The 56,915-nt window shown below is 59.9% G+C and carries 54 protein-coding genes, 4 tRNA genes and 4 rRNA genes (1 of these 62 running past the window's edge); 57 read left to right on the forward strand and 5 right to left on the reverse strand.

What is annotated here, in order from left to right:
• The first annotated feature begins 180 nt into the window (after positions 1-180).
• The 51 genes from ACJJV2_RS00020 to rplQ all read left to right on the forward strand — a co-directional run bounded on the left by ACJJV2_RS00020 (position 181) and on the right by rplQ (position 41,313).
• Positions 181-1,721, forward strand: a 16S ribosomal RNA gene (locus tag ACJJV2_RS00020).
• A gap of 244 nt (positions 1,722-1,965) precedes the next feature.
• Positions 1,966-4,851: ribosomal RNA gene (locus ACJJV2_RS00025) — 23S ribosomal RNA — on the forward strand.
• Positions 4,852-4,987: 136 nt separating this feature from the next.
• Positions 4,988-5,103, forward strand: a 5S ribosomal RNA gene (gene rrf, locus ACJJV2_RS00030).
• A gap of 11 nt (positions 5,104-5,114) precedes the next feature.
• Positions 5,115-5,230 (forward strand): 5S ribosomal RNA (gene rrf, locus ACJJV2_RS00035).
• The 16S, 23S and 5S rRNA genes sit together here, the layout of an rRNA operon.
• A 207-nt stretch (positions 5,231-5,437) precedes the next feature.
• Entirely contained in the window at positions 5,438-8,368 is a 2,931-nt protein-coding gene (locus tag ACJJV2_RS00040) for a DUF2339 domain-containing protein (RefSeq protein ID WP_405277471.1), read from the forward strand.
• 91 nt (positions 8,369-8,459) lie between these two features.
• Positions 8,460-9,440 (forward strand): biotin--[acetyl-CoA-carboxylase] ligase, encoded by a 981-nt coding sequence (locus tag ACJJV2_RS00045; RefSeq protein WP_405277474.1) that lies wholly within the window; start codon positions 8,460-8,462, stop codon positions 9,438-9,440.
• Entirely contained in the window at positions 9,437-10,276 is an 840-nt protein-coding gene (locus ACJJV2_RS00050) for a type III pantothenate kinase (RefSeq protein WP_054556896.1), read from the forward strand. Before ACJJV2_RS00045 ends, ACJJV2_RS00050 begins: the two co-directional genes overlap by 4 nt.
• 109 nt (positions 10,277-10,385) lie before the next feature.
• A tRNA-Tyr gene (locus ACJJV2_RS00055) sits at positions 10,386-10,469 on the forward strand.
• A 46-nt stretch (positions 10,470-10,515) separates the two neighbouring features.
• Positions 10,516-10,589: transfer RNA gene (locus ACJJV2_RS00060), tRNA-Gly, on the forward strand.
• Positions 10,590-10,624: 35 nt separating this feature from the next.
• Positions 10,625-10,699 (forward strand) — tRNA-Thr (locus ACJJV2_RS00065).
• A 163-nt stretch (positions 10,700-10,862) separates the two neighbouring features.
• Positions 10,863-10,938 (forward strand) — tRNA-Trp (locus ACJJV2_RS00070).
• A gap of 77 nt (positions 10,939-11,015) precedes the next feature.
• Positions 11,016-11,384 (forward strand): preprotein translocase subunit SecE, encoded by a 369-nt coding sequence (secE, locus tag ACJJV2_RS00075; protein ID WP_043334897.1) that lies wholly within the window; start codon positions 11,016-11,018, stop codon positions 11,382-11,384.
• A gap of 10 nt (positions 11,385-11,394) precedes the next feature.
• On the forward strand, positions 11,395-11,928 hold the full coding sequence (gene nusG, locus ACJJV2_RS00080) for a transcription termination/antitermination protein NusG (protein ID WP_043334895.1): 534 nt from the start codon (positions 11,395-11,397) through the stop codon (positions 11,926-11,928).
• Between the two features lie 120 nt (positions 11,929-12,048).
• Positions 12,049-12,480, forward strand: a complete 432-nt coding sequence (gene rplK / locus ACJJV2_RS00085) for a 50S ribosomal protein L11 (protein WP_043334893.1) — start codon at positions 12,049-12,051, stop codon at positions 12,478-12,480.
• 2 nt (positions 12,481-12,482) lie between these two features.
• Positions 12,483-13,175, forward strand: coding sequence for a 50S ribosomal protein L1 (gene rplA / locus ACJJV2_RS00090; RefSeq protein WP_054556897.1), 693 nt, complete (start codon positions 12,483-12,485; stop codon positions 13,173-13,175).
• A gap of 261 nt (positions 13,176-13,436) precedes the next feature.
• Positions 13,437-13,943: a 50S ribosomal protein L10 gene (rplJ, locus tag ACJJV2_RS00095; RefSeq protein WP_054556898.1), complete on the forward strand. Its 507-nt coding sequence runs from the start codon at positions 13,437-13,439 to the stop codon at positions 13,941-13,943.
• 92 nt (positions 13,944-14,035) lie between these two features.
• Positions 14,036-14,401: a 50S ribosomal protein L7/L12 gene (gene rplL, locus ACJJV2_RS00100; protein ID WP_405277483.1), complete on the forward strand. Its 366-nt coding sequence runs from the start codon at positions 14,036-14,038 to the stop codon at positions 14,399-14,401.
• A gap of 206 nt (positions 14,402-14,607) precedes the next feature.
• The gene (gene rpoB / locus ACJJV2_RS00105) at positions 14,608-18,684 is read left to right on the forward strand and encodes a DNA-directed RNA polymerase subunit beta (protein WP_043334884.1); all 4,077 of its coding nucleotides are present in this window, start codon (positions 14,608-14,610) and stop codon (positions 18,682-18,684) included.
• Between the two features lie 88 nt (positions 18,685-18,772).
• On the forward strand, positions 18,773-23,014 hold the full coding sequence (gene rpoC / locus ACJJV2_RS00110) for a DNA-directed RNA polymerase subunit beta' (RefSeq protein ID WP_405277487.1): 4,242 nt from the start codon (positions 18,773-18,775) through the stop codon (positions 23,012-23,014).
• A 137-nt stretch (positions 23,015-23,151) separates the two neighbouring features.
• On the forward strand, positions 23,152-23,535 hold the full coding sequence (gene rpsL, locus ACJJV2_RS00115) for a 30S ribosomal protein S12 (RefSeq protein WP_405277490.1): 384 nt from the start codon (positions 23,152-23,154) through the stop codon (positions 23,533-23,535).
• A 101-nt stretch (positions 23,536-23,636) separates the two neighbouring features.
• Entirely contained in the window at positions 23,637-24,107 is a 471-nt protein-coding gene (gene rpsG, locus ACJJV2_RS00120; RefSeq protein WP_043334878.1) for a 30S ribosomal protein S7, read from the forward strand.
• Positions 24,108-24,125: 18 nt separating this feature from the next.
• Positions 24,126-26,243 carry an elongation factor G gene (gene fusA / locus ACJJV2_RS00125; protein WP_107335825.1) on the forward strand — a complete coding sequence of 706 codons (2,118 nt, stop codon included), beginning with the start codon at positions 24,126-24,128 and terminating at the stop codon, positions 26,241-26,243.
• Between the two features lie 29 nt (positions 26,244-26,272).
• On the forward strand, positions 26,273-27,466 hold the full coding sequence (gene tuf / locus ACJJV2_RS00130; protein WP_065392570.1) for an elongation factor Tu: 1,194 nt from the start codon (positions 26,273-26,275) through the stop codon (positions 27,464-27,466).
• Between the two features lie 147 nt (positions 27,467-27,613).
• Positions 27,614-27,925: a 30S ribosomal protein S10 gene (gene rpsJ, locus ACJJV2_RS00135; protein ID WP_024950650.1), complete on the forward strand. Its 312-nt coding sequence runs from the start codon at positions 27,614-27,616 to the stop codon at positions 27,923-27,925.
• A 146-nt stretch (positions 27,926-28,071) separates the two neighbouring features.
• Entirely contained in the window at positions 28,072-28,710 is a 639-nt protein-coding gene (gene rplC / locus ACJJV2_RS00140; RefSeq protein ID WP_024950651.1) for a 50S ribosomal protein L3, read from the forward strand.
• A gap of 13 nt (positions 28,711-28,723) precedes the next feature.
• Positions 28,724-29,329 carry a 50S ribosomal protein L4 gene (gene rplD, locus ACJJV2_RS00145; RefSeq protein WP_054556901.1) on the forward strand — a complete coding sequence of 202 codons (606 nt, stop codon included), beginning with the start codon at positions 28,724-28,726 and terminating at the stop codon, positions 29,327-29,329.
• Positions 29,326-29,622: a 50S ribosomal protein L23 gene (gene rplW / locus ACJJV2_RS00150; RefSeq protein ID WP_043334865.1), complete on the forward strand. Its 297-nt coding sequence runs from the start codon at positions 29,326-29,328 to the stop codon at positions 29,620-29,622. Before rplD ends, rplW begins: the two co-directional genes overlap by 4 nt.
• A 16-nt stretch (positions 29,623-29,638) precedes the next feature.
• Positions 29,639-30,466, forward strand: a complete 828-nt coding sequence (gene rplB, locus ACJJV2_RS00155; protein ID WP_043334862.1) for a 50S ribosomal protein L2 — start codon at positions 29,639-29,641, stop codon at positions 30,464-30,466.
• Between the two features lie 22 nt (positions 30,467-30,488).
• Positions 30,489-30,764 carry a 30S ribosomal protein S19 gene (gene rpsS, locus ACJJV2_RS00160; protein ID WP_024950655.1) on the forward strand — a complete coding sequence of 92 codons (276 nt, stop codon included), beginning with the start codon at positions 30,489-30,491 and terminating at the stop codon, positions 30,762-30,764.
• Between the two features lie 19 nt (positions 30,765-30,783).
• Complete coding sequence (rplV, locus tag ACJJV2_RS00165; protein ID WP_043334859.1) at positions 30,784-31,116, forward strand: 50S ribosomal protein L22; 333 nt, start codon at positions 30,784-30,786, stop codon at positions 31,114-31,116.
• A 10-nt stretch (positions 31,117-31,126) separates the two neighbouring features.
• Positions 31,127-31,819 carry a 30S ribosomal protein S3 gene (gene rpsC, locus ACJJV2_RS00170; protein ID WP_043334856.1) on the forward strand — a complete coding sequence of 231 codons (693 nt, stop codon included), beginning with the start codon at positions 31,127-31,129 and terminating at the stop codon, positions 31,817-31,819.
• Positions 31,820-31,830: 11 nt separating this feature from the next.
• Positions 31,831-32,244: a 50S ribosomal protein L16 gene (gene rplP, locus ACJJV2_RS00175; RefSeq protein WP_043334854.1), complete on the forward strand. Its 414-nt coding sequence runs from the start codon at positions 31,831-31,833 to the stop codon at positions 32,242-32,244.
• Complete coding sequence (gene rpmC / locus ACJJV2_RS00180; RefSeq protein ID WP_024950659.1) at positions 32,244-32,435, forward strand: 50S ribosomal protein L29; 192 nt, start codon at positions 32,244-32,246, stop codon at positions 32,433-32,435. Before rplP ends, rpmC begins: the two co-directional genes overlap by 1 nt.
• A 1-nt stretch (position 32,436) precedes the next feature.
• On the forward strand, positions 32,437-32,697 hold the full coding sequence (gene rpsQ / locus ACJJV2_RS00185; RefSeq protein WP_043334852.1) for a 30S ribosomal protein S17: 261 nt from the start codon (positions 32,437-32,439) through the stop codon (positions 32,695-32,697).
• Positions 32,698-32,747: 50 nt separating this feature from the next.
• Positions 32,748-33,119 (forward strand): 50S ribosomal protein L14, encoded by a 372-nt coding sequence (rplN, locus tag ACJJV2_RS00190; protein WP_043334850.1) that lies wholly within the window; start codon positions 32,748-32,750, stop codon positions 33,117-33,119.
• Between the two features lie 15 nt (positions 33,120-33,134).
• Positions 33,135-33,452 (forward strand): 50S ribosomal protein L24, encoded by a 318-nt coding sequence (gene rplX / locus ACJJV2_RS00195; RefSeq protein WP_043334846.1) that lies wholly within the window; start codon positions 33,135-33,137, stop codon positions 33,450-33,452.
• 17 nt (positions 33,453-33,469) lie between these two features.
• Positions 33,470-34,009 carry a 50S ribosomal protein L5 gene (gene rplE / locus ACJJV2_RS00200; protein WP_043334844.1) on the forward strand — a complete coding sequence of 180 codons (540 nt, stop codon included), beginning with the start codon at positions 33,470-33,472 and terminating at the stop codon, positions 34,007-34,009.
• 9 nt (positions 34,010-34,018) lie between these two features.
• Positions 34,019-34,324, forward strand: coding sequence for a 30S ribosomal protein S14 (rpsN, locus tag ACJJV2_RS00205; protein ID WP_043334842.1), 306 nt, complete (start codon positions 34,019-34,021; stop codon positions 34,322-34,324).
• A gap of 32 nt (positions 34,325-34,356) precedes the next feature.
• On the forward strand, positions 34,357-34,749 hold the full coding sequence (rpsH, locus tag ACJJV2_RS00210) for a 30S ribosomal protein S8 (protein WP_043334840.1): 393 nt from the start codon (positions 34,357-34,359) through the stop codon (positions 34,747-34,749).
• Positions 34,750-34,758: 9 nt separating this feature from the next.
• Positions 34,759-35,289 carry a 50S ribosomal protein L6 gene (gene rplF, locus ACJJV2_RS00215; RefSeq protein WP_216060035.1) on the forward strand — a complete coding sequence of 177 codons (531 nt, stop codon included), beginning with the start codon at positions 34,759-34,761 and terminating at the stop codon, positions 35,287-35,289.
• Between the two features lie 9 nt (positions 35,290-35,298).
• Positions 35,299-35,649: a 50S ribosomal protein L18 gene (gene rplR, locus ACJJV2_RS00220; RefSeq protein ID WP_024950667.1), complete on the forward strand. Its 351-nt coding sequence runs from the start codon at positions 35,299-35,301 to the stop codon at positions 35,647-35,649.
• Positions 35,650-35,660: 11 nt separating this feature from the next.
• The gene (gene rpsE / locus ACJJV2_RS00225) at positions 35,661-36,161 is read left to right on the forward strand and encodes a 30S ribosomal protein S5 (protein WP_054556902.1); all 501 of its coding nucleotides are present in this window, start codon (positions 35,661-35,663) and stop codon (positions 36,159-36,161) included.
• Positions 36,162-36,167: 6 nt separating this feature from the next.
• Positions 36,168-36,350 carry a 50S ribosomal protein L30 gene (rpmD, locus tag ACJJV2_RS00230; RefSeq protein WP_024950669.1) on the forward strand — a complete coding sequence of 61 codons (183 nt, stop codon included), beginning with the start codon at positions 36,168-36,170 and terminating at the stop codon, positions 36,348-36,350.
• A 3-nt stretch (positions 36,351-36,353) separates the two neighbouring features.
• The gene (gene rplO / locus ACJJV2_RS00235) at positions 36,354-36,788 is read left to right on the forward strand and encodes a 50S ribosomal protein L15 (RefSeq protein ID WP_043334834.1); all 435 of its coding nucleotides are present in this window, start codon (positions 36,354-36,356) and stop codon (positions 36,786-36,788) included.
• Positions 36,789-38,123, forward strand: a complete 1,335-nt coding sequence (gene secY, locus ACJJV2_RS00240) for a preprotein translocase subunit SecY (RefSeq protein ID WP_043334831.1) — start codon at positions 36,789-36,791, stop codon at positions 38,121-38,123. It abuts the gene before it with no gap.
• Positions 38,124-38,157: 34 nt separating this feature from the next.
• Positions 38,158-38,271 carry a 50S ribosomal protein L36 gene (gene rpmJ / locus ACJJV2_RS00245; RefSeq protein WP_077373351.1) on the forward strand — a complete coding sequence of 38 codons (114 nt, stop codon included), beginning with the start codon at positions 38,158-38,160 and terminating at the stop codon, positions 38,269-38,271.
• 132 nt (positions 38,272-38,403) lie between these two features.
• The gene (rpsM, locus tag ACJJV2_RS00250; protein ID WP_024950672.1) at positions 38,404-38,760 is read left to right on the forward strand and encodes a 30S ribosomal protein S13; all 357 of its coding nucleotides are present in this window, start codon (positions 38,404-38,406) and stop codon (positions 38,758-38,760) included.
• Positions 38,761-38,790: 30 nt separating this feature from the next.
• Positions 38,791-39,174: a 30S ribosomal protein S11 gene (rpsK, locus tag ACJJV2_RS00255; RefSeq protein WP_043334827.1), complete on the forward strand. Its 384-nt coding sequence runs from the start codon at positions 38,791-38,793 to the stop codon at positions 39,172-39,174.
• A gap of 12 nt (positions 39,175-39,186) precedes the next feature.
• Positions 39,187-39,807, forward strand: a complete 621-nt coding sequence (gene rpsD / locus ACJJV2_RS00260; RefSeq protein ID WP_043334824.1) for a 30S ribosomal protein S4 — start codon at positions 39,187-39,189, stop codon at positions 39,805-39,807.
• Between the two features lie 74 nt (positions 39,808-39,881).
• The gene (locus tag ACJJV2_RS00265; protein ID WP_043334822.1) at positions 39,882-40,880 is read left to right on the forward strand and encodes a DNA-directed RNA polymerase subunit alpha; all 999 of its coding nucleotides are present in this window, start codon (positions 39,882-39,884) and stop codon (positions 40,878-40,880) included.
• Between the two features lie 46 nt (positions 40,881-40,926).
• Positions 40,927-41,313, forward strand: a complete 387-nt coding sequence (gene rplQ / locus ACJJV2_RS00270; RefSeq protein ID WP_043334820.1) for a 50S ribosomal protein L17 — start codon at positions 40,927-40,929, stop codon at positions 41,311-41,313.
• 183 nt (positions 41,314-41,496) lie between these two features.
• On the opposite strand, the gene uvrA is transcribed toward rplQ, so the two are convergent.
• The gene (uvrA, locus tag ACJJV2_RS00275; RefSeq protein WP_405277519.1) at positions 41,497-44,376 is read right to left on the reverse strand and encodes an excinuclease ABC subunit UvrA; all 2,880 of its coding nucleotides are present in this window, start codon (positions 44,374-44,376) and stop codon (positions 41,497-41,499) included.
• Between the two features lie 207 nt (positions 44,377-44,583).
• Between uvrA and ACJJV2_RS00280 the strand changes: the two genes are divergently transcribed.
• The 5 genes from ACJJV2_RS00280 to ACJJV2_RS00300 all read left to right on the forward strand — a co-directional run bounded on the left by ACJJV2_RS00280 (position 44,584) and on the right by ACJJV2_RS00300 (position 51,421).
• A complete protein-coding gene (locus tag ACJJV2_RS00280) occupies positions 44,584-45,999 on the forward strand; it encodes an MFS transporter (RefSeq protein ID WP_052384727.1) in 1,416 nt (471 codons plus the stop codon).
• Positions 46,000-46,086: 87 nt separating this feature from the next.
• Positions 46,087-46,743 (forward strand): single-stranded DNA-binding protein, encoded by a 657-nt coding sequence (gene ssb / locus ACJJV2_RS00285; RefSeq protein ID WP_131432841.1) that lies wholly within the window; start codon positions 46,087-46,089, stop codon positions 46,741-46,743.
• A gap of 443 nt (positions 46,744-47,186) precedes the next feature.
• Positions 47,187-49,694: an EAL domain-containing protein gene (locus ACJJV2_RS00290; protein ID WP_405277524.1), complete on the forward strand. Its 2,508-nt coding sequence runs from the start codon at positions 47,187-47,189 to the stop codon at positions 49,692-49,694.
• Between the two features lie 62 nt (positions 49,695-49,756).
• A complete protein-coding gene (locus ACJJV2_RS00295; protein WP_405277527.1) occupies positions 49,757-50,641 on the forward strand; it encodes a sugar nucleotide-binding protein in 885 nt (294 codons plus the stop codon).
• 18 nt (positions 50,642-50,659) lie between these two features.
• Positions 50,660-51,421 (forward strand): lysophospholipid acyltransferase family protein, encoded by a 762-nt coding sequence (locus ACJJV2_RS00300; RefSeq protein WP_405277530.1) that lies wholly within the window; start codon positions 50,660-50,662, stop codon positions 51,419-51,421.
• 154 nt (positions 51,422-51,575) lie between these two features.
• Here the strand turns inward: ACJJV2_RS00300 and fabB are convergent, their stop codons facing one another.
• Positions 51,576-52,793 carry a beta-ketoacyl-ACP synthase I gene (fabB, locus tag ACJJV2_RS00305; RefSeq protein ID WP_043334810.1) on the reverse strand — a complete coding sequence of 406 codons (1,218 nt, stop codon included), beginning with the start codon at positions 52,791-52,793 and terminating at the stop codon, positions 51,576-51,578.
• Between the two features lie 13 nt (positions 52,794-52,806).
• Positions 52,807-53,322 carry a 3-hydroxyacyl-[acyl-carrier-protein] dehydratase FabA gene (gene fabA, locus ACJJV2_RS00310; RefSeq protein WP_043334808.1) on the reverse strand — a complete coding sequence of 172 codons (516 nt, stop codon included), beginning with the start codon at positions 53,320-53,322 and terminating at the stop codon, positions 52,807-52,809.
• 297 nt (positions 53,323-53,619) lie between these two features.
• Between fabA and ACJJV2_RS00315 the strand changes: the two genes are divergently transcribed.
• Entirely contained in the window at positions 53,620-55,458 is a 1,839-nt protein-coding gene (locus tag ACJJV2_RS00315; protein ID WP_405277535.1) for a putative bifunctional diguanylate cyclase/phosphodiesterase, read from the forward strand.
• A gap of 5 nt (positions 55,459-55,463) precedes the next feature.
• Here the strand turns inward: ACJJV2_RS00315 and ACJJV2_RS00320 are convergent, their stop codons facing one another.
• Both ACJJV2_RS00320 and ACJJV2_RS00325 read right to left on the reverse strand, forming a co-directional pair.
• Complete coding sequence (locus ACJJV2_RS00320) at positions 55,464-55,988, reverse strand: DUF2878 domain-containing protein (RefSeq protein WP_215824659.1); 525 nt, start codon at positions 55,986-55,988, stop codon at positions 55,464-55,466.
• 2 nt (positions 55,989-55,990) lie between these two features.
• Positions 55,991-56,915, reverse strand: partial view of a class I SAM-dependent methyltransferase gene (locus tag ACJJV2_RS00325; RefSeq protein WP_405277539.1) — the 3' portion only. Its footprint extends 359 nt past the window's final position; only the last 925 of its 1,284 coding nucleotides appear in the window; its start codon lies off the right edge, out of view; it ends in the stop codon at positions 55,991-55,993.

The following is a 56,915-nucleotide window of genomic DNA, read 5'->3' on the forward strand; positions in this document are numbered from 1 at the left end:
GCGTTCCGGGTAGAATATGCCTCCTCGCTTAACAGCGACGCTCTTTAAAAATTTGATCAGGTAATTCGTGTGAGCGCTTGCCGATGAGTGGTGACAAGGTCACCAAATATCGGAGCAAGCCTCTCACGAGAAGTTTGACTCTGAACCAAGTTTGGTCTGCTTAACAGACTATCAAGCTTTCAACTGAAGAGTTTGATCATGGCTCAGATTGAACGCTGGCGGCAGGCTTAACACATGCAAGTCGAGCGGAAACGATCCTAGCTTGCTAGGAGGCGTCGAGCGGCGGACGGGTGAGTAATGCATGGGAATCTGCCCGGTAGTGGGGGACAACCTGGGGAAACTCAGGCTAATACCGCATACGTCCTACGGGAGAAAGCAGGGGATCTTCGGACCTTGCGCTATCGGATGAGCCCATGTCGGATTAGCTTGTTGGTGAGGTAATGGCTCACCAAGGCGACGATCCGTAGCTGGTCTGAGAGGATGATCAGCCACACTGGGACTGAGACACGGCCCAGACTCCTACGGGAGGCAGCAGTGGGGAATATTGGACAATGGGCGAAAGCCTGATCCAGCCATGCCGCGTGTGTGAAGAAGGCCTTCGGGTTGTAAAGCACTTTCAGCGAGGAAGAACGCCTTGGGACTAATACTCCCGAGGAAAGACATCACTCGCAGAAGAAGCACCGGCTAACTCCGTGCCAGCAGCCGCGGTAATACGGAGGGTGCAAGCGTTAATCGGAATTACTGGGCGTAAAGCGCGCGTAGGTGGCTAAGTCAGCCAGGTGTGAAAGCCCCGGGCTCAACCTGGGAACGGCATCTGGAACTGCTTGGCTAGAGTGCAGGAGAGGAAGGTAGAATTCCCGGTGTAGCGGTGAAATGCGTAGAGATCGGGAGGAATACCAGTGGCGAAGGCGGCCTTCTGGACTGACACTGACACTGAGGTGCGAAAGCGTGGGTAGCAAACAGGATTAGATACCCTGGTAGTCCACGCCGTAAACGATGTCAACTAGCCGTTGGGTCCCTTGAGGACTTAGTGGCGCAGCTAACGCAATAAGTTGACCGCCTGGGGAGTACGGCCGCAAGGTTAAAACTCAAATGAATTGACGGGGGCCCGCACAAGCGGTGGAGCATGTGGTTTAATTCGATGCAACGCGAAGAACCTTACCTACCCTTGACATCCAGAGGACTTTCCAGAGATGGATTGGTGCCTTCGGGAACTCTGAGACAGGTGCTGCATGGCTGTCGTCAGCTCGTGTTGTGAAATGTTGGGTTAAGTCCCGTAACGAGCGCAACCCCTATCCTTATTTGCCAGCGAGTAATGTCGGGAACTCTAAGGAGACTGCCGGTGACAAACCGGAGGAAGGTGGGGACGACGTCAAGTCATCATGGCCCTTACGGGTAGGGCTACACACGTGCTACAATGGCAAGTACAAAGGGTTGCAATACTGCGAAGTGGAGCCAATCCCATAAAGCTTGCCTCAGTCCGGATTGGAGTCTGCAACTCGACTCCATGAAGTCGGAATCGCTAGTAATCGTGGATCAGAATGCCACGGTGAATACGTTCCCGGGCCTTGTACACACCGCCCGTCACACCATGGGAGTGGACTGCACCAGAAGTGGTTAGCCTAACCTTCGGGAGGGCGATCACCACGGTGTGGTTCATGACTGGGGTGAAGTCGTAACAAGGTAGCCCTAGGGGAACCTGGGGCTGGATCACCTCCTTATCGACACTGTCTACTGCTCGCGGCAAGTGCTCACAACGAATTACCTGATCTTATTGCTGGCTTAGCCGGCAGTGGCAAGCGTGCTCATCATAGAGCGCGCTTCTCACTGTTCTCTGAACAGCCGCTCTTTAACAATGTGAATCATGCTGACGATAGATATGTGCGCCAAGCGCATGTCTATCAAACGATATGTCGGAGAGGTCCGACAGATTCGTAATCCTTGACAGACCCCTTGGGGTTATATGGTCAAGCGATTAAGCGCATACGGTGGATGCCTTGGCAGCCAGAGGCGATGAAGGACGTGATAGCCTGCGATAAGCGTTGGCGAGGTGGCAAATACCCTGCGACCCAACGATTTCCGAATGGGGAAACCCACTCACCATCAGGTGAGTATCTATAGGCCAATACATAACCTATAGAGGCAAACCCGGGGAACTGAAACATCTAAGTACCCGGAGGAAAAGAAATCAACCGAGATTCCCCAAGTAGCGGCGAGCGAACGGGGACCAGCCCTTAAGCGTGACAACTGACAGACGAACAAGCTGGGAAGCTTGACGATACAGGGTGATAGTCCCGTAGTCGAAGTCTGAGTCACGTGAAATCGAGTAGGTCGGGGCACGAGAAACCTTGACTGAACATGGGGGGACCATCCTCCAAGGCTAAATACTCCTGGCTGACCGATAGTGAACCAGTACCGTGAGGGAAAGGCGAAAAGAACCCCGGCGAGGGGAGTGAAATAGATCCTGAAACCGTATGCGTACAAGCAGTGGGAGCACCTTCGTGGTGTGACCGCGTACCTTTTGTATAATGGGTCAGCGACTTATATTCTGTGGCGAGCTTAACCGTATAGGGGAGGCGTAGGGAAACCGAGTCTTAACTGGGCGACCAGTCGCAGGGTATAGACCCGAAACCGGGCGATCTATCCATGGCCAGGGTGAAGATTGAGTAACATCAATTGGAGGCCCGAACCCAAGTATGTTGAAAAATGCTGGGATGAGCTGTGGATCGGAGTGAAAGGCTAATCAAGCCCGGAGATAGCTGGTTCTCCTCGAAAGCTATTTAGGTAGCGCCTCACGTATCACCGCTGGGGGTAGAGCACTGTTTCGGCTAGGGGGTCATCCCGACTTACCAACCCGAGGCAAACTCCGAATACCAGTGAGTGCAGCGTGGGAGACACACAGCGGGTGCTAACGTCCGTTGTGAAAAGGGAAACAACCCAGACCGTCAGCTAAGGTCCCAAAATCCTGATTAAGTGGGAAACGATGTGGGAAGGCTCAGACAGCTAGGAGGTTGGCTTAGAAGCAGCCATCCTTTAAAGAAAGCGTAATAGCTCACTAGTCGAGTCGGCCTGCGCGGAAGATATAACGGGGCTAAATCAGGTACCGAAGCTACGGGTTCATCCTCTGGATGAGCGGTAGAGGAGCGTCGTGTAAGCCAATGAAGGTGGATTGAGAAGTCTGCTGGAGGTATCACGAGTGCGAATGCTGACATGAGTAACGATAAGGGGAGTGAAAAACTCCCCCGCCGGAAGACCAAGGTTTTCTGTTCTACGTTAATCGGAGCAGAGTGAGTCGGCCCCTAAGGCGAGGCGGAAACGCGTAGTCGATGGGAAACGGGTTAATATTCCCGTACCGGATGTGGTTGCGATGGGGGGACGAAGAAGGCTAGGTGAGCCAGGCGTTGGTTGTCCTGGTGAAAGCATGTAGGCCGAGGAATCAGGCAAATCCGGTTCCTCTGAGGTCGAGATGCGAGACGAACTGACCACGGTCAGGAAGTCATCGATGCCACGCTTCCAGGAAAAGCCTCTAAGCTTCAGATCACATGCGACCGTACCCCAAACCGACACAGGTGGTCAGGTAGAGAATACCAAGGCGCTTGAGAGAACTCGGGTGAAGGAACTAGGCAAAATGGCACCGTAACTTCGGGAGAAGGTGCACCGGTTCGAGTGAAGGACTTGCTCCGTAAGCTCTTACCGGTCGAAGATACCAGGTGGCTGCAACTGTTTATTAAAAACACAGCACTCTGCAAACGCGCAAGCGGACGTATAGGGTGTGACGCCTGCCCGGTGCCGGAAGGTTAATTGATGGGGTTAGCTCACGCGAAGCTCTTGATCGAAGCCCCGGTAAACGGCGGCCGTAACTATAACGGTCCTAAGGTAGCGAAATTCCTTGTCGGGTAAGTTCCGACCTGCACGAATGGCGTAATGATGGCCACGCTGTCTCCACCCGAGACTCAGTGAAATTGAAATCGCAGTGAAGATGCTGTGTACCCGCGGCTAGACGGAAAGACCCCGTGAACCTTTACTATAGCTTTACACTGGATGCTGATGTTGTCTGTGTAGGATAGCTGGGAGGCTTTGAAACCGCGTCGCCAGATGCGGTGGAGCCAACCTTGAAATACCAGCCTGACATCATTGGCGTTCTAACTCAGGTCCGTTATCCGGATCGAGGACAGTGTATGGTGGGTAGTTTGACTGGGGCGGTCTCCTCCTAAAGAGTAACGGAGGAGCACGAAGGTACCCTCAGCACGGTTGGAAATCGTGCATTGAGTGCAAGAGCATAAGGGTGCTTGACTGCGAGACAGACACGTCGAGCAGGTACGAAAGTAGGTTCTAGTGATCCGGTGGTTCTGTATGGAAGGGCCATCGCTCAACGGATAAAAGGTACTCCGGGGATAACAGGCTGATACCGCCCAAGAGTTCACATCGACGGCGGTGTTTGGCACCTCGATGTCGGCTCATCACATCCTGGGGCTGAAGTCGGTCCCAAGGGTATGGCTGTTCGCCATTTAAAGTGGTACGCGAGCTGGGTTTAGAACGTCGTGAGACAGTTCGGTCCCTATCTGCCGTGGGCGTCGGAAGTTTGAGAAGAGCTGCTCCTAGTACGAGAGGACCGGAGTGGACGAACCTCTGGTGTTCGGGTTGTCATGCCAATGGCATTGCCCGGTAGCTACGTTCGGACGGGATAACCGCTGAAAGCATCTAAGCGGGAAGCCCCCTTCAAGATGAGACTTCCCTGAGGCCTTGCGCCTCCTGAAGGGCCCTTGAAGACTACAAGGTTGATAGGCTGGGTGTGGAAGCACAGCAATGTGTTGAGCTAACCAGTACTAATTGCCCGTGAGGCTTGACCATATAACACCCAAGGGGTTTGCGTAGGCAAACGCCGGGATTGCGACAGGATCGAGACATATCGGTCAGCATGATTCATATTGCGAGTCGCGAGGCCACAAGCCTCGAGACTCAGGCATCGCAAGATGCCACCGTTTCGCCTGACGACCATAGCGAGCGTGAACCACCCGATCCCATGCCGAACTCGGAAGTGAAACCGCTTAGCGCCGATGGTAGTGTGGAGTTTCTCCATGTGAGAGTAGGTCATCGTCAGGCACTTATACTCGCCTGACGACCATAGCGAGCGTGAACCACCCGATCCCATGCCGAACTCGGAAGTGAAACCGCTTAGCGCCGATGGTAGTGTGGAGTTTCTCCATGTGAGAGTAGGTCATCGTCAGGCACTTATACCGAACCGCCCCTGTAGCCTTGCTGCAGGGGCGGTTCTCTTTGTGCGCAGGAAAAGAAAGCCCGGCTCCCCCAGGAGTCGGGCTTTTTGCGTTCAATGTGCAAATACGGTGCTGAGAGACTGACAGCATGAGGTGCCGGGCAAAATGCCGTAGTCTCTGAGCACAACTCTTCGATGACGGGCTGGGCGATGGATGAGCTGATGTTGGTGGGCGTCATGATGGCGTTGCTGGTACTGGGTGGTTCCTTGATGGGGTGGCTCAGCATGCTACGCCTCAAGGCGCTGGAGCAGCGACTGCGCGATATGGAGGCCAGGCTTGCTCGCGAGCTTCCTGCTCATGGCGCTCCGGTTATGCACACCCCCTTGCAAGAAGGGGGTGTGGACAAATCGCCTGCCGAAGTGCCGCCCCAGGAAGGGCTGGCAGCATCCGGTGCAACGCCATCGATCAGCGACTCGCGGACCACTGCATCATCTAGTGGCGGCCACTCTCTGTCCTACCGGCTACTTCAGCGCTTGTTGCATGGAGCTGCCTCCAGTCGTTCAGGCGAGAACGGGCAGGGCGCAGACCCTGCAAGCAAGGCATCAGAGGTGCTGCCGGGGGGCATGTCACGTCTGCTGACGGTCCTTCAGGAACACTGGATGATTCTTGTGGGTGCCTTGTCTCTAGTGATGGCAGGCATCCTGCTCGTCGGGTACTCCCTTGAGCAGGGCTTGCTGGGGCCGGGGGTACGGCTGGCGCTGGGTCTCGGGTTCGGCCTGAGCATGACGGTATTGGCCGAGTGGCTGAGACTGCGTACGTCCCAGTCATCGAGTTTGACCGGCGCCGTCAGCGGTGCCGGCAGTCTGGTGCTCGCGGCGAGCCTGTTGGCTGGTCACTTTCTGCTTTCGCTGGTGTCCATGCCGGTCACCTTCGTACTGCTGGCAGCCTTGAGCCTGTGGATGCTGGAGCGTGCGCGGCACCATGGGCCGTGGCTGGCAGCATTGGGCATGTTGGGCGGATATGCTCTGCCCTTGGCGCTGCCCATTCACCAGCAGTGGCAGGAAGCCTCGACCTTGCTGTTGCTGGGGTATGCGGGTGTGATCGCGGCAGCGTGTCGTGTGCTGTACCGGCAGGTCGCGGTGAGCTGGCTGTATTGGGGCGGCCTGGTGGGAGCGCTCACCTGGTGGTTGCTGTTGATGCCCTTCGGTATCTCCTCTGGCACGACACTGTTGGTGGGGCTGTTGCCCTGGGTGGGTGGTGTCTGGCTGGCCGTGCTGGCGTTGGGGTATCTGCGGGAGGGGGTGTGGGAGTCATCAACGGGCGCCGCAGAGAAGGATGAGCGACAGGCGCAGGCCTCACTTGCGACCTGGTTGCCCTGGCGCGCATCTCTTGAGCTGCGTCGGCACTGGCTCGCCGGAGGCCTTGTCTCAGTGAGCGTCGTGCTGGGACTCTGGCTGCCCTGGCTGGGCAGTCTCGTGCATGGCGTCTCCTTTGACTCCTTGGTGGCGCCTTCCGATATGGCCGGCTCCGGTGTGTCCCTGTGGCATCGGGGGTGGCTGGCTAGCCTCATGCCGATGCTGGTGATTGCCTGGTCTAGTCGCCGCCATGCGGTGCTGTGGTCGATGGTGGTTGCTGGCAACGGACTCTGGTTGCTGGTGTGGGGGCTTGCCCTGACGGCACCGCTGTCGAGCAGCGCGATGATCAGCCCGCTGATACTGAGTGTCGGCCTGTTGTCGCTGGCGCGTTGGCGACCGCGTCATGATGCGGGTGAAAGAGCAGAGAGGCCGCTTGCAGCCTGTTGGTGGGCATTGGCGACCATGGTGCCGCTGCTGGCATGGGCTCTGGCTCTCTGGCAGGACGTCATGCCATGGACGACCGAGGCGAGCGATGCAGGGAGGCTGATCAACACAGGACTGGTCAACACAGGGCTACCGCCATTGATCTGGGGGCTGGTGTGCTGGGCAGGTGCCATGCGCTTCCAGGCGCGTGAAGGCGCTCAGCTTGCCGCAGGACTGTGGTTGCCGGCGCAGGCCGGGATATTCCTTGCCCTGGTGGCAGTGCTGGAGGGGCCATCGTTGACCCTGGCGCTGGCGTTGCAGCTGTTGGGTTTGACCGCTTGTGAATGGCGCTGGTATCGCGAGGGGCATACCGCGGCGCGCTCCGTGTTTGCTGAGCTGTCACGCTTGCTGGCGTGGGGTGTCGTGGCTCGCTTGATGTATGGCATGGCGCATGACGACTATGCCGATATCGCGCACTGGCCACTGCAGATACTGCTGCCGGTATTGGCCTGTGTCGCCATGACCAGTCTCGGCATGCGCCACCGCCCGCGGACACAGCGCTGGCTGGAAGGTGCTGTTGTCCAGCTTGCCGTCGCGACGGTGGTGATGGAAATCCGCTATGTGTTGACCGGTGGAAAGCCCTTCGAGGGCAGCCTCACCCTGGCGGAGCTTTCCCTGCAGGTATTGGCGCTGGCCGGGGTGGCGGCAAGCTATGCCTGGCGTGCCCGTGGCGACGGTGCTGAGGCGCGGGCAGGGACGCAGCTGTATCGCGTGCTGGCACTGGTGGTCGGTGGAGCGGCCGTGCTTCTCTGGAGTGTCGGCGTGCTGGGCATCTTCAATCCGCTCTGGCACCCGGGGGATGTCGGGAGCTGGCCGCTGGTCAATTGGCTTCTGCCGGCCTACGGCCTGCCTGCACTCGGCGCCGCTATGCTCTGGCGCATGACATCCAGACGCGCATCGGATGCGGGAAGCGCCGCGTCACGCTCACGAATACGCGGGCTGAGCGAAGTGCTCGGCCTGCTGTCGGCAGGGTTGTGGTTGGCGCTCAACTTGCGTCACTGCTGGCATGGCGCTGAGCTGGGCGTATGGCAGGGCATCGAGCAGGCGGAGCTATATGCCTACAGTGTGTTGATGCTGGTCGTCGCGGCGGCCCTGATCGTGAGTGGTGCCAAGGCGGGGCAGCAGCATTGGCAGCGCATCGGACAGGGCATCCTGATCCTCGCCGTGATCAAGGTGGGGGTATGGGATACCGCCACCCTTGAGGGGTTGTGGCGAGTAGGTTCATGGCTGGGACTGGGCAGTGTCCTGATGCTGCTTTCTGCCTTGTTCAATCGCCTGGCGGGGGCGGGAATGCGTGCCGGGGAGCGGAATTGACGAAAAGAGCGTTATCTTTGGTCGTTGTTCTTGGCTCGCAAGCCCATGAATCCGATAGAATGTGCGCTTTTGCACAGGGACAGGCCTCCGCATGACCATCCGTGATCTCATTCGTCTGCTTGGAGATGGTGGCTACCACTCCGGAGAGGCCCTGGGCGAAGAGCTCGGGGTGTCGCGTACGGCGGTCTGGAAGCAGCTCAAGAAACTTGAGGCGCTCGACATTCCGCTGGAAGCCATCAAGGGGCTTGGCTATCGACTGGCCAACCCCATCGAGTTGATCGATGGTCAACAGATCATCGAGGCGCTGCCGCGCGAGACTCGCAAACACCTGACGCGCCTGTTCGTCGAGGAGTCGGTGGACTCGACCAATACCTTCATCCGCGAGCGCTTTCGTCAGGGAGCCGGCCATGCCGAGGTCTGTCTGGCGGAGGTGCAATCGGCTGGGCGTGGCCGTCGTGGGCGTGAGTGGGAGACTCCCTGGGGGCGCAGCCTGGTCTTCTCGCTTGGCTGGCGCTTCGAATCAGGGGCCGCATCGCTTGAAGGCCTGAGTCTGGCGATCGGCGTGGCGGTGGCGGAGGTGCTCGAGGCCGATGGCCTGCCCGCGCGCCTCAAGTGGCCCAACGATGTCCTGCTGCAGATACAGAAGGATCAACCCAAGATCGCCGGCATCCTGGTCGAGGTGACGGGGGATGTGTCCGGTCCCTGTGATGTCGTCATCGGTATCGGCATGAACATCGAGTTGCCGGCCTCCCGACGCGAGGCGATCACTCAACCGGTGGCTGCGGTACGTGACATCATTCCCGGTGCTTCACGCAATCGCTATGCCGCGCGTCTGATGGAGTCATTGCTGGCACTGTTGCCCGAGTTCGAGTCGCAGGGCTTTGCCGGATGGCAGGCGCGCTGGAATGAGCGCAATGCCTTCAAGGGGCGTGATGTGGTGATTTTGCGCGGAGACAGACGAGAAGAGGCCGTGGCAGAAGGTGTCGATATCAATGGAAATCTCGAGGTGCGCATGAATGGCGAAACCATCACTCTCGCCGGTGGCGAGATCAGTCTGCGCGCCGTCTCATGATTCTGGATCTTGATATCGGCAACACCTTGTCAAAATGGCGTCTCAAGGACACCGTTTCCAGCGAGATCCGCTCGCGCGGCGCCGTCTGGACGCGAGAGGAGTGGCGGCCGGGCGCGGACATTCCTGACCTGGATGTCGTCACGGCCGTGCGTATCTCCAGCGTGGCGCGCAAGCAGGTGCTGGATGAGACGGTGGAGTTGCTGCGCAAGCAGGTCGGCGTCGTGCATGTCGCACACTCGACGCGGGAGGCGCTGGGCGTCACCTGCGGCTATGAAGAGCCGCAACGCCTGGGCGTCGATCGCTGGTTGGGCGCACTCGCCGGCCATCATCTCACCGGGGGCTGTTGCAGCGTCGATTGCGGTAGCGCGATCACGGTGGATTTCGTGCTGCCGGGTGGCAAGCATCTGGGGGGCTATATTCTCCCGGGGCTGCGTCTGATGAAGGAAAGCCTCAAGCTGGGCACGCGCAATGTGGCCATCGACCCGGATACCGAGGTGGATACGTTGCTCGCGCCGGGTCGCAATACGGTAGAGGCCGTCAATCACGGCATCTACATGGCGGCCGTCAGTGCGGTCAATCGTCTCTATGCCGAGGTCTGCGATCGTGAAGGGGTAGCCTTGCCGCTACTGCTGACCGGCGGTGACGCGCGGGTGGTGGCGCGCGGTCTGCGGGTGCCGCATGCGCTGTGGCCAGACATGGTGTACGCCGGCCTGGAGGCGCTGTATCCATTGACCGCTGCCGAGCGGGCAGGGCGCCTGTCAGGTGCGCCCGACCAGCCGCGAGTGCCTGATCTAGAAAAACTTCGCTCAGGGCTTGCGCTCACCCAGATGCTTTGACATACTACGTCCCGTTCTGAGGCGATACATTCCCTCAAGCGCTTGAAGTAGAATGAAATCAAGCACTTGACAGCGTATCCCAAGCGGCGTAAGATTCGTCGTCACAGATGGTGGGGTTCCCGAGTGGCCAAAGGGAGCAGACTGTAAATCTGCCGCGAAAGCTTCGAAGGTTCGAATCCTTCCCCCACCACCAGATTCGCTTATGATGCCGTGTGCATCAGGGCAGCAAGAGTTGGAAAGCGGGCATAGTTTAATGGTAGAACCTCAGCCTTCCAAGCTGATGACGCGGGTTCGATTCCCGCTGCCCGCTCCAGTTCATCTCGTCAGTCGAGATTGCGCAAAGGTTTTGCTCGTGTAGCTCAGGGGTAGAGCACACCCTTGGTAAGGGTGAGGTCGGCGGTTCAAATCCGCCCACGAGCTCCATACAACGGAAAGGCGAGTCGCAGTTTGGCTCGTCTTTTTCGTTTCCGACGACCTCCCAGGTCGCGGTCAAAGATAAGGCTTGTCAGTTTGGGTTGTCTCAGCTATGATGGCGCCCGCTGTTCATTCAGCCTTGTTTTTAGTCTCTGGAACACGCAAGTGTTACAGGCCAGTAGCTCAATTGGCAGAGCAGCGGTCTCCAAAACCGCAGGTTGGGGGTTCGATTCCCTCCTGGCCTGCCATCCTTCCCCAGGATGGTATTCGACTTCTTACCGATTCTCGATTCTAGCGATCGCTGCACCCTTGAGGAGTCTCTTTGATGAAACAGAACGCCGAGGTGCAGGAAGCGCGCCACGACGGGTTCAAGTGGTCGGTCGTTGTCATTCTTCTTGTGCTGGCTGTTGCTGGCAACGCCTATTTTGCTGACCAAGCGCTGCTTTATCGCGTGCTTGGCGTCGTCGTGCTTGGTGTTGCAGCGGCTGCTCTGGCGATCACGACCAACAAAGGCCGTGATGTTGTCGAGCTGGCAAGTAGTGCGCGCCGCGAGATCCAGCGCGTCGTTTGGCCGACCCGACAGGAAACTGTCCAGACAACTGCCATCGTGCTGGGTGCCGTGCTTATCGTGGGCCTGTTGCTATGGCTCATCGATACCACCCTCGGCTGGCTGATGTCCGGCATCGTCAGTTAACGGAGTTTCCATGTCCAAGCGTTGGTATGTCATACACGCCTATTCCGGTTTCGAAAAGCAGGTCATGCGTTCGCTCAACGAGCGTGTGAAGCTTTACGCCATGGAAGATCACTTCGGTGAGATTCTCGTGCCGGTCGAAGAAATCGTCGAAATGCGTGACGGCAAGCGCCGCAAGAGCGAGCGCAAGTTCTACCCGGGCTACGTGCTGGTCGAGATGGACATGAATGATCAGTCCTGGCACCTGGTGAATGAAACCCCGCGCGTCATGGGGTTCATTGGCGGAACCCCGGAGAAGCCGGCAGCGATTACCCAGAAAGAAGCCGACGCCATGCTGCGTCGCGTTCAGGATGGCACCGACAAGCCGCGTCCGAAGACTCTCTTCGAGCCGGGTGAAACGGTGCGTGTCACTGATGGTCCGTTCGCGGACTTCAATGGCGTAGTCGAAGAAGTGAATTACGAAAAGAGCCGTCTGCAGGTCAGCGTACTGATCTTCGGGCGTGCTACGCCGGTGGAGCTCGAGTTCTCCCAGGTCGAGAAGGACTGATCTCAGGGTCATCATCTCACCTGTTTGAATACGAGCATCACGGCAACACGACGGGTCGCCTGAGGCGGCCCGGTTTTACGGGGAGCCGCAAGGCGCTACCACCCATACTGGAGTCCTATCATGGCCAAGAAAGTACAGGCTTACATCAAGCTGCAGGTTGCAGCCGGTAAAGCTAACCCGAGCCCGCCCGTGGGTCCTGCCCTCGGTCAGCACGGTGTCAACATCATGGAGTTCTGTAAAGCGTTCAACGCCGCTACCCAGAACGTCGAGCCGGGTCTCCCGACTCCCGTGGTCATCACTGTCTACTCCGACCGTAGCTTCACTTTCGTCACCAAGACGCCGCCTGCGGCCGTCCTGCTGCTGAAAGCGGCTGGTCTGAAGTCCGGTTCTGGCGAGCCGAACAAGAAGAAGGTCGGTACCGTGACTCGCGCTCAGCTCGAAGAGATCGCGACCACCAAGGAACCGGACCTGACAGCTTCCAATCTGGACGCTGCTGTTCGCACCATCGCCGGTACTGCCCGTAGCATGGGCCTGAACGTGGAGGGTCTTTGATCATGGCCAAGATTTCAAAGCGCGCCCAGGCGATCAACGCGAAAGTTGAATCCGGCAAGGTCTACAGCGTCGAAGAAGCTGTTGCTCTGCTGTCCGAGCTGTCCACCGTCAAGTTCAAGGAGACCATCGAAGTCTCTCTGAACCTGGGTGTTGATCCGCGTAAATCCGATCAGGTCGTTCGCGGCGCTACCGTGATGCCGAATGGCACCGGTAACGAAGTGCGCGTCGCTGTCTTCACCCAGGGCGCCAACGCTGAAGCAGCGAAGGAAGCCGGTGCAGACGTGATCGGCATGGACGACCTGGCAGAACAGGTCAAGAAAGGCGTGATGGACTTCGACGTCGTCATCGCTTCTCCGGATGCCATGCGCGTTGTCGGTCAGCTGGGCCAGATCCTCGGTCCGCGCGGCCTGATGCCGAACCCGAAAGTCGGTACCGTGACGCCTGACGTCGCGACTGCCGTGAAGAATGCCAAGGCTGGTCAGGTGCGTTTCCGTACTGACAAGAACGGCATCATTCACGCCGGTATCGGCAAGATCGACTTCAGTGCTGACTCCATTCAGGGTAACATTGACGCCCTAGTGGCCGAAGTCAAGAAGCTGAAGCCGAGCACTTCCAAGGGTATCTACCTGAAGAAGATCACCCTGTCCAGCACCATGGGTCCGGGTCTGACTGTCGATCACGCCAAGTACGCGTAAGGCAGTCTCAGAATGTTTCACTTTGCGGTCCCCGTGCTCAGCCGCGGGGCGCCGTCAAAGACCGCAGGCGCTGGCCTTGTCACCTCGGTGACAGGGCCAGCTTAATCGCGCCGCGATGCTTGCATTGCGCGTAGCCTGCGCAGATGGTGTCCCAGCCCTGCTGGTGGCAGCCATCCTCCAAGACTCTCCCGCGCAGTTCTGGTGAGAGAGATGGTAAACCACTGGGGAATTCGTTCCCCGGCACGAAATGGAGTCAACACCGTGGCTTTAGGTCTCGAAGACAAGAAGGCAATTGTTGCTGAGGTCAGCGAAACCGCCAAGGGTGCTCTCTCCGTAGTCGCTGCCGACTCTCGTGGTGTAACTGTTGGTGCAATGACCGAATTGCGCAAACAGTGCCGCGAAGCGGGCGTCCAGCTGCGTGTTGTTCGCAACACTCTGGCTCGTCGTGCGCTGTCCGGTACCTCTTACGAGGTGCTGAACGAGTCCTTCGTCGGCCCGACTCTGCTTGCATTCTCCATGGAACACCCGGGCGCTGGCGCTCGTCTGTTCAAGGAATTTGCCAAGCAGGTCGAGGCGTTCGAAGTCAAGGCATTGGCCTACGAAGGCGAGTTCATCCCGGCGGCGAATATCGACCGTCTGGCATCTCTGCCGACCCGCGATGAAGCACTGTCCAAGCTGCTGTCTGTCATGAAGGAAGCTTCTGCAGGCAAGCTGGTCCGTACTATCGCAGCACTGCGCGATCAGAAGGAAGCCGAAGCCGCCGCGTAAGCAGCGCTTTGACCTCCTGGCTGTCTCGTGCAGCCTGAATCGATTTCCGTTTGACTGAGCATCTTTGCTCCGCAAAGTTTAGGATTGCTAAAATGGCACTGACCAAAGAAGACATCATCAACGCCGTCGCTGACATGACCGTCATGGAAGTGGCTGAGCTGATCGAAGCAATGGAAGAGAAGTTCGGCGTTTCTGCCGCTGCCGCCGTCGCTGCTGGCCCGGCTGCCGCTGAAGTTGTTGAAGAGCAGACCGAGTTCGACATCGTTCTGACTGCTGCTGGTGACAAGAAAGTCAACGTCATCAAGGCTGTTCGTGAACTGACTGGCCTGGGCCTGAAAGAAGCCAAGGCAGCTGTTGACGGCGCTCCGGCCACCCTGAAAGAAGGCGTGAGCAAGGAAGACGCAGAAGCAGCTAAGAAGAAGCTGGAAGAAGCTGGCGCGTCCGTGGAACTCAAGTAACTCGTGTTCCAGGCTGCGCACGCTGCGTAAGCTTCCTGGCTGGTGGCGGACTCCGCCACCAGCCTTTTTCTGTTGCAAGACGAATTATGACGGCGAGCCAGCCCGCAAGGGAGGCTTGCCGTCCGCGCCTGATGGACATCGCCGCGCCATCAGGTATGAGCCGACCACGCATCGGTCACCCAAGGTGAACAAGCTGGGGAATACAGATGGCTTACTCATACACTGAGAAAAAACGCATCCGCAAGGATTTTGGCAAACTGCCCCAAGTGATGGATGTGCCTTACCTGCTGGCCATCCAGCTTGATTCCTACCACGACTTTCTCCAGCAGGACAGGGCGCCAGAACAGCGCCTGGAAGTCGGCCTTCACGCTGCCTTCAAGTCCGTGTTCCCGATTGCCAGCTTCTCTGGCAACGCAGCGCTCGAGTATGTCAGCTACCGCTTCGGTACGCCGGCGTTCGACGTCAAGGAATGTCAGCTGCGCGGAGTCACTTACTCTGCACCGCTGCGCGTGAAAGTGCGCCTGATGATCTATGACAAGGAATCGTCGAACAAGGCGATCAAGGACATCAAGGAGCAGGAAGTCTACATGGGGGAAATCCCCCTGATGACAGAGAACGGTACCTTCGTCATCAATGGTACCGAACGTGTCATCGTGTCACAGCTGCACCGCTCGCCGGGTGTGTTCTTCGACCACGACAAGGGCAAGAGCCACTCGTCCGGCAAGCTGCTGTACTCCGCACGTGTGATTCCTTACCGCGGTTCCTGGTTGGACTTCGAGTTTGATCCGAAGGACAACGTCTACGTCCGTATCGACCGTCGTCGCAAGCTGCCGGCTTCCGTTCTGCTGCGTGCCATGGGCATGACCAGCGAAGAGATTCTCGGTACGTTCTTCGACACCACGATGTACCACATCGAGCGCAGCGGCTTCTCCGTTGAGCTGGTGCCGGCACGTCTGCGTGGCGAGACCGCCGCCTTCGACATCAAGGATGCCGACGGTAGCGTGATCGTGGAGGAAGGTCGTCGTATTACACAGAAGCACGTCCGTCAGATGGAAGCCTCCGGCCTCGAGCGTCTCGAAGTGCCGATGGACTACCTGTACGGCAAGGTGCTGGCCAAGGATCAGATCGATCCGGCCACTGGTGAGCTGGTCTGCGAAAGCAACAGCGAGATCACTCCGGAACTGCTGGAGAAGATGGCTCAGGCCAAGATCACCCAGTTCGAAGTCATCTACACCAACGACCTGGATTGCGGTCCGTTCGTGTCCGATACCCTGAAACTGGATACCACGCGTAACCAGCTCGAGGCATTGGTCGAGATCTACCGCATGATGCGTCCGGGCGAGCCGCCCACCAAGGATGCAGCAGAGTCACTGTTCCAGAACCTGTTCTTCAGCGAAGACCGCTACGACCTGTCGGGCGTGGGCCGCATGAAGTTCAACCGTCGCCTGCGTCGCGAAAGCGATACCGGCAGCGGCGTGCTCGATCAGGACGATATCCTGACCGTCATGAAGGAGCTGATCAGCATCCGTAACGGCAATGGCGATGTCGATGACATCGACCACCTGGGTAACCGTCGTATTCGCTCTGTGGGCGAAATGGCGGAAAACCAGTTCCGTGTCGGCCTGGTCCGCGTCGAGCGTGCGGTCAAGGAGCGTCTGTCCATGGCCGAGAGCGAAGGCCTGATGCCGCAGGACCTCATCAACGCCAAGCCGGTTGCGGCGGCGGTGAAGGAATTCTTCGGTTCCAGCCAGCTCTCCCAGTTCATGGATCAGAACAACCCGCTGTCCGAAGTGACGCACAAGCGCCGTGTCTCCGCGCTTGGCCCGGGTGGTCTGACCCGTGAGCGCGCCGGCTTCGAAGTTCGTGACGTTCACGCCACGCACTACGGCCGTCTGTGCCCGATCGAGACGCCGGAAGGCCCGAACATCGGTCTGATCAACTCGCTGGCGACCTACTCCAAGACCAACAGCTATGGCTTCCTCGAGACGCCGTACCGTAAGGTCGTGGATTGTCAGGTCACCGACGATGTCGTCGATCTGTCCGCGATCGAGGAAGGCGATTTCATCATCGCCCAGGCCTCCGCGACCGTCGATGAGAACGGCCGTCTGGTCGACGACCTGGTTCAGGTTCGTCACCGTGGCGAGACCACCTTCATGGCGCCGGAAAAGGTCACCATGATGGACGTGTCTCCGCGTCAGGTCGTCTCTGTCGCTGCCGCACTGATCCCGTTCCTCGAGCACGATGATGCCAACCGCGCCTTGATGGGTGCGAACATGCAGCGTCAGGCTGTTCCGACTCTGAAGGCTGACAAGCCGCTGGTCGGTACCGGCATGGAGCGCTTCGTGGCGCGTGACTCCGGCGTCTGCGCCGTGGCACGTCGTGGCGGTGTTATCGATTCCGTCGATGCCAAGCGCATCGTCGTACGTGTGCGGGAAGAAGAGATCATCGGCGGTGAAGCCGGCGTTGATATCTACAACCTGACCAAGTACGTACGCTCGAACCAGAATACCTGTCAGAACCAGCGCCCGATCGTGCGTCCTGGCGACGAAGTCGCCATCGGCGACATCCTGGCCGACGGCCCGTCCGTCGACATGGGTGATCTGGCCCTGGGTCAGAACATGCGTCTGGCGTTCATGCCCTGGAACGGCTTCAACTTCGAGGATTCCATCCTGTTCTCGGAGCGTGTGGTGCAGGAAGATCGCTTCACCACCATCCACATCCAGGAACTGACCTGTGTCGCGCGTGACACCAAGCTCGGGCCGGAAGAAATCACTTCCGATATCCCGAATGTCGGCGAATCCGCACTCTCCAAGCTGGATGAGTCCGGTGTCGTCTACATCGGTGCCGAGCTGAACCCGGGCGACATCCTGGTCGGCAAGGTCACGCCGAAGGGCGAGACCCAGCTGACGCCGGAAGAGAAGCTGCTGCGTGCCATCTTCGGCGAGAAGGCGTCCGACGTTAAGGACACCTCTCTGCGTGCCCCGACCGGCATGAAGGCCACCGTCATCGACGTTCAGGTCTTCACCCGTGACGGCGTCGAGAAGGATCAGCGTGCGCTCTCCATCGAGCAGATGCAGCTGGCCGAGGTCCGCAAGGACCTGCAGGAAACCTACCGCATCGCGGAAGAGGCGACCTTCGAGCGCATGCAGCGCAACCTGGTCGGTCAGGCCGTCAACGGTGGTCCGAAGCTCAAGAAGGGCGACGTGCTGACCGATGACTACCTGGAAGCACTGCCGCGCCAGGAGTGGTTCAAGCTGCGTCTGCAGGACGAGTCTCTCAACGAACTGCTGGCTCAGGCCGATGAGCAGCTCGAGATCCGTCGTCGCGAGATGGACGAGCGCTTCGAAGACAAGAAGCGCAAGCTCACCCAGGGTGATGATCTGGCACCGGGCGTGCTCAAGATCGTCAAGGTGTACGTCGCCGTGAAGCGTCGTATCCAGCCGGGTGACAAGATGGCCGGTCGTCACGGTAACAAGGGTGTCATCTCCGCGATCATGCCGGTCGAAGACATGCCGTTCGATGGCAATGGCGAGTCGGTTGACGTCGTGCTGAACCCGCTGGGTGTACCGTCGCGCATGAACGTCGGTCAGATCCTCGAGACCCACCTCGGCATGGCCGCGCGTGGTCTGGGCGTGAAGATCGAGCACATGCTGCGCGAAGAGCGTGCCGAGCAGGTCAAGCAGATCCGCGAATTCCTCGACAAGGTGTACAACACCGTCGGCGGTCGCCAGGAAGACCTCTCCGTGCTCAGCGATGATGAAATCATCACCATGGCGCACAACCTGAAGAAGGGCGTGCCGATGGCAACGCCGGTCTTCGATGGCGCCAAGGAACACGAGATCAAGCAGTTGCTCACGCTGGCCGGTATCCCTGATTCCGGACAGATGGACCTCTACGATGGCCGCACCGGCGAGAAGTTCGATCGCAAGGTGACCGTCGGTTACATGTACATGCTCAAGCTCAACCACCTGGTGGATGACAAGATGCATGCGCGTTCGACCGGCTCCTACTCCCTCGTCACGCAGCAGCCGCTGGGTGGTAAGGCGCAGTTTGGTGGTCAGCGCTTCGGTGAGATGGAGGTCTGGGCCCTCGAGGCGTACGGCGCTGCCTACACCCTCCAGGAGATGCTCACGGTCAAGTCCGATGACGTGGAAGGCCGTACCAAGATGTACAAGAGCATCGTAGATGGCGATCACACCATGCAGGCGGGCATGCCCGAATCCTTCAACGTGCTGGTGAAGGAGATCCGCTCGCTGGGTATCGACATGGAGCTGGAAGGCTGACGCCGAAAAGCCACAAGTATTGACGGTCCGCAAAGCCTGGTGTCAGCAGCCAGGCTTTGCCCATGACAACTCCGCAACGGAGCGACCCATGAAAGATTTGGTGAAAGTTCTCAAATCGCAGGCGCAGTCCGAAGAATTCGACGCCATCAAGATTACCCTGGCGTCTCCGGACATGATTCGCTCGTGGTCTTTTGGTGAAGTGAAGAAGCCTGAAACCATCAACTACCGGACATTCAAGCCGGAACGTGATGGTCTTTTCTGTGCCAAGATCTTTGGCCCGGTGAAGGACTACGAGTGCCTGTGTGGCAAGTACAAGCGGATGAAGCATCGCGGCATCATCTGTGAGAAGTGTGGCGTTGAAGTGACCAAGGCGGCAGTGCGTCGTGAGCGTATGGCTCACATCGAACTGGCGAGCCCGGTCGCGCATATCTGGTTCCTGAAGTCTCTGCCGTCCCGTATCGGCATGCTGCTCGACATGACTCTGCGTGATATCGAGCGCGTGCTGTACTTCGAAAGCTTCGTGGTCATCGATCCGGGCATGACGACTCTCGAGAAGGGTCATCTGCTCAACGATGAGCAGTACTTCGAAGCGCTGGAAGAATTCGGTGATGATTTCGACGCCCGCATGGGTGCCGAGGCCATCAAGGCGCTGCTCGAGGACATCGAGCTGGAAGAAGAGGTCGAGCGCCTGCGTGAAGAGATTCCGCAGACCAACTCCGAGACCAAGATCAAGAAGCTGTCCAAGCGCCTCAAGCTGCTGGAAGCCTTCTACTATTCCGGCAACAAGCCGGGCTGGATGATCATGGAAGTGCTGCCAGTGCTGCCGCCGGACCTGCGTCCGCTGGTGCCGCTGGACGGCGGCCGCTTCGCGACCTCGGATCTGAACGATCTGTATCGTCGTGTGATCAACCGCAACAACCGCCTCAAGCGTCTGCTCGACCTCAATGCGCCGGACATCATCGTGCGCAACGAGAAGCGCATGCTGCAGGAATCCGTGGATGCACTGCTCGACAACGGTCGTCGCGGTCGCGCCATCACCGGTTCCAACAAGCGTCCGCTGAAGTCGCTGGCCGACATGATCAAGGGCAAGCAGGGTCGTTTCCGTCAGAACCTGCTGGGCAAGCGTGTCGACTACTCCGGTCGTTCCGTCATCACCGTCGGCCCGACCCTGCGTCTGCATCAGTGCGGTCTGCCGAAGAAGATGGCGCTTGAGCTGTTCAAGCCGTTCATCTACGCCAAGCTGCAGGCCTCCGGTCACGCCAGCACCATCAAGGCCGCCAAGAAGATGGTCGAGCGCGAAGCCCCGGAAGTCTGGGATTTCCTCGCCGACGTCATCCGCGAGCACCCGGTGCTGCTGAACCGTGCCCCGACTCTGCACCGTCTGGGTATCCAGGCGTTCGAGCCGCTGCTGATCGAAGGCAAGGCCATCCAACTGCACCCGCTGGTCTGCGCTGCGTACAACGCCGACTTTGATGGTGACCAGATGGCTGTCCACGTACCGCTGACGCTGGAAGCCCAGCTGGAAGCGCGTGCGTTGATGATGTCGACCAACAACGTGCTGTCGCCGGCCAACGGCGAGCCGATCATCGTGCCGTCCCAGGACGTCGTGCTGGGTCTGTACTACATGACCCGCGAGAAGATCGGTGCCAAGGGTGAAGGCATGGCCTTCGCGAACCTGGGTGAAGTCGAGCGTGCCTTCGGCACTCACAGCGCTCACCTGCACGCGATGGTCAAGGTCCGTCTGACCGAGACACTCAAGGACGAAGAGTCCGGCGAGCTGTACGAGAAGACGTCCCTGCACGACACCACCATCGGTCGCGCACTGCTGTTCCGCATTCTGCCGAAGGGCATGCCGTTCGAGCTGATCAACCAGGTGATGAAGAAGAAAGCCATCTCCGGTCTGATCAACGAGGCGTACCGTCGTGTCGGTCTGAAGGACACGGTCATCTTCGCTGACCAGCTGATGTACACCGGCTTCCGTCTCGCGACCTGGTCCGGCGCCTCCATCGGCGTCAACGACTTCGTCATCCCGGACGCGAAGAAGGTCATCATCGACGCGGCCGAAGACGAAGTGAAAGAGATCGAAAACCAGTTCTCCTCCGGTCTCGTGACCGCGGGCGAGAAGTACAACAAGGTCATCGATATCTGGGCGCGTGCCAACGACCGTGTCGCCAAGGAGATGATGGCAGGTATCTCGAAAGAGACCGTCGTCAACTGGAAAGGCGAAGTGGTCAATGACGAAGACGGCAAGCCGATGGAGCAGGACTCCTTCAACAGCGTCTTCATCATGGCCGACTCCGGTGCGCGTGGTTCCGCCGCACAGATTCGTCAGCTGGCTGGTATGCGTGGCCTGATGGCCAAGCCGGATGGCTCGATCATCGAGACGCCGATCACCGCCAACTTCCGTGAAGGCCTGAACGTACTCCAGTACTTCATCTCCACGCACGGTGCCCGTAAGGGTCTGGCGGATACGGCACTGAAGACCGCCAACTCCGGTTACCTGACCCGTCGTCTGGTCGATGTTGCCCAGGATCTGGTCATCACCGAAGCGGATTGTGGTACTCAGGAAGGCTTGATTCTGCACCCGGTCATCGAAGGCGGCGACATCATCGTCCCGCTGTCCCAGCGTGTGCTGGGTCGTGTCGTGGCGCAGGACGTGGTCGATCCGGTCTCTGATGAAGTCCTGATCGCACGCGGCACGCTGCTCGACGAAGCCTGGTGTGCACAGCTCGATACCATGGGCGTCGATGAGATCATCGTGCGTACCACCATCGGTTGTGAAACTGTGCACGGTGTCTGCTCGGCCTGTTACGGCCGTGATCTGGCGCGTGGCCATCAGGTCAACGTCGGTGAAGCCATCGGTGTCATCGCGGCACAGTCCATCGGTGAGCCGGGTACCCAGCTCACCATGCGTACCTTCCACATCGGTGGTGCCGCTTCGCGGGCATCTGCCGTGGACAGTGTCCAGGTCAAGCATGGTGGCAGCGTACGTCTGCACAACATCAAGTCGGTTGAGCGTGCCGATGGCAAGCTGATTGTCGTCTCGCGTTCCAGTGCACTGGCCGTGGCCGATGCGCAAGGCCGTGAGCGTGAATTCTATAAGCTGCCGTACGGTGCTGAACTGTCCGTGCGCGATGGCGACTCGGTCTCTTCCGGTCAGTCCGTGGCGAAGTGGGATCCGCACACCCACCCGATCGTCGCGGAAGTGGCAGGTCAGGTGCAGTTCACGGATATGGAAGATGGTCAGACCATCAACCGTACCACTGACGAAATGACCGGCCTGTCCTCCATCGAGATCATCGAGAGCGCTTCACGTCCGTCCGCGGCACGTGACAAGCGTCCGATGATCATGCTGGTAGACGGTAGCGGCAAGCACGTGACACTGCCGGGCTCCAACACGCCGGTCCAGTACCTGCTGCCGGGCAATGCCGTGGTGTCCGCCGAGAATGGCGCAGCCGTCGGCGTGGGTGACGTCATCGCACGTATCCCGATGGAAGCGTCCGGTAACAAGGACATCACCGGTGGTCTGCCGCGCGTTGCCGACCTGTTCGAAGCACGTCGTCCGAAAGAGCCGGCCATTCTGGCCGAGATCTCCGGCACCGTGACCTTCGGCAAGGAAACCAAAGGCAAGCGTCGTCTGACCATCACGCCGGTGGAAGGTGATCCGTTCGAGCTGTTGATCCCGAAATGGCGCCAGATCAGTGTCTTCGAAGGTGAAACGGTCGAGAAGGGTGAGGTCATCTCCGATGGCCCGAGCAACCCGCACGATATCCTGCGTCTGCTCGGCGTCGCGGAAATGACCAAGTACATCACCACCGAAGTCCAGGAGGTCTATCGCCTTCAGGGTGTCGGCATCAACGACAAGCACATCGAAGTGATCGTGCGTCAGATGCTGCGCAAGGTGGAGATTACCGACTCTGGTGATTCCACCTTCATCACGGGCGACCAGGTGGAATACGCCCGTGTCGTCGAAGAAAACATGCGACTCGAGGCGGACGGCAAGTTCCCGGCCAAGTTCGATCGCATCCTGCTCGGTATCACCAAGGCGAGCCTGGCAACTGAATCGTTCATCTCCGCGGCGTCCTTCCAGGAAACCACGCGAGTTCTGACCGAGGCATCTGTCACCGGCAAGCGCGATTATCTCCGTGGTCTGAAGGAGAACGTCGTGGTCGGTCGCCTGATTCCGGCGGGTACTGGCCTGGCCTATCACGACGAGCGTCGTCGCCGTCGCGATGGCCTGCCGCTCGCACCGGCCCCGTCGGCACAGGACGTCGAGCAGGAATTGGGCGCTCAGCTCACTGCCCTCGACGCGGACGACGACGACCTCTGAGGTCTTGCGCCCCGCCGTCTCTGACGGCGGGGTTGACGCCCTTGTGGCCCAAGCCCTAGAATATGCAGCCTTTAACAATAGGGCGGGTGAATCCTGTCCTGTCGTTGGAAGGCAGTACAACCCATTGGAGCAAGCAAATGGCAACCGTTAACCAGCTCGTGCGCAAGCCGCGCAAGCCGCGCAAGCGTCAGGCGTCCAAGAGCGACGTCCCTGCGCTGCAGGCATGTCCGCAGAAGCGTGGCGTGTGTACCCGTGTATACACTACTACCCCGAAGAAGCCGAACTCCGCACTCCGTAAGGTTTGCCGTGTTCGTCTGACCAACGGCTTCGAAGTTTCTTCGTACATCGGCGGTGAAGGTCACAACCTTCAGGAACACTCTGTTGTTCTGATCCGTGGCGGTCGTGTGAAGGATTTGCCGGGTGTCCGTTACCACACCGTTCGTGGTGCACTGGATACCTCTGGCGTTCAAGGTCGTAAGCAAGGTCGTTCCAAGTACGGCGCCAAGCGTCCGAAGGCGTAATTCAAAGTTTAATATCGGTCTGATAAGAGTAAGGTCGGGCGTCGCGTCCAACGCGAGGCGTCCCGGGTTTACCTGAAGGACCCTTCTACTGAGGGCTTATCATGCCTAGAAGACGTGTAGCAGCTAAGCGCGAAATCCTGCCGGATCCGAAGTTCGGAAGCGAGCGCCTGGCCAAGTTCATGAACCACCTGATGATCAGCGGCAAGAAGTCTGCAGCTGAGCGCATCGTTTACGGTGCTCTCGATCGTGTTGCCGAACGCTCCAATGACGAGCCGCTGGACCTCTTCGACAAGGCGCTGGAAGCCATCCAGCCGATGGTCGAAGTGAAGTCCCGTCGTGTTGGTGGTGCAACCTACCAGGTGCCGGTTGAAGTTCGTCCTTCCCGTCGTCAGGCACTGGCCATGCGTTGGCTGGTGGACGCTGCGCGCAAGCGCGGCGAAAAGACCATGGTGCAGCGCCTCTCTGGCGAGATCCTGGATGCCGCTGAAGGCAAGGGTTCTGCTGTGAAGAAGCGTGAAGACGTGCACCGCATGGCAGAAGCCAACAAGGCCTTCTCCCACTACCGCTTCTAAACAACGGGGATACTCACCGTGGCACGCAAGACTCCACTTAAGCGTTACCGCAACATCGGTATCTGTGCCCACGTCGACGCCGGTAAGACTACCACTACCGAGCGCGTCCTGTTCTATACCGGCCTGTCTCACAAGGTCGGCGAAGTTCACGATGGTGCTGCCACCATGGACTGGATGGAGCAGGAACAGGAACGTGGCATCACGATTACCTCTGCGGCGACCACCTGCTTCTGGCAGGGCATGAGCAAGCAGTTCGACGAGCACCGTATCAACATCATCGATACTCCGGGGCACGTTGACTTCACTGTTGAAGTCGAGCGTTCACTGCGTGTTCTCGATGGTGCGGTCGTGGTGCTGTGTGCTTCTTCCGGTGTCCAGCCGCAGACAGAGACTGTCTGGCGTCAGGCCAACCGTTACGAAGTTCCGCGCATGATCTTCGTCAACAAGATGGACCGTGCTGGCGCGGACTTCTTCATGGTCGTCGAGCAGGTGCGCAAGCGCCTGGGCGCGAACGCCGTCCCGATCCAGATCAACTGGGGTGCGGAAGACGAGTTCAAGGGCGTCATCGACCTGATCAAGATGAAGGCCATTGTCTGGGACGAAGACAATCACGGCATGAACTACGAGCTGATCGACATTCCGGCCGAGCTGCAAGATACAGCTGCCGAATGGCGTGAACACATGCTCGAGTCTGCTGCTGAAGCGTCCGAAGAACTGATGGACAAGTACCTTGAAGAAGGCGAACTGTCCGAGGAAGAAGTCAAGGCTGCGCTGCGTCAGCGTACCCTGGCCAACGAAATCTGCCTCGTGACCTGTGGTTCTGCCTTCAAGAACAAGGGTGTCCAGGCAGTTCTGGATGCGGTCATCGAATACATGCCGTCTCCGCTTGAAGTCAAGGCCATCGAAGGTGAGCTTGACGACAAGGACGGCACCATCGAGACCCGCGAAGCTGACGACAAGGCTCCGTTCGCGGCGCTGGCGTTCAAGATCGCGACCGATCCGTTCGTGGGTACCCTGACCTTCATTCGCGTCTACTCGGGCGTGCTGAAGTCTGGTGATGGTGTCTTCAACTCCGTCAAGAGCAAGAAGGAGCGCGTCGGTCGTATCGTCCAGATGCACTCCAACTCTCGTGAGGAGATCAAGGAAGTGTATGCTGGCGATATCGCGGCATGCATCGGTCTGAAAGACGTGACCACCGGTGACACCCTGTGTGACCCGGATCACAAGATCGTCCTTGAGCGCATGGAATTCCCGGAGCCGGTGATTTCCGTTGCCGTCGAGCCGAAGTCCAAGGCTGACCAGGAAAAGATGGGTATCGCACTGGGCAAGCTGGCCCAGGAAGATCCGTCCTTCCGCGTCGAGACAGACGAAGAGTCTGGCCAGACCATCATCTCCGGTATGGGTGAGCTTCACCTGGACATCCTCGTTGACCGTATGCGTCGCGAGTTCAATGTCGAGGCGAACATCGGCAAGCCGCAGGTAGCTTACCGTGAGACCATTCGTACCAAGGTCGAGCAGGAAGGCAAGTTCGTTCGTCAGTCCGGTGGTCGTGGTCAGTTCGGTCACGTCTGGGTCCGCATTGAGCCTCTGACTGCAGAGGACAAGGGCGACGACGAAGAAATGACCTTCAAGTTCGTGTCCGAAATCGTCGGTGGTGCTGTTCCGAAGGAATACGTGCCGGCCGTCGAGAAGGGCGCCGCTGAGCAGCTCAAGAATGGTGTCATCGCCGGTTATCCGATGATCGACGTCAAGGTCACGCTGTTCGATGGTTCCTACCACGACGTCGACTCCAACGAGACTGCGTTCAAGGTTGCCTCTTCCATGGCGATCAAGGCCGGTGCCCCGAAAGCGGGTGCAGTGCTGCTTGAGCCGCTCATGAAAGTCGAAGTCGTAACCCCTGAAGATTTCATGGGTGACGTCATGGGCGACCTGAACCGTCGTCGTGGTCTCGTTCAGGGCATGGATGACTCTTCCACAGGCAAGATCATCAATGCACTGGTGCCGCTGGGTGAGATGTTCGGTTATGCGACCGACCTGCGCTCACAGACCCAGGGCCGCGCAAGCTACTCCATGGAGTTTGCGAAATACGACGAAGCGCCGAACAGCATCGTCGAAGCCGTCATCAACCAGAAGTAACCGATTAGCTAACGAAAGAGGTTATAGCAGTGGCTAAGGAAAAATTTGAGCGTTCGAAGCCGCACGTCAACGTCGGCACCATTGGTCACGTCGATCACGGCAAGACCACTCTGACTGCGGCACTGACTCGTGTCTCTGCAGAAGTTTTCGGTGGTGACGCGCGTGCGTTTGACTCCATCGATAACGCCCCGGAAGAGCGTGAGCGTGGTATCACCATCTCCACCGCTCACGTGGAATATCAGTCCGAAGTGCGTCACTACGCGCACGTCGACTGCCCGGGTCACGCCGACTACGTCAAGAACATGATCACCGGTGCTGCCCAGATGGACGGCGCTATCCTGGTCTGTTCCGCTGCTGACGGCCCCATGCCGCAGACTCGCGAGCACATCCTGCTGTCCCGTCAGGTCGGCGTTCCGTTCATCGTTGTCTTCCTGAACAAGGCTGACATGGTCGATGACGAAGAACTGCTCGAGCTGGTCGAGATGGAAGTTCGTGAACTCCTGAGCGAGTACGACTTCCCGGGCGACGACACTCCGATCGTCATCGGCTCTGCCCTGATGGCTCTGGAAGGCAAGGACGACAACGGCATGGGTACTACCGCCGTTGCCAACCTGATCAAGGCCCTGGATGCGTACATCCCGGAGCCGGAGCGTGCTATCGACCAGCCGTTCCTGATGCCGATCGAAGACGTCTTCTCCATCTCTGGCCGCGGTACCGTCGTCACTGGCCGTATCGAGCGTGGTCTGGTCAAGACTGGCGAAGAGATCGAGATCATCGGCGTGCGTGACACCACCAAGACTACCGTTACCGGTGTCGAGATGTTCCGCAAGCTGCTGGACGAAGGTCGTGCTGGCGAAAACGTCGGCGCCCTGCTGCGCGGCACCAAGCGTGATGACGTCGAGCGTGGCCAGGTTCTGGCCAAGCCGGGCTCCATCAAGCCGCACACCAAGTTCGAAGCCGAAGTCTACGTCCTGTCCAAGGAAGAAGGCGGTCGTCACACTCCGTTCTTCAAAGGCTATCGTCCGCAGTTCTACTTCCGTACCACTGACATCACTGGTACCTGTGAGCTGCCGGAAGGCGTCGAGATGGTCATGCCGGGCGACAACGTCCAGATGGTCGTGTCTCTGATCGCTCCGATCGCCATGGAAGATGGTCTGCGTTTCGCTATCCGTGAAGGCGGTCGTACCGTCGGCGCTGGCGTCGTGGCCAAAATCGTCGAGTAAGGTTCTCCTTACCTGACACAGAAGGGGGCCCTGATGGGCCCCCTTTTCTCGCATGTTTGACACCTGATGTCAGTCTGCCTATAATGCGCATCCTTTGAATGCGTGGGTGACGGCCTACGCCGTCGACATCCATTGGAGTTTTGGGCAATGCAAAACCAGAAGATTCGCATCCGGTTGAAAGCATTCGACCACCGTCTGATCGACCAGTCCTCTGCAGAGATTGTTGAAACTGCAAAGCGTACCGGTGCTCAGGTTCGTGGCCCGATCCCGCTGCCGACCCGTCGCGAGCGTTACACCATCCTGGTCTCTCCGCACGTCAACAAGGACGCGCGTGACCAGTATGAGATTCGTACCCACAAGCGCGTTCTCGACATCGTCGAGCCGACAGAGAAGACTGTCGACGCGCTGATGAAGCTTGACCTGGCTGCCGGTGTGGACGTCCAGATCAAGGTTGACTGATACCTCACTAGTCACTGCGGCCCAGCGCTCTCACTGATAGAGCAGCAGCCGCCACGCCGGGATGGCGTCATACAATGTGCTAGTGGAATGCTCTGGAAAGGGCAGCCATAGCGGGTGACAGCCCCGTACACTAAAGGAGACTGAACATGTCTATCGGTTTAGTCGGTAAGAAGGCCGGGATGACCCGTGTCTTCACCGAAGCTGGCGCCTCTGTGCCGGTTACCGTGATTGAAGTTGAGCCGAACCGCATCGTGACCATCAAGTCTCTCGAGACTGACGGCTACAATGCTATTCAGGTGACAACTGGCTCTCGTAAAGCCAAGCACCTCACCAAGGCAACTGCTGGTCAGTATGCCAAGGCGGGTGTTGAGGCTGGCCGTACCCTGATGGAATTCCGCCTGAACGAAGGCGACGAAGCTCCTGCAGTGGGCGGCGAACTCACCGTATCCCTCTTTGAAGCTGGTCAAAAGATTGACGTGACCGGCACCTCCAAGGGTAAAGGTTTCCAGGGCGCAGTTAAGCGCTGGAACTTCCGCACCCAAGACGCTACCCACGGTAACTCACTGTCGCACCGCGCGCCGGGTTCCATCGGTAACTGTCAGACCCCGGGCCGCGTCTTCAAAGGTAAGAAGATGGCTGGCCAGATGGGCAACGTCCGTTCCACCGTCCAGAGCCTGGAAGTGGTCCGCGTCGACGCTGAACGCAATCTTCTGCTGGTCAAGGGTGCCGTTCCAGGTGCTCCGGGCGGCGAAGTGATCGTGCGTTCCGCTGTGAAAGCTCGCTGAGGGGAATTAACCGATGAATCTTAATCTTGCAGGTGCAGGCGGCGCAGTAGACGTCTCCGATGCCACCTTTGGTAAGGACTTCAACGAGGCTCTGGTTCACCAGGTCGTCACCGCCTATCTGGCTGGTGCACGTCAAGGTACCGTGGCTCAGAAGACCCGTTCTGACGTGTCCGGCGGTGGCAAGAAGCCGTGGCGTCAGAAAGGTACTGGTCGTGCACGTGCCGGTACCATCCGTTCCCCGCTGTGGCGTTCTGGCGGTGTGACCTTTGCAGCGCGTCCTCAGGACCACTCGCACAAGGTCAACCGCAAGATGTATCGCGCTGCCATGCGTTCCATCCTGTCCGAGCTGGTCCGTCAGGATCGCCTGGTCGCGGTCGACGCTATCAGCGTCGAAGCTCCGAAGACCAAGCTGCTGATCGCCAAGCTCCAGGAACTGGGCCTTGAGAAAGCGCTGATCGTCACTGAAGAGCAGGACGTCAACCTGTACCTGGCCGCGCGCAACATCCCGTATGTTGACGTCGTCAATGTCGCTGGCGCTGACCCGGTCAGCCTCGTCGGTTACGACAAGGTGCTGATGACTGTCGCTGCCCTGCGCAAGTTCGAGGAGAACCTGGGATGAATCAGGAACGCGTATTCAAGGTCCTGCTTGGTCCTCACATGACCGAGAAGGCCGCGGTCGCTGCCGAGAACAACCAGTACGTGTTCAAGGTTGCCAGCGACGCGACAAAGCCCGAAATCAAGAAAGCCGTCGAAGCGCTGTTTGGTAAGAAAGTCGATCGTGTTCAGGTTCTGAACATGAAAGGCAAGACCAAGCGCACCGCTCGCGGTGTTGGTCGTCGCGCTGGTTATCGCAAGGCCTATGTAACTCTGGCCGCCGGCGAGACCATCGAAGACTTCTCTGGCGCCGAGTAAGGCAGGAGTACGGAACATGGCAATTGTTAAGACAAAACCTACCTCCGCCGGTCGCCGCCACCTGGTAAAGGTCGTCAATGACGAACTTTTCAAAGGTCGCGCGTACGCTCCGCTGCTTGAAAAGCAGTCAAAGTCCGGTGGTCGTAACAATAATGGTCGCATCACTACTCGCCACATCGGCGGTGGTCATCGTCACCATTACCGTCTGGTCGATTTCAAGCGCAACAAGGATGGCATTCCGGCCATCGTTGAGCGTCTGGAGTACGATCCGAACCGTAGCGCGAACATCGCGCTGGTGAAGTACCTTGACGGCGAACGTCGCTACATCATTGCACCGAAAGGTGTCTCTGCTGGCGATCGTCTCGAGTCTGGTGTTAACGCACCGATCAAGAAAGGCAACGCTCTGCCGCTGCGCAATGTCCCGGTGGGTTCCACCGTTCACTGTGTAGAGCTGAAGCCAGGCAAGGGCGCCCAGATCGCTCGTAGTGCAGGTACCAGTGCCCAGGTCGTGGCACGTGACGGTAACTACACCACGCTGCGTCTGCGCTCTGGCGAGATGCGTAAGGTGCTGTCCGAATGCCGTGCAACTCTCGGCGAAGTGGGCAACTCCGAGCACAGCCTCCGTCAACTGGGCAAGGCCGGTGCTAAGCGTTGGAGAGGCGTGCGCCCGACTGTTCGCGGTGTCGCGATGAACCCGGTCGATCACCCGCATGGTGGTGGTGAAGGTCGTACCTCTGGTGGCCGTCACCCGGTCAGCCCGTGGGGCGTCCCGACCAAGGGTCACAAGACTCGCAAGAACAAGCGCACCGATAAGCTTATCGTCCGTCGCCGCAAGGCCAAGTAACAGATATTGAGGGGTAACGGCTGTGCCACGTTCACTGAAGAAAGGTCCTTTTATTGACCTTCATCTGCTGAAGAAGGTTGAGACAGCAGTGGAAAAGAACGACCGCAAACCGATCAAGACCTGGTCGCGTCGTTCCATGATCCTGCCGAACATGGTCGGGCTCACCATTGCCGTCCATAACGGTCGCCAGCATGTCCCGGTTCTCGTTTCTGAGGAAATGGTCGGTCACAAGCTCGGCGAGTTTGCTGCCACCCGCACATACCGCGGGCACGCTGCAGATAAAAAAGCCAAACGGTAAGCCAGAGAGGATTTAAGAGATGGAAGTAGCTGCTAAGCTGCGCGGCGCTCGTTTATCCGCCCAGAAGGCCCGTTTGGTGGCTGACCAGGTGCGCGGTAAGCCGGTCGCCGAGGCGCTGAATCTGCTCGCTTTCTCACCGAAGAAGGCCGCGAAGATTGTTCGCAAGGTTCTGCAGTCCGCGATCGCGAATGCGGAAGAAAACAACGGCATGGACATTGACGAGCTTCGCGTCTCGACTATCTGTGTCGACGAGGGCATGACGCTCAAGCGCATCCAGCCACGTGCCAAAGGCCGTGCGGATCGTATCTTGAAGCGCACTTGTCATATCACCGTCAAGGTAGCCGAGAAGTAGGAGACGACCAATGGGTCAGAAAGTTAATCCGACAGGTTTCCGACTGGGTATTGTCAAGGATCATACCTCTGTCTGGTACGCCGAAGGCGCTACCTATGCCGACAAACTGAACAACGATCTGCAGGTGCGTGGATTCCTGGAAGAGCGTCTGAAAAGCGCTTCCGTGAGCCGCATCAGCATCGAGCGTCCGGCAAACAACGCCCGTATTACCATTCACACCGCCCGTCCGGGTATCGTGATTGGTAAGAAAGGTGAAGATGTCGACCGCCTTCGTCGTGAAGTTTCCGAGATGATGGGCGTTCCCGTCCACATCAACATCGAGGAGATTCGCAAGCCGGAACTCGATGCCAAGCTGGTTGCTGCCAATGTGGCAGGTCAGCTCGAGCGTCGTGTCATGTTCCGTCGTGCGATGAAGCGTGCTGTGCAGAACGCAATGCGTCTGGGCGCCAAGGGCATCAAGATTCAGCTCTCTGGTCGTCTCGGCGGTGCCGAAATCGCCCGTACCGAATGGTACCGCGAAGGCCGCGTTCCGCTTCACACCCTGCGTGCTGACATTGATTACTCCACCTTCGAAGCTCACACCACCTACGGCATCATTGGTGTCAAGGTCTGGATCTTCAAAGGCGAGATCCTCGGTGGCATCGAAGAGGTGCGAGCCAAGGCGAAGCAGCCCGCGTCCGCACCCAAGAAGAAAGGCAAGTAAGGGGGTAATCGATGTTACAGCCCAAGCGTATGAAATTCCGCAAGATGCAGAAAGGTCGCAACCGTGGCCTGGCGCATCGCGGAAGCAAGGTAAGCTTTGGTGAGTTTGGCCTGAAAGCCACCGGCCGTGGTCGTATCACCGCTCGTCAGATCGAAGCTGGCCGTCGTGCCATCACTCGTCACGTCAAGCGTGGCGGTAAGATCTGGATCCGTGTCTTCCCAGACAAGCCGATCTCCAACAAGCCGTTGGAAGTTCGTATGGGTAAAGGTAAGGGTTCTGTCGAGTACTGGGTCGCTCAGATCCAGCCCGGCAAGGTCCTCTACGAGATCGAAGGTGTATCCGAAGAGCTGGCCCGTGAAGCATTTAGCCTGGCCGCTATGAAGATGCCGATCTCCACCACCTTTGTTAAGCGGACGGTGATGTGATGAAAGCCCAAGAACTCCGTGAAAAGTCAGTCGAGGCGCTCCAGGAGCAGTTGTTCGAACTGCTGCGTGAGCAATTCAATCTGCGCATGCAGAAGGCAACAGGCCAGCTGAGCCAGGTTCACCTGCTCAAGCAGACTCGTCGCCAAATTGCTCAGGTTAAGACTGTGCTCAACCAGAAGTCAGGTGAGTAAAATGGCCGAAGAAACTAAAGCACGCACACTCACCGGCAAGGTGGTGAGTGACAAGATGGAAAAATCCATCGTTGTCATGGTCGAGCGCCGTGAGCGTCACCCGATCTATGGCAAGTACCTGAGACGCTCCACCAAGCTGCACGCCCATGATGAGGCGAATCAGGCTCGGATCGGTGACACCGTCTCTATCGCCGAGACTCGTCCGCTGTCCAAGAAGAAAGCCTGGACCCTGGTCGAGGTGGTTGAACAGGCCAAGGGTTAATCCCTAGGCCAGTTCCCACCAGGCAGTCAGATTAGGTTTGGAGAAAACCGATGATTCAGACTCAGACAATGCTGGATGTCGCCGACAACAGTGGCGCGCGCCGGGTGCAATGCATCAAGGTGCTGGGTGGTTCACACCGCCGTTACGCTCGTGTTGGAGACATCATCAAGGTCACCGTCAAAGAAGCTATCCCGCGTGGCAAGGTCAAGAAAGGCCAGGTCATGAAGGCAGTGGTCGTTCGTACCAAAGCCGGTGTCCGTCGTAATGACGGTTCCGTGATCCGCTTCGACGGTAATGCGGCCGTTCTGTTGAACAACACCAACGAACAGCCGATCGGTACCCGTATCTTCGGCCCGGTTACCCGTGAACTTCGCAGTGAGAAGTTCATGAAGATCATTTCCCTGGCGCCCGAAGTGCTGTAAGGAGCGGAAGCGGATATGCAAAAGATCAAACGTGACGATGAAGTCATCGTCATCGCCGGGAAGGACAAGGGCAAGCGCGGTACCATCAGCAAGGTGCTGAAAGGTGAGCGTCTGCTCGTGTCCGGTGTGAATATGATCAAGCGTCACACCAAGCCCAACCCGATGCTGGGCACCCAGGGGGGTATCGTCGAGCGCGAGGCTCCGATTCACGCGTCCAACGTGGCCATCTTCAACCAGGAGACCGGCAAGGCGGATCGTGTCGGAATCCAGGTACAGGAAGACGGTACTAAGGTACGCATCTTTAAGTCGACTCAGAAGCTGATCGACGCCTAACGCGAGTCGGGTACAACATGGCGAACTTGAAAGAACGTTATCAGAACGAAGTGGCCGCCCAGCTTAAAGAGCAGTTCGGCTACGCCAATGTGATGCAGGTTCCCCGCATCACCAAGGTGACCCTGAACATGGGTATCGGTGAAGCCACCGCTGACAAGAAGCTGATCGACAACGCGTTTGCCGATCTCCAGATGCTTTCTGGTCAGAAGCCCATCGTCACCAAGGCACGCAAGTCCATCGCTGGCTTCAAAGTCCGCGAAGGATGGCCGATCGGTGTTAAGGTGACCCTGCGCAGCGATCGTATGTGGGACTTCCTGGACCGTCTCGTGAACGTGGCTATCCCGCGCGTTCGTGACTTCCGTGGTCTGAACCCGAAGTCCTTCGATGGCCGTGGAAACTACTCCATGGGTGTGCGTGAGCAGATCATCTTCCCGGAGATCGAGTATGATAAGATCGACCGGATTCGTGGCCTGGACATCACCATCACCACTAGCGCCAACACCGATGATGAAGGTCGTGCGTTGCTGGGCGCGCTGAACTTCCCGTTCAAGAAATAAGGGTGGATCATGGCAAAGAAAAGCATGGTTGAGCGCGAGCTCAAGCGCACCAAGCTGGTCGCTAAGTACGCCGCCAAACGCGACGCACTGAAGACCATCATCAACGACGTCAACGCTTCTGAAGAAGAGCGCTTCGACGCACAGCTGAAGCTGCAGCAGCTGCCGCGTGATGCCAGCCCGGTCCGTCAGCGTAACCGCTGCCGTATCACTGGCCGTCCGCACGGCTACTACAACAAGTTCGGCCTGAGCCGCAACAAGCTGCGTGAAGCCGCTATGCGTGGTGACGTGCCTGGTCTGACCAAGTCCAGCTGGTAACACCACTGCAAGAATTCAGGAGCGCAACGTAAATGAGCATGCAAGACACTCTGGCGGATATGTTCACTCGTATCCGCAATGCGCAGATGGCCACCAAGGAGACGGTTACCATGCCGTCTTCCAAGCTCAAGGTTGAAGTGGCCCGCGTATTGAAGGAAGAGGGTTATATTTCCGAGTTTGCCGTCGCAGAAGGCGCCAAGCCGGAACTGACCGTGACCCTCAAGTACTTCGAAGGCAAGTCGGTTATCGAGAGCATCAAGCGTATTTCCAAGCCGTCCCTGCGCCAGTACAAAGGCAAGGGTGAGCTTCCGAAAGTCGCAGATGGCCTGGGTATTGCGATCGTTTCCACCTCCCGGGGCGTGATGACCGATCGTGCGGCCCGTCAAGCTGGTGTCGGCGGCGAAGTCCTCTGCACCGTATTCTAGGAGTTTGGAATGTCCCGCGTAGCCAAGTATCCGGTTAAATTGCCGAACGGCGTCGAGGCAAAGCTCGACGGCGACAAGCTGACCGTGAAGGGCAGCAAAGGCCAGCTGGAACTGACCGTCCACCAGGACGTGGTCATCTCTATGGAAGAAGGTCAAATGACCTTCGTTCCGTCCGAGACCGCCAAGAACTGGGCGATGGTTGGTACCACTCGTGCTCTGGTCAACAACATGGTGTCTGGTGTTTCCGAAGGCTTCACCAAGTCTCTGGAAATCAATGGTGTGGGTTATCGTGCCCAGGCCAAAGGCCAGACAATCAACCTGACACTGGGCTTCTCACACCCGGTCGACTATGAACTGCCGGCAAGTGTTACGGCTGAAACGCCGAAGAACACTCAGATCGTCCTCACGTCTGCTGACAAGCAGGCTTTGGGTCAGGTCGCCGCAGAGATTCGCGCATTCCGTCCGCCGGAGCCCTACAAGGGCAAAGGTATTCGGTACAGCGACGAAGTCGTCCGTCGTAAAGAAGCCAAGAAGAAGTAAGGCAGGGTTATGAACGCGAAGAAAGAATCTCGTCTCCGTCGTGCCCGCCGCGCTCGTGCGAAAATCCGCGAGCTGGGCGTGTTTCGCCTGTGCGTGAACCGCACCCCGCGTCACATCTACGCGCAGATCATCTCGCCGGATGGCGGCCAGGTCCTGGCCACCGCATCCACGCTCGACAAGAGCCTGCGCGAAGGTTCTACCGGTAACTCGGACTCCGCCGCCAAGGTGGGTGCTCTGATTGCCGAGCGCGCGAAGGAAGCGGGTATCAAGCAAGTGGCTTTCGATCGCTCCGGGTACAAGTACCACGGTCGCGTGAAGGCCCTGGCCGATGCCGCACGTGAAGGCGGCCTGGAATTCTAAAGGGTTTTACGATGGCGAATATCGAACAGAAGGGCGGTGACCTGCAAGAGAAGCTCGTGCAGATCAACCGCGTCGCCAAGGTAGTCAAGGGCGGCCGTATCTTCGGTTTCACCGCTCTGACTGTCGTTGGTGACGGCAATGGTCGTGTTGGCTTCGGCCGTGGCAAGGCGCGTGAAGTGCCGGTCGCGATCCAGAAGGCAATGGACCAAGCTCGTCGCAACATGATCAAGGTTGACCTGAAGGGCCACACCCTGCAGTACCCGGTGAAGGCTCGTCACGGCGCATCCAAGATCTACATGCAGCCAGCGTCCGAAGGTACCGGCATCATTGCCGGCGGTGCGATGCGTTCCGTGCTCGAACTGGCAGGCGTCCATGACGTCCTGGCCAAGTGCTACGGTTCCACCAATCCGGTCAACGTGGTGCGCGCGACCATCAACGGTCTCGCTGCCATGAAATCTCCGGAAGACATCGCCGCCAAGCGTGGCCTGTCTGTCGACAAGATTGCGGGGTAAGGCACCATGGCAGCTAAGATCACGGTAACCCAGATCCGCAGCACCATCGGCGTCCTCGAAAAGCACAAGGCCACTATGAAAGGTCTTGGCCTGCGCCGCATCGGTCACACTGTCGAGCTGGAAGACACCCCCGCGGTACGCGGCATGATCAACAAGGTTCACTACCTTGTCCGTGTTGAGGGAGAGTAATCCATGAAATTGAATACCCTGAGTCCGGCCCCGGGCTCCAAGCACGCTGCAAAGCGTGTCGGTCGTGGTATCGGCTCCGGTCTTGGTAAGACCGGCGGTCGTGGCCACAAGGGCCAGAAGTCCCGTTCCGGTGGCAGCGTCAAGCCGGGCTTCGAAGGCGGTCAGATGCCTATGCAGCGTCGCCTGCCGAAGTTTGGTTTCACTTCCGCGAAGTCTCTGATTTCCGAAGAAGTGCGCCTGAGCGAACTGGCACTGGTAGACGGCGAGATCGTCGACCTCGAAACGCTGAAGAAGGCCAACGTGCTTCGTGATTCCACGAAGTTCGCGAAGGTCATGCTCTCCGGCGAACTGGACAAGGCAGTCACGGTTCGCGGCATTAAGGTCACCAAAGGTGCCCGTGCTGCGATCGAAGCTGCCGGTGGCAAGGTAGAGGACTAAATGGCTAAGTCAGGAAACGTACCGGCGATGCAGGGAAGTGGGTTGAGCGAACTCTGGGCGCGTTTGCGCTTCGTGTTCATCGCCATCGTGGTGTACCGAATCGGTGCACACATCCCCGTTCCCGGTATCAATCCTGACCAGCTTGCTGCCTTGTTCAGGGAAAACCAGGGCACCATCCTGAGCATGTTCAACATGTTCTCCGGTGGTGCACTGGAGCGAATGAGTATCTTCGCGCTGGGCATCATGCCCTACATATCCGCGTCGATCATCATGCAGCTCCTGACGGTGGTCTCGCCTCAGCTTGAGCAGTTGAAAAAGGAAGGCGAGGCCGGCCGTCGCAAGATCAGCCAGTACACGCGCTACGGCACGGTAGTACTGGCCCTGGTCCAATCGATCGGCATGGCAGTCGGACTGGTCGGAAACGGTGTCGCCTATTCCGCTGACTTCAGCTTCTACTTCACCGCCGTGAGTACGTTCGTGGCTGGTGCAGTGTTCCTGATGTGGCTGGGAGAGCAGATCACCGAGAAGGGTATCGGCAACGGGATCTCACTGATCATCTTTGCTGGTATTGTCGCCGGGCTGCCGAGTGCCATCGGCCAGTCTTTCGAACTGGCGCGCAATGATGGTGCCTGGAATGTGCTTCCGCTGCTGGCGCTGACGCTGCTCGCAGTCATTACCGTTGCCTTCGTGGTGTTCATCGAGCGCGGCCAACGCCGCATCACGGTGAACTATCCGCGCCGTCAGGTTGGCAACAAGATGTATGCAGGTCAGAGCAGCTACTTGCCGATGAAGGTCAACATGGCCGGGGTCATCCCGCCGATCTTCGCGTCAAGCATCCTGCTGTTCCCTGCGTCGATGGGTCAATGGTTTGGCCAGAGTGAAAGCATGCAATGGTTGCAGACGGCATCTCAGGCTCTCGGGCCGGGTCAGCCACTGTATATCTTGCTTTTCGCTGCCGCTGTAGTATTCTTCTGCTTCTTCTACACGGCGCTGGTCTTCAATCCGAAGGATGTTGCTGACAACCTCAAGAAGTCAGGAGCGTTTCTGCCGGGTATTCGCCCAGGCGAACAGACCGCCCGTTACATCGATAAGGTGATGACTCGCCTGACGCTGTTCGGCGCCCTCTACATCACCCTAGTCTCCCTGATGCCTCAATTCCTCGTTGTTGCATGGCAGGTTCCGTTCTATTTCGGCGGCACCTCTCTGCTCATCGTGGTCGTGGTGGTCATGGACTTCATGGCCCAGGTGCAGTCGCATCTGATGTCAAATCAGTATGCGTCGGTGATGAAGAAGGCCAACCTCAAAGGCTATGGCAGCGGTGGCATGATGCGCTGATTGCGCAGCCCCTGTTAGCAAACTGGAGAGAACGATGAAAGTTCGAGCTTCCGTCAAGAAAATTTGCCGTAACTGCAAGATCATTCGGCGTCGTGGCGCAGTGCGGGTCATCTGCACTGAGCCCCGCCACAAGCAGCGTCAGGGTTAATTCCCTCGACCCGCTTAGCTGAATACAAGCTCGGGTGCTGGCATACCCCCTTGTTCCCAATGGGATCAAGGGGGTATGCTATTGCGCCCTTTGTGGATGTAAAATCCGCCGCTAACCTTTCGGAGAAAACTGATGGCCCGTATTGCTGGCGTCAATATCCCGGACAACAAGCACGCGGCGATCTCGCTGACTTATATCTTCGGGATTGGCCGTACGCGTGCACAGCAGATCTGCGCCGCTCTCGGTTTAGAACCGAGCGTCAAGATCGCTGATCTGTCTGTTGAACAACTGGACCTGGTTCGTGCCGAGGTGGGTAAGTACACCGTCGAAGGCGACCTGCGTCGTGAGATCACGCTGAACATCAAGCGTCTCATGGACCTCGGTTGCTATCGTGGCCTGCGCCATCGTCGTGGTCTTCCGTTGCGCGGTCAGCGCACCAAGACCAACGCACGTACACGCAAAGGTCCGCGTAAACCGATTCGCAAGTAAACGAACTGGCGTTTAGACAGGAAACATCTAATGGCTAACCCGAGTAAGCGCAAGAAGGTTAAAAAGCAGGTAGTGGATGCCATCGCGCATATCCACGCCTCTTTTAACAACACTATCGTGACGATCACAGACCGCCAGGGCAATGCTCTTTCCTGGGCAACTGCCGGTGGTTCGGGTTTTCGTGGTTCTCGCAAGAGCACCCCGTTCGCTGCGCAAGTCGCAAGTGAACGTGCAGCGACCGCTGCAGCCGAATATGGTGTGAAGAACGTCGACGTGCTGGTCAAGGGCCCGGGTCCGGGTCGTGAGTCCGCCGTGCGTGCTCTCAATGCCGCAGGCTTCCGCGTGCAAAGCATCACCGACGTGACCCCCATCCCGCATAATGGGTGCCGTCCGCCGAAGAAACGCCGCGTTTAAGGAGACAGACTCATGGCTCGTTATATTGGACCGAAGTGCAAACTGTCTCGTCGTGAAGGCACCGACCTCTTCCTGAAGAGTGGCGTGACTCCGTTCGAGAAGAAGTGCAAATCCGAACAACCCCCGGGTGTTCATGGCCAGCGCCGTCAGCGTCTTTCAGACTACGGCCTGCAGCTGCGTGAAAAGCAGAAGGTACGTCGCATGTACGGCGTGCTGGAAAAGCAATTCCGCAACTACTACAAAGAAGCCGCTCGCCTCAAGGGTGCGACCGGTGAGGTTCTGCTCCAGCTCCTCGAGACTCGTCTCGACAACGTCGTCTACCGCATGGGCTTCGGCTCCACGCGTTCCGAGGCACGTCAGCTGGTCAGCCACAAGGCGATCGCCGTGAACGGCCGTACCGTCAACGTTGCTTCCTTCAAAGTGAAGGCTGGCGATGTGGTCACCGTTCGTGAGAAGGCCAAGAACCAGGCTCGCATCCAGCAGTCTCTGGCACTCGCTGCCAACCGCGGTGATGTCTCCTGGGTCGACGTCGACTCCAAGAAGATGGAAGGCACTTTCAAGGCTGTCCCCGAGCGTGGCGACCTGTCTGCCGATATCAACGAAAACCTGATCGTCGAGCTGTACTCCAAGTAATGTAACGCCGGGCCGATTCGTCGGCCCGGCTGGAGTACCCAGATTATCCGTTTGGCAGCCTTAAAGGTGTTCTTATGCAGCGCTCAGTGACAGAGTTTCTCCGTCCTCGCGATATCAAGGTCGAGGAAGTCAGCGCCCATCACGCGCGAATCGTCCTCGAACCCTTCGAGCGTGGTTTCGGCCACACCCTGGGGAATGCTCTGCGTCGCATCCTGCTTTCTTCCATGCCCGGCTGTGCCGTCGTGGAAGCTGAGATCGAAGGCGTTCTGCACGAGTACAGCGCCATTGAAGGGGTGCAGGAGGATGTAATCGAAATCCTGCTGAACCTCAAGGACGTGGCCATCAAGATGCATGGTCGCGACGAAGCTGTGCTGGCGCTGAACAAGAAGGGCCCGGGTATCGTGACTGCTGGCGACATCGCTGGCGACCACGATCTCGAAATCGTGAATCCGGATCACGTCATCGCTCACCTCAATGATGGTGGCGAGCTGAAGATGCAGCTCAAGATCGCTCGTGGCCGCGGCTACGAAGCGGCAGATGCTCGCATCTCTGCTGATGACGAATCACGTGCCATTGGCCGCCTCCAGCTGGATGCGACCTTTACCCCGGTTCGTCGGGTCTCCTATGCCGTCGAGGCTGCGCGTGTTGAACAGCGCACCAACCTCGACAAGCTGGTGATCGACCTGGAAACCGACGGCACACTGGATCCGGAAGAAGCGATCCGCCGCTCCGCAACTATCCTGCAGGAGCAGCTGGCCGCCTTCGTTGATCTGGAAGCAGACAAGGAACAGGAAGTCGAAGAAGAGGAAGATCAAATCGATCCGATCCTTCTCCGTCCCGTAGACGATCTTGAGCTGACTGTTCGCAGTGCGAACTGTCTCAAGGCCGAGAATATCTATTACATCGGTGATCTCATTCAGCGCACCGAAGTTGAGCTGCTGAAGACCCCGAATCTCGGCAAGAAGTCCTTGAATGAAATCAAGGACGTGCTGTCCGCGCGTGGTCTGTCCCTCGGCATGCGGTTGGAAAACTGGCCGCCCGCAAGCCTGAAGGACGACAAGGCTTCCGCTTAAGGAAGCCCGGTCGGCTCAAGCCCCAGACTGGTAAGGAATCACAACCATGCGTCATCGTAAGAGTGGTCGTCACCTGAACCGTACCAGCTCTCACCGTGAAGCCATGTTCAAGAACATGTGCATCTCTCTGGTAGAGCACGAAGTCATCAAGACTACCCTGCCGAAAGCCAAGGAACTGCGTCGTCATATCGAGCCGCTGATCACCCTGGCCAAGCAGGACACCGTTGCGAACCGCCGTTTGGCGTTCTCTCGCACGCGCTCCAAGGAAGCGGTCGGCAAGCTCTTCAATGAGCTCGGCCCGCGCTACACCTCCCGTCCGGGCGGTTACCTGCGCATCCTGAAGTGCGGCTATCGCGCCGGTGACAATGCCCCGATGGCATTCGTCGAGCTGGTCGATCGTCCGGTTGCCTCCGAGGCAGCGGGCGAAGAGTAAGCTTCGGCTTGCTTCGTCCACAAGAAAAGGCCAACCCTCACGGGTTGGCCTTTTTTTATGCCTGGCAGTTGGCCGGGTGACACGGGCGTGTCATTTGCCGAAAGGTCCACCTCGCCCCGGGGTGTGTTGAGAGTGTGCTGGGGCGAGGTGAATCAGAGGAGCGGAAGGGACGTGAGCCGGCGCCTAGCTGCTGGTCTCGGCCTTCTTCTTGCTGCTCGAGGTGGCACTGGTGGCTTTCTGGCGCTCCAGCAGCGGGGCCAGGAAGCGACCGGTGTGCGAGATCTCCTGCGTGGCCAGTTGCTCTGGTGTGCCTTCGGCGATGATCTGGCCGCCGCCTGAGCCGCCCTCCGGACCGAGGTCGATCAGCCAGTCGGCGGTCTTGATCACATCCAGGTTGTGCTCGATCACGACCACGGTGTTGCCGTGATCGCGCAGGCGGTGCAACACGACCAGCAGCTGGCGAATATCCTCGAAGTGCAGACCGGTGGTCGGCTCATCGAGAATATAGAGCGTCTTGCCGGTATCGCGCTTGGCCAGCTCGCGCGCCAGCTTGACGCGCTGGGCTTCACCGCCGGACAGCGTGGTCGCACTCTGGCCGAGGCGGACGTAGGAGAGGCCGACATCCATCAGCGTCTGCAGGCGGCGGGCGATGGCCGGAACCGGCGAGAAGAACTCCAGCGCCTCCTCGATGGTCATCTCCAGCACTTCGTGGATGTTCTTGCCCTTGTACTGCACTTCAAGCGTCTCGCGGTTGTAGCGCTTGCCCTTGCAGACATCGCAGGGCACGTACATGTCGGGCAGGAAGTGCATCTCGACCTTGATCAGGCCGTCGCCCTGACAGGCCTCGCAGCGGCCGCCCTTGACGTTGAAGCTGAAGCGGCCCGGCTTGTAGCCGCGGGCGCGTGCTTCCTGGGTGCCTGAGAACAGCTCGCGAATCGGCGTGAAGATGCCGGTATAGGTCGCCGGGTTGGAGCGCGGCGTCCGCCCGATGGGGCTCTGGTCGATATCCACCATCTTGTCGAACAGGTCCAGCCCCTCGATGGTGCCGTAGGGCGCGGGCGTCAGGGTGGTGGCCCGGTTGAGCTCACGCGCCGCCAGTGGCATCAGGGTGGCATTGATCAGCGTCGACTTGCCTGAGCCCGAGACCCCGGTGATGCACGTCAGCAGGCCTGTCGGCAGCGTCAGCGTCACATCCTGCAGGTTGTTGCCGGTGGCACCGGTCAGGCGCAGCACCTTGTCAGGGTTGGCCGGAAGGCGGTAGGGCGGCACGGCGATCTCGCGCTTGCCACTCAGGTATTGCCCGGTCAATGAGCCCGGCGTGGCCTCGATCTGCTCCGGCGTGCCCTGGGCGACGATCTCGCCACCATGCACGCCGGCGCCTGGGCCGATATCCAGCACGTGGTCGGCGGCGCGAATCGCGTCCTCATCATGCTCGACCACGATCACGGTGTTGCCCAGGTCGCGCAGATGGATCAGCGTCTTGAGCAGGCGATCATTGTCGCGCTGATGCAGGCCGATGGACGGCTCATCGAGGATGTACATCACCCCGACCAGGCCGGCACCGATCTGGCTGGCGAGACGGATACGCTGCGCCTCACCGCCGGACAGGGTGTCGGCGCTGCGCTCCAGGGTCAGATAGTCGAGGCCGACATTGACGAGAAATTCGAGGCGCGCCTGGATCTCATGCACGATCTTGGCGGCAATCTCGCCCTTGCGTCCCGGCAGGCTCAGCTTGCCGAACTCTTCCCACGCCTCGCCGATCGGCTGACGCACGACCTCGGAGAGTGTGCGGTCATCGACATAGACGTTGCGCGCTTCACGACGCAGGCGCGAGCCGTCGCAGCTAGGGCACGGCTGGACCGCCAGATAGCGGGCGAGGTCCTCGCGCACCATGTTGGATTCGGTCTCGCGGTAACGGCGCTCCATGTTGGGCAGCACGCCCTCGAAGGGATGCTCGCGGGTCACCTTGCGGCCACGGTCATTCACGTAGCTGAAGGCGATGTCCTCGCGGCCACTGCCATTGAGCACGGCGTCACGCGCTTCATCGCTGAGCGACTCCCAGGCCGCTTCCAGCGCGAAGCCGTAATGCTCGGCAACGGCCTGCAGCTGGCTGAAGTAGTAGACACTGCGGCGGTCCCAGCCCTTGATGACGCCTTCGGCCAGTGACAGCTCAGGGTGGCTGATCAGCTTATCGGGATCGAAATACTGCTTCACGCCGAGGCCGTCACAGGTCGGGCAGGCGCCCGCCGGGTTGTTGAAGGAGAACAGGCGCGGTTCCAGCTCGGCCAGCGCATAGCCACACACCGGGCAGGCGAAGCGCGAGGAGAAGACGAGGTCTTCCTGTTCGCCATCCATGAAGTGCAGGCGTGCGCTGCCGTCGGCCAGATTCAGCGCGGTCTCGAAGGATTCGGCCAGACGCTGCTTGAGGTCTTCGCGCACCTTGAAGCGATCGACGACGACGTCGATGTCATGCTTCTTGTTCTTCTCCAGCGGCTTGAGGTCATCCAGCTCGACGATCACGCCGTCGATGCGTGCCCGCACGAAGCCCTGGGCACGCAGCTCTGACAACAGCTGGAGGTGCTCACCCTTGCGGCCACTGACCACGGGAGCCAGCAGCATCAGCTTGCTGCCTTCCGGCAGGGCGAGCGCCTGATCGACCATCTGCGAGATGGTCTGGGCTTCCAGATCGATCGCGTGGTCCGGACAGCGCGGCGTACCGGCGCGTGCATACAGCAGGCGCAGGTAATCGTAGATCTCGGTGATGGTACCGACGGTGGAACGCGGGTTGTGCGAGGTCGATTTCTGTTCGATGGAAATCGCCGGTGACAGGCCTTCGATATGGTCGATGTCCGGCTTTTCCATCATCGACAGGAACTGACGTGCGTAGGTGGACAGTGATTCGACGTAGCGCCGCTGTCCCTCGGCATAGAGAGTGTCAAAGGCAAGTGATGACTTGCCGGAACCGGAAAGTCCGGTCACCACGATCAGCTTGTCACGCGGCAGTTCGACATCGATGTTCTTGAGGTTGTGGGTGCGCGCACCCCTCACCTGAATCCTGTCCATTGCCACCTCGGGCTGCGTCGATAAAAGCAACGATTATAAGGCGCGGGTGAAACACCCGGCAAAGGCTGCATGCTTTCAAAGCCGCCAAGCGGGCCTTAGAATATGCAGTCCATTGGTGGGCGACCACCGTTGGGTGTCACATCTCGGCGACCCACGTGGTCGGCCTCCCTCTTCTTGACTGTCATGCTCCGGAGCCCGCCGCCGCCCATGAAAACCTCTCGACTGCTCGCGCCGGAACGCCGCGCCATCGTCGGCCTTGCCAGCCTCTATGCGACTCGCATGCTGGGGCTGTTCATGGTGTTGCCGGTGCTGGCGCTCTATACCCGTGACCTCGCCGGAGCGACGCCGACACTGGTCGGTGTGGCGCTGGGTGGCTACGGGCTGACCCAGGCATTGCTGCAGATTCCGTTCGGCTGGCTGTCAGACCGACTGGGGCGCAAGGCCGTGATCGGCTTCGGGCTCGGGTTGTTCATTCTGGGCTCGCTGGTCGCGGCGACGGCCGACAGCATCGAGATGATCATCCTCGGACGCTGTCTGCAGGGCAGCGGCGCCGTGGCGGGAGCGATCATGGCACTGCTGGCCGATCAGACACGGGAGGAGGTTCGCACCATGGCGATGGCCTCCATCGGCATGTCGATCGGGGTCGCCTTCGCGCTGGCGATGGTCGCAGGGCCACTGGCCGCAGATGCCTTCGGCCTGTCGGGGGTCTTCTGGTTGACCGCCGTGATGGCCGTCGCGAGCCTGTTCGTGCTCTGGAAGCTGGTGCCAGCTGCGCCCAGGCGTCAACATCAGGATGTGGGGCTTGATAGGCGCCAGCTCAAGGGTATCCTCGCGAATTCCGCATTGTTGCGCATGGATGTGTCGATCTTTGCGCTGCACATGATCCTGACCGCCTGCTTCGTGGCCATTCCCCAGCAGCTGGTCAATTTCGGCATCGCCCCGGCGCATCACGGCTGGATCTACCTGCCATTGATGGGGCTGGCCTTTGTCGCCATGCTGCCGCTGGTCATCGTGGCCGAGAAGTATCGGCGCATGAAGCCCGTCTTCCTGGGGGCCGTCGCGACCATCGCGACAAGCTTGCTGCTGCTGGGAGTCGATGGCATCGAGCATGCGGGGCTGGCGATGTTCCTCGGCCTGCTGTGGCTGTTCTTCGTCGCCTTCAATCTGCTTGAGGCGACCTTGCCGTCGATGATCTCAAAGCTGGCCCCGGCCGGTGCCAAGGGCACGGCGATGGGGGTCTATTCCACCAGTCAGTTCCTGGGCGCCTTCGTGGGCGGTGTCGGGGGCGGCTGGTTGACCGGGCATTTCGGTCTGAGCGGCGTGTTCTTCGCCATGGGACTGGTCGCCATTCTGTGGCTGGCCGTGGTGTGGGGCATGCAACCGCCGCGACATCTGGGCAGTGAAGTGATCGGCCTGTCACCCGAGGCCTCGCAATTGTCGGCCGTCGAGCTGCAGACACGCCTGCTGGCGATCGCCGGCGTGGAAGAGGCGCTCGTGGTGCGTGAGGAACGGGTCGCTTATCTCAAGGTCACACGCGATACACTGGATGACAAGGCGCTGGCCCGTTTCACTCGCCAGCGTGATGACGAAACTCCGGCAGGCGCGGAAGTGCCTGCCAGCTGAACCCTGACATCGGCAACACATTGCCGGTGCACTCGATACCTTCTCCGGTGCCCATGGCGCGCCGGTCTATTTGCAGGAGTAATCTTCATGGCTCGTGGCGTAAACAAGGTCATTCTGATCGGTAATCTCGGTCAAGACCCGGAAGTTCGCTTCACCCCGTCCGGTAGTGCGGTGTGCAACCTGAACCTCGCGACGACGGACACCTGGAATGATCGCCAGAGCGGTCAGCGTCAGGAACGTACCGAATGGCACCGTGTGGTGATGTTCAACAAGCTGGCTGAAGTGGCCCAGCAATACGTCAAGAAAGGCTCACGCCTGTATATCGAAGGTCGCCTGCAGACGCGCAAGTGGCAGGATCAGAACGGCAATGACCGTTACAGCACCGAAATCGTGGCCAACGACATGCAGATGCTGGATACGCGTGGTGAAGGTGGCGGCGGCAACTTCGCTGGTGGTCGCCCGCAGCAGGCGCCTCAGCAGGGCGGCCAGCAACCGGCCGCAGCCCCCCAGCAGGGTGGCCAGTTCGGTGGTCAGCAGCCGGCCCCGCAGCAAGGTGGCCAGTTCGGTGGTCAGCAGCCGGCCCCTCAGCAAGGCGGGCAGTTCGGTGGTCAGCAGCCGGCACCTCAGCAGGGCAACAACTTCGGTGGCCAGCAGCCTGCCCAGCAGAACAACTCCCAGAACAACAATTTCGGTGCGCCGCCCGCGGGCAGCTTCGATGATTTCGATGATGAAATCCCGTTCTGAATAAAGTTTTTCGTCTGTGCGCCGATAGAACGCGCAAGCGATAGCGATGAAAAGGCCCTCGTTCAGCGAGGGCTTTTTTTGAATTAACCATAAGATATTCGCGTTTTTGTTTATGTAAGCGTCTGTTTTTCATGAATTATTTCTGATCATGAAAAATGGTGCCGAGCGCGACATCCAGTGGCTTGTGCCGCGCGTAAGGGAGGTTGAGCGCCACTCCATTGCGGCTCATACATGCGTTGCAAACGAGCGTTGTGCAAAAAACGCTTCATGCCCGTATTCTCTCAGTGTCTCGCCGTTGGGCTGCCAATGTTGTTGGGTGGCAATCAATGGCTTGAGATTCCTGTCGTGGGACTTTCGAAGGAATGTTGGCGACATGACACTGTTGTCGGATTTTCGCCCCTATCTTGCCGACTGTGGCATGCCCCTGATGATCGAGGTTATTCATGCATGGCAGTTATTCCTACCCACTGGTCGCCCTGTCAATCGTGGTCGCCGTGCTGGCTTCACATGCAGCGCTGCAGCTGATTCGTCAGGTCGCACTGGCTCCTTCGCGCGCCACCAGCCTCGGCTGGCTGGTGGGCGGAGCCGTGGCAATGGGGCTGGGTGTCTGGGCCATGCATTTCATCGGCATGCTGGCGTATGAAAGCCAGGTTTCCATCACCTACGCGCCTGGCCTGACGGCGTTGTCGGTGTTGATCGCGATGCTGGCCTCAGGACTGGCACTCTGGGTGAATACGCTGCCACGTCTGACGCCGATGTTGTTGATGACGAGCGGGAGCGTCATGGGTGGGGGCATCGCGACGATGCACTACACCGGCATGGCGGCGATGCACATGAACATGCCTTACCGCTATGACCCGCTGCTGTTTGCGGTGTCCATCGTGGTGGCGGTGGTGGCTGCGACGGCGGCCCTGCGGCTGGGAGGCTTCTTCTTGCGCCAGCGTCGCCCCAATCGCACCTATCAGGCCCTGGCGGCCGGCGCGATGGGACTTGCCATCGCCGGCATGCATTACATCGGCATGGCGGCGATGGAGATGATGCCATTGACCACGCCCATCATCTCTCCCGCCGGGGCGGGCATGAACTCTGGGCAGAACCTGTGGCTGGCCCTGGCCATCGCGATCGCGACCCTGGCCGTGCTGGGGCTGGCCCTCTTGGCCATCAGCGCCGAGCAGCGCATGCGCCGCAGCCGCCATTACCGCTCGCGTCTGGATGGCCTGCTGGAGTACCGGACCCGGGAGCTGCGTCATGAGCGCGATCAGGTGGCAGTCATGCTGGATTCCATCGATGAGGGAGTGATCAACCTCGATCGCGAGGGGCATATCCAGCATATCAACCCCATCGCTGCCGAACTGTGTGGCTGGGCCCCGTCGTTGGCCCGCGGTCGTCCCTGGGCGCGCATCTTGCAGCTACGCCATGAAGGTACGCTGCAGTCCGTCGCCAGTCAGCTGGAAGGGGTCTTGCAGCGCGGCGAAGTGGTGCACATGTCCAGCCAGACGCTGCTGGTGGCACGTGATGGCAGTGAATGTGCCGTGGAGCTCAAGGCCTCGCCCGTGCGTCGTCGCAGTGGGGATGTCGAGGGGGCTGTCTTGGTCTTCCGCGACATCAGCTATCGCCAGGCCATGATTCGGCGGCTCAACTTCCAGGCGCATCACGACAGCCTGACCGGCCTGCACAATCGCACTGCCTTCGATGACTCTCTCGCCGCGGCGCTGGCCGATGGCGGCTTTCACCAGCTGCTGTACCTGGACCTCGATTTCTTCAAGGTGGTCAATGACACCTGCGGGCATGCGGCCGGAGACACCGTATTACGCGAGCTCTCCGCGCTGATGCGAGCGCAGGTGCGGGAAACGGATGTACTGGCGCGCCTGGGGGGGGATGAATTCGCCGTGCTGCTCTATCGCTGTTCTCACGAGCAGGCCATCGAGCGTGCCGAAGCGCTGTGCGCGGCCGTCAGTGCCTATCGCTACTACGATGAGGGGCGGCCATTCCAGTTGGGCGTCAGCATCGGGGTCGCGCCGGTCGAGAACGGCGTCCAGGCCTCCGAAGTCCTGCGTCAGGCAGATGGGGCCTGCTACATGGCCAAGCAGAGCGGGCGCAACCAGGTGCATGCCTATCATGACGGGGATGCAGGTTTCGAGCAGGCCCAGCGCGAGGTGCAATGGCTGCCGCTGCTGCACGAGGCGCTGGCGAATGATCGCTTCACGCTGTACATTCAGCCGATCCGCTCGCTGACTGATGCCACCAGCAAGCCCTACTACGAGGTGCTGCTGCGCTACGTCAACGACTCGGGTGAGCATCTGGCCCCGGCGCACTTCATGGCGACGGCGGAGCGATTCGGCCTGATGCCCGAGATTGATATCTGGGTCGTCACCCAGGCGCTGCAGGTGCTGGAGTCCGATGATGGCCGCATCGAATCGGATGCCGTGCTGGCGATCAACCTCTCCGGCCAGAGCATGGGTGACCTGCGCATGCGCGATCAGCTGGTGGCGCTGGTCACGCAAAGCTCCGTCAAACCACAGCGGCTGTGCTTCGAGATCACCGAGACGGCAGCCATCAGCAATCTGACCCAGGCGCGCGAGTTCATCTACAGCATGCGCCGGCTCGGCTGCAGCTTCGCCCTGGACGACTTCGGCAGCGGCATGTCGTCCTTTGCCTACCTCAAGGAGCTGCCGGTCAACCAGCTCAAGATCGACGGTGCCTTCGTGCGCAACCTGACACGCGATAGCCTCGACGCCGCCATCGTCTCCGCCATCTGTGGCATCTGTGCCCAGATGGGCATCATCACGGTGGCGGAATATGTCGAGCGTCTTGAGCTGATCCCCGCCCTCGAGCTGATCGGTGTCGACTTCGTGCAAGGCTACGGCATCGGTCGTCCTCACCCGATCGGTGCCCCGCTGATCCCCATCACTCCACGCAACAACGGGCCTGCAGCCAGTCTGCAAGGTTGATAGAATGACATCTTTGCATCGTCGCCTCTTGCGGCGATGCGCCTGTTTGCTGGAGCCTGCCTGTGAAACTCTTGCTGCTAGATGCCGGGCATTGTCTTGGCCTGGGTCTGATTCGTGCGGCCAGTACGCGCGCCGATCTTGAGCTCAACGCCGTCGAGTCTGACCGTATTGGCGCCGATGACATCCGCGCCAGCCAGGCGGATGTCGTCATCGTGCCGCCGTTCGCACGCCCGGCCGATTCCGCACCTGCCGAGGTGATGGCGCATGCCGAGGCGGTGGAGCAAGTCCTGGCCGCCTGCATCGAGACCGGCACACCGCTGGTGTGGTGCGTGGCAGATCAGATGTTCGAGCAGGGCGGCGAAGGCTTGCTCGACGAGGATGAGGTGCCCTCGCCGATCGATACGGCGCTGCGCCGCGTCATCGCGACCGGTGATCGCATCCGTGCCGAGCTGCCGAATCACCTGATCGTGCGTCTGGGTCCACTATTCGGTCCGGAAGGGCGTGATGCCTGGTTGCCGACACTGATCGAGCGCCTGCTGGCGGGCGAAGAGGTGCGTGCCGCCGAGGACGTCATCCTGTGCCCGACCAGTGTCGATGCCGTGGCGATGGCGTTGATCGGTATGCTCCAGCAACAGCGCTGCGGTTCGGATGCCTGGGGGGCCTACCATCTGGCCGGCACCGAGCCGATCAGTGCCTACGCCTTCGTCAGTGTCGTGCGTACCCAGTTGATCACCCGTCTCGAGGGGCTGGGCGAGACGGTGGCCGCAGGCCCGCTCAAGGCGCTGACCCTTAATTCCGGTACGCCGCTGCGGCGTGTGCTCAATTGCCGCCGCGTGCTGGACACCTTCGGTGTGCATCAGAAGCCGTGGCGCCTCGAACTATCCCGCCTGATGGATGACTGGATCGCGCAGCGCGCCTCCGGCTCATCCCGCCCTGATTCGATCTGACCTGTGGAGACTGTGCCTGTGAATGCGCTGCGTAGCGTGCTGTTTTATGTAGGTTATTTCATGGCGTTGCTGCTCAGCGCCGTGGTGCTGGTGCCGCTGGCGGCCTGCCTTCCGCTACAGGCGCGCTACCGTGTCCTGCATAGCTACAACCATATCGTGCTGTGGTGGTTCCGACTGACCTGCGGCGTGAAGGTGCAGGTGACTGGACGTGACGCCTTGCCTGAGGGGGCCTGCGTGCTGCTGGCCAACCACCAGAGCGAGTGGGAAACCATCTATCTGCAGGTGGCCAAGCGCCCGCTATGCACCGTGCTCAAGCAGGAGCTGCTGAAGATTCCGGTCTTCGGCTGGGGGCTGAAACTGCTGGAGCCGATTCCGTTGGATCGTACTCAGCCGTCCAAGGCGCTCAAGCAGGTGCTGTCAGTAGGCACCCAGCGCCTCAAGGACGGTTTTACCGTGCTGATCTTCCCGGAAGGCACGCGCATCGCGCCGGGGTCCCGCAAGAAGTTCAACAAGTCCGGTGCCGCGATTGCCTGCCGTGCCGGTGTGCCGGTGGTGCCGGTGGCGCACAATGCCGGTGAGATCTGGCCCAACGACAGCTGGATCAAGCGCCCGGGCACCATCCATGTCGCCTATGGCCCGGCCATCGAGACGGCGGGGCGCAAGCCGGACGCGGTGATCGCCGATGTGGAGGCCTGGGTCGAGGCCAAGCTGCAGGAAATCTCCAGCGTCCAGCGTCCGCCGCTGGAAGAGGAAGCGGCGGCCGATAGCGTCGGTGCCTGACTGTCTGACGCTTTCCCTGTTGCTCGTCTGATGCATCCGGTGCTGCCAGCGAGCACCGGACAGCCACCAAAAAGGCCGCCCCGAAGGGCGGCCTTTTCGTGTCTCACACCAGCGCGTAATCTGCAGACTGCATGTCTGCTGAACGCGTGCTGAATCAGTCCTGGAAACGTTCCAGAATCAGGCAGGCGTTGGTGCCACCGAAGCCGAAGCTGTTGGACAGCACACGGTCGATCTTGACGCCATCACGACGGGTCGTGACGATGTCGAGGCCTTCGGCGCGGTCATCCAGCTCGCTGACGTTGGCAGACGCGGCAATGAAGTCGTTCTCCATCATCAGCATGGAGTAGATGGCTTCCTGCACGCCAGTGGCGCCCAGCGAGTGACCCGTCAGCGACTTGGTCGAGCTCATTGCTGGGCTGGCGGCGCCGAAGACTTCCTGGATGGCCTTGAGCTCGGCCACATCGCCCACCGGCGTCGAGGTGCCGTGGGTGTTGATGTAGTCGATATCGCCATTCACGGTCGCCATCGCCTGACGCATGCAGCGTGCTGCACCTTCGCCGGACGGTGCCACCATGTCGTGGCCATCGGAGGTCGCGCCATAGCCGGTCACTTCGGCGTAGATCTTCGCGCCGCGTGCCTTGGCGTGTTCCAGCTCCTCGAGCACCAGCATGCCGCCGCCGCCAGCGATGACGAAGCCGTCACGGGTCTTGTCGTACGGACGCGACGCGGTTTCCGGCGTGTCGTTGTAGCTGGTGGACAGGGCGCCCATGGCGTCGAACAGGCAGGACAGGGTCCAGTGCTCTTCTTCACCACCACCGGCAAACACGATGTCCTGCTTGTTCAGCTGGATCTGTTCCACGGCGCTACCGATGCAGTGGGCAGACGTGGCACAGGCCGAGGAGATCGAGTAGTTGATACCCTTGATCTTGAACGGCGTGGCCAGACAGGCAGAGACGGTCGAGCCCATGGTGCGAGTGACGCGGTAGGGACCGACGCGACGCAGGCCCTTGGCGCGCATCACGTCTGCGGCCTCGACCTGGTTCGCGGAGGAAGCGCCACCGGAACCGGCGATCAGGCCGGTACGCTCGTGGGAAACCTGCTCTTCGGTGAGACCGGAATCGGCAATCGCCTGCGCCATGGAGATGTAGGCATAGGCCGCAGCATCCCCCATGAAGCGCAATTGCTTGCGATCGATGTGGTCTTCGAGATTGATGTCGACAACGCCGGCCACGTGGCTACGGAAGCCCAGCTCGGCGTATTCCTCTTTGCGGCGGATACCAGAACGTCCTTCGCGGAGCGATTCCAGGACCTGCTGGCGATCATTGCCCAGGCAGGAAACAATGCCCAGCCCGGTGACTACCACTCTACGCATGGGAGCCTCCCGTTCAGAAGTTCGCAGTGGAGGTGAACAGACCGACGCGCAGGTCGTTGGCCTGATAGATGTCGCGACCGTCAACTGTCACTGTACCATCGGCGATGCCGAGGATCAGCTTGCGAGTGATGACTCGCTTGATGTTGATGGTGTAGGTCACTTTCTTGGCGGTCGGCAGCACCTGGCCAGAGAATTTGACCTCGCCGCAGCCCAGCGCGCGGCCACGGCCCGGATTGCCCAGCCAGCCGAGGTGGAAGCCCACCAGCTGCCACATGGCATCGAGGCCCAGGCAGCCCGGCATCACCGGATCACCCGGGAAGTGGCAGTCGAAGAACCACAGGTCCGGAGAGATATCCAGCTCAGCAATCAGCTGACCCTTGCCGTGGCTACCGCCTTCCTCACTGATGTGAGTGATGCGATCCAGCATCAGCATGTTGGGAGCAGGCAGTTGCGCATTGCCCGGGCCGAAGAGTTCGCCCTGGCCACAGGCCAGCAGCTCGTCGCGAGTAAAGGAGTGTTGCTTGGTCACTGAGTCATTCCGAGTAGCGGGATGGTAATGCCGTACGAGGCACCTGAGCGCCTGAATGGGGCTAGTCTAATGGCTGGCACCCCTGAATGCACGTGGGGGCCAGACTAAAGGGCAGCAAGGGCGGGTGCAAATAAGTCCTACAGCTGGGGGGAAAGTGGTCGATAGGAGCTAGTGTGTGATTCGCGCGGGATCCCCTTTGCCGGCATCGGTCGCAATCCGCTGGAGTCGTGCCGAGAGTGGCCCGCTGCCTGCAAATGCAGGATCATCCCCGATGACCCCTTCCACCGAGAGCTGCTTATGTGGCCGCAAGCCCACTTCAATCGGCCCCTGATCATCGGGGCGCTCGTTGCCTTGACAGCGCTGCCCTGGTTGCCGGGGCTCGAGCTGCGTCTTGCCGCGTTGCTGCCCGCCGTTCTGGCGGGTCTGGACATCGCGCGCCAGCGTCGTCGCCAGCTGCTGCATCGTCAGCTGCTGGAAGCCGCCGTGCACCTGAGCAGTGATGGTCTGGTGATCAGTGATCGCCACAATCGGGTGCTGGCCGTGAACGCCGCCTTCAGTCATATCACCGGTTACGCACCGGAAGAGATCATTGGTCGCAACCCTTCCCTGCTGTCTTCCGGGCGCCATGACGAGGAGTTTCACGCCCGTTATCGCCAGGCGCTCGAGGCCAATGGCCACTGGGAGGGCGAGGTCTGGAACCGGCGCAAGCAGGGGGATGAATACCCCGAGTGGCTGCGGGCACGCCGTATCGAGCAGGGCGGCGACGTCTTCCATGTCGCTCTCTTTACCGATATCACCCGCCACAAGGCACGCGAGCAGGACCTGCAGCGCCTGGGGCTGGAAGATGCCCTGACGGGCCTGCCCAATCGCCGCCGGCTGGGCGACCTGCTGGTCAGTCGCCTCAATGGCCTGCGCGCCGGGGAGGCGATGGACCTGGCACTGATCGATATCGATGCGCTCAAGAGCATCAATGATGCCCTGGGCGCGGAAGGGGGCGATCGCCTGCTGCAGCAGTTCTCCCAGCGTCTGACGGCGCTGGCGCGTGGCGGCGTGGTCGGGCGCATCGGCGGCGACGAATTCGTGATTCTGCGCTCTACGGCGGGTGGCGAGCATACCGCCTGGGTGGATGAGCTGCGCCAGGGGCTGACCAAGCCCTTCGAGATCGGCGATCAGGCGCTGCACCTTGCGCTGTCGATCGGCAGCTGCCGCGCCCCGGAGGATGGCGCTGATGCCGATGTGCTGATGCAGCGTCTGGAAAGTGCCCTGTATGCCGCCAAGCGACATGGTCGCAATACCGACATGCGCTTCCAGCCCGCACTGGATGCGGGCGGTGACCTGCAGTTGGGGCTGGCGAATGACCTGCGGCTCGCCATCGAGAGCCAGGGGCAATTGCAGCTGCACTATCAATGTCAGCACGACGCCAGCACCGGCAAGGTTGCGAGTGTCGAGGCGCTGTTGCGCTGGAAGCACCCGCTGCGGGGGGCCATCTCACCGGCCGAATTCGTGCCGCTGGCCGAGCGCCACGGCCTGATGCTGCGCCTGGGCAACTGGGTGCTGCGCGAGGCAGTACAGCAGCAGGCCAGCTGGCGGCGTGCCGGTCACCGCCTGTGCATCTGGGTCAATGTCTCGGCCTTGCAGCTGATCCAGGGTGGCTTTGAGGCCTCGCTGGCGGGCCTGTTGATGGAGTATGACGTGCCCGCCAGCTCCATCGGGCTGGAGCTGACGGAATCGGTATTGCTGGATGAGCGTGCCGGAGACATCTCACGACGCCTGGCCGACCTGCGCGCTCGCGGCCATCTGATCGCGGTGGACGATTTCGGTACCGGCTATTCATCACTCGCCTATCTGAAGGACCTGCCGGTGGACAAGCTCAAGCTGGACCGCGCCTTCATCCGCAGCCTGCCCGGCGAGCGTGCGGATGCTGCCATCACGATGGCGGTGTTGGCGATGGCCAAGGGCCTGGGCATGGAGATGATCGCGGAAGGCGTCGAAACCGCTGAGCAGCGTGAATATCTGGTATCGAATGGTTGCGGCTGGATCCAGGGGTTCTACTTCTCGCGGCCGGCGCCCGCGGGGGAGGTCATCGAGCGGCTCAATGGCTACGAGGCCGGCAATCTGGCCATCAAAGCTGCCTGAGGCGCTCAGGCGCGCTCGGCATGGCCATGAAGGCGTGCGATACCCAGGCACAGGCCGCCCCAGATCAGCGCCTGCGCCGGTAGCAGCCAGTCGGCGAGGGTCACACTGGCGAGCTGCGCCCCGCCGTAATAGGACAGCGGCGCACTGATGGCACCGCCAGCCGCCGCAAGCCAGGGCCGCTGCCACAACCAGCGCAGCGCATGATGGATCGTGCTGGCGAACAGCGGCCACAGACACCACATCCAGACAGGCAGGGGCAGCCAGTGCGCCCAGTCAGGCGTGTCCGAGGTGATGGTGTAGCCGCCGGCCAGTGACAGACTGCCATCCACCACCATGCCCAGCGCCACGAAGGCGGCCAGCCAGCGCAGCTCGCGCAGGCGCTCACTCGTCGGCACGATCAGCCACAGATGCACGGCCAATATCAGCGGCGTGGCCAGCAGGGCGACCGTCGAGCCGCCCAGTACGCAGCAGAACCAGCCGAGCTGAAAGAGCCCGGCATTGAGCAGTGCTCCAGGGCGCTCGGACAGCATGTTCAGGCGTCCCAATCCTGGAGCCCCGCCTGTACCGGGCGCGCCCCCGGCCCCCCCAGCAGCAGCTGACAGGTGCCGATGGTGCGCTCGCGGAAGCCCCCCTCGCAGTACGCCAGGTAGTAACGCCACATGCGCACGAAGCGCTCGTCGTAGCCCTGCGCATAGACCTCACCGAGACGCGCCTCGAAGCGCTGCCCCCAGGCCTTGAGCGTGGCGGCGTAGTGCAGGCCGATATCCTCGAGCTGCAACAGGTTCAGCTGGGTATCCTGTTGCATGGCGCTGAGAATCGCCGCATGAGACGGCAGGAAGCCGCCGGGGAAGATGTAGCGCTTGATGAAGTCCATCTCGCGGCTGGCGGCCACGAAGCGCTGATCGCGGATCGTGATGGCCTGCAGCGCGATCAGGCCTTCCGGTTCGAGCAGGCGCTCGAGGGTCTTCAGGTAGGTCGGCAGATATTGATGGCCGACCGCCTCGATCATCTCCACCGAGACGATGCGATCGAAGCGACCTTCCAGTGCCCGGTAGTCTTCCTTGAGCAGGGTGATGCGATCCTCCAGCCCTTCCGCGGCGATACGCGCCTGGGTATAGGCGTGCTGCTCATCGGAAATGGTCGTGGTGGTCACGCGGCAGCCACGTGTTCTTGCGGCATGGATCGCCAGCCCGCCCCAGCCGGTGCCGATTTCCAGCAGGTGATGCTGTGGCCCCAGTTCCAGCAGGTTGAACAGCTTCTCCAGCTTGTGGGTCGAGGCCGCCTCCAGGCTGGCTTCGGGATAGGGGAACACTGCCGCGGAATACATGCGGTGCTCGCGATCGAGAAACAGCTCGAAGAGGTCGTTGCCGAGATCGTAATGCGCCGAGATGTTGCGCTTCGAACCCGCCAGCGTATTGCGTGCCAGCGCGTAGGCGACGCTCAGCGCCCACTTGGAC

Origin of the sequence: Cobetia sp. Ld8, from assembly GCF_045066615.1 — a bacterium.
Lineage (GTDB): Bacteria > Pseudomonadota > Gammaproteobacteria > Pseudomonadales > Halomonadaceae > Cobetia > Cobetia amphilecti.

Coding starts and splice junctions, on each gene's coding strand:
- ACJJV2_RS00040 (WP_405277471.1), top strand. CDS start 5,438: ATGTTGGTGGGCGTCATGATGGCGTTGCTGGTACTGGGTGGTTCCTTG.
- ACJJV2_RS00045 (WP_405277474.1), top strand. CDS start 8,460: ATGACCATCCGTGATCTCATTCGTCTGCTTGGAGATGGTGGCTACCAC.
- ACJJV2_RS00050 (WP_054556896.1), top strand. CDS start 9,437: ATGATTCTGGATCTTGATATCGGCAACACCTTGTCAAAATGGCGTCTC.
- secE (WP_043334897.1), top strand. CDS start 11,016: ATGAAACAGAACGCCGAGGTGCAGGAAGCGCGCCACGACGGGTTCAAG.
- nusG (WP_043334895.1), top strand. CDS start 11,395: ATGTCCAAGCGTTGGTATGTCATACACGCCTATTCCGGTTTCGAAAAG.
- rplK (WP_043334893.1), top strand. CDS start 12,049: ATGGCCAAGAAAGTACAGGCTTACATCAAGCTGCAGGTTGCAGCCGGT.
- rplA (WP_054556897.1), top strand. CDS start 12,483: ATGGCCAAGATTTCAAAGCGCGCCCAGGCGATCAACGCGAAAGTTGAA.
- rplL (WP_405277483.1), top strand. CDS start 14,036: ATGGCACTGACCAAAGAAGACATCATCAACGCCGTCGCTGACATGACC.
- rpoB (WP_043334884.1), top strand. CDS start 14,608: ATGGCTTACTCATACACTGAGAAAAAACGCATCCGCAAGGATTTTGGC.
- rpoC (WP_405277487.1), top strand. CDS start 18,773: ATGAAAGATTTGGTGAAAGTTCTCAAATCGCAGGCGCAGTCCGAAGAA.
- rpsL (WP_405277490.1), top strand. CDS start 23,152: ATGGCAACCGTTAACCAGCTCGTGCGCAAGCCGCGCAAGCCGCGCAAG.
- rpsG (WP_043334878.1), top strand. CDS start 23,637: ATGCCTAGAAGACGTGTAGCAGCTAAGCGCGAAATCCTGCCGGATCCG.
- rpsJ (WP_024950650.1), top strand. CDS start 27,614: ATGCAAAACCAGAAGATTCGCATCCGGTTGAAAGCATTCGACCACCGT.
- rplC (WP_024950651.1), top strand. CDS start 28,072: ATGTCTATCGGTTTAGTCGGTAAGAAGGCCGGGATGACCCGTGTCTTC.
- rplD (WP_054556901.1), top strand. CDS start 28,724: ATGAATCTTAATCTTGCAGGTGCAGGCGGCGCAGTAGACGTCTCCGAT.
- rplW (WP_043334865.1), top strand. CDS start 29,326: ATGAATCAGGAACGCGTATTCAAGGTCCTGCTTGGTCCTCACATGACC.
- rplB (WP_043334862.1), top strand. CDS start 29,639: ATGGCAATTGTTAAGACAAAACCTACCTCCGCCGGTCGCCGCCACCTG.
- rplV (WP_043334859.1), top strand. CDS start 30,784: ATGGAAGTAGCTGCTAAGCTGCGCGGCGCTCGTTTATCCGCCCAGAAG.
- rpsC (WP_043334856.1), top strand. CDS start 31,127: ATGGGTCAGAAAGTTAATCCGACAGGTTTCCGACTGGGTATTGTCAAG.
- rplP (WP_043334854.1), top strand. CDS start 31,831: ATGTTACAGCCCAAGCGTATGAAATTCCGCAAGATGCAGAAAGGTCGC.
- rpmC (WP_024950659.1), top strand. CDS start 32,244: ATGAAAGCCCAAGAACTCCGTGAAAAGTCAGTCGAGGCGCTCCAGGAG.
- rpsQ (WP_043334852.1), top strand. CDS start 32,437: ATGGCCGAAGAAACTAAAGCACGCACACTCACCGGCAAGGTGGTGAGT.
- rplN (WP_043334850.1), top strand. CDS start 32,748: ATGATTCAGACTCAGACAATGCTGGATGTCGCCGACAACAGTGGCGCG.
- rplX (WP_043334846.1), top strand. CDS start 33,135: ATGCAAAAGATCAAACGTGACGATGAAGTCATCGTCATCGCCGGGAAG.
- rplE (WP_043334844.1), top strand. CDS start 33,470: ATGGCGAACTTGAAAGAACGTTATCAGAACGAAGTGGCCGCCCAGCTT.
- rpsN (WP_043334842.1), top strand. CDS start 34,019: ATGGCAAAGAAAAGCATGGTTGAGCGCGAGCTCAAGCGCACCAAGCTG.
- rpsH (WP_043334840.1), top strand. CDS start 34,357: ATGAGCATGCAAGACACTCTGGCGGATATGTTCACTCGTATCCGCAAT.
- rplF (WP_216060035.1), top strand. CDS start 34,759: ATGTCCCGCGTAGCCAAGTATCCGGTTAAATTGCCGAACGGCGTCGAG.
- rplR (WP_024950667.1), top strand. CDS start 35,299: ATGAACGCGAAGAAAGAATCTCGTCTCCGTCGTGCCCGCCGCGCTCGT.
- rpsE (WP_054556902.1), top strand. CDS start 35,661: ATGGCGAATATCGAACAGAAGGGCGGTGACCTGCAAGAGAAGCTCGTG.
- rpmD (WP_024950669.1), top strand. CDS start 36,168: ATGGCAGCTAAGATCACGGTAACCCAGATCCGCAGCACCATCGGCGTC.
- rplO (WP_043334834.1), top strand. CDS start 36,354: ATGAAATTGAATACCCTGAGTCCGGCCCCGGGCTCCAAGCACGCTGCA.
- secY (WP_043334831.1), top strand. CDS start 36,789: ATGGCTAAGTCAGGAAACGTACCGGCGATGCAGGGAAGTGGGTTGAGC.
- rpmJ (WP_077373351.1), top strand. CDS start 38,158: ATGAAAGTTCGAGCTTCCGTCAAGAAAATTTGCCGTAACTGCAAGATC.
- rpsM (WP_024950672.1), top strand. CDS start 38,404: ATGGCCCGTATTGCTGGCGTCAATATCCCGGACAACAAGCACGCGGCG.
- rpsK (WP_043334827.1), top strand. CDS start 38,791: ATGGCTAACCCGAGTAAGCGCAAGAAGGTTAAAAAGCAGGTAGTGGAT.
- rpsD (WP_043334824.1), top strand. CDS start 39,187: ATGGCTCGTTATATTGGACCGAAGTGCAAACTGTCTCGTCGTGAAGGC.
- ACJJV2_RS00265 (WP_043334822.1), top strand. CDS start 39,882: ATGCAGCGCTCAGTGACAGAGTTTCTCCGTCCTCGCGATATCAAGGTC.
- rplQ (WP_043334820.1), top strand. CDS start 40,927: ATGCGTCATCGTAAGAGTGGTCGTCACCTGAACCGTACCAGCTCTCAC.
- uvrA (WP_405277519.1), bottom strand. CDS start 44,376: ATGGACAGGATTCAGGTGAGGGGTGCGCGCACCCACAACCTCAAGAAC.
- ACJJV2_RS00280 (WP_052384727.1), top strand. CDS start 44,584: ATGAAAACCTCTCGACTGCTCGCGCCGGAACGCCGCGCCATCGTCGGC.
- ssb (WP_131432841.1), top strand. CDS start 46,087: ATGGCTCGTGGCGTAAACAAGGTCATTCTGATCGGTAATCTCGGTCAA.
- ACJJV2_RS00290 (WP_405277524.1), top strand. CDS start 47,187: ATGCATGGCAGTTATTCCTACCCACTGGTCGCCCTGTCAATCGTGGTC.
- fabB (WP_043334810.1), bottom strand. CDS start 52,793: ATGCGTAGAGTGGTAGTCACCGGGCTGGGCATTGTTTCCTGCCTGGGC.
- ACJJV2_RS00315 (WP_405277535.1), top strand. CDS start 53,620: ATGTGGCCGCAAGCCCACTTCAATCGGCCCCTGATCATCGGGGCGCTC.
- ACJJV2_RS00320 (WP_215824659.1), bottom strand. CDS start 55,988: ATGCTGTCCGAGCGCCCTGGAGCACTGCTCAATGCCGGGCTCTTTCAG.